Genomic DNA, 57038 nt, shown 5'->3' with positions numbered 1-57038 from the left:
CGCATGCCGGCGTCCTCCGTCAGCTCCTCCGGGAGGATCGTGGTGACGACCGTCGCGCCGGTGCGGGCGTCCGCGACCCCGGCTTCGAAGCCGGCCCGCCGCTCGACGGCGGCTGCGGACCGCGCACCGACGAAGCCGAGCACGGTGTGGCCGAGGCCGAGCAGGTGCTCGGCGGCCATCCGGCCGCCGGCGCGGTCGTCGTTCGCGACGGTGTCGGCGCGGGGGATCACGGCACGGCCGCCGGCGATGACGATCGGGGTGGACGCGGGGACGGCGAGGTCGGTGTCGGGTTCGCCGGCGATGACGATGCCCTCGACGCGCATCGAGAGGAAGCCCTCGACCGGTGAGGCGTCGAGCCCGGTGTTGAGGAAGCGGTCGGCGACGACGAGGCGGTGGCCCTGGTCCTGCAGGGACTCGCGGAGCCCCGTCAGCAGGTCGACGAACCACTGGTTGCGGAAGTCGTCGAGCACGACGCCGATGGTCCGGCTGCGGGTGCCCGCGAGCGAGACGGCGGCGGTGGAGGGGCGGTAGTCGAGCTCCTGGATCGCCTGGAGCACGGCCGCGCGGCGCTGGTCGCTCACGCGCGGAGATCGCTGCAGCACGAGGGAGACGAGCGACTTCGACACCCCTGCTCGGGCGGCGACGTCGTAGATCGTCGCTGGTCTTGTGTCTCCCACAGTCATCATCGACCTCTCGGCTCGGGTGTCCCGATCGTAGCGGGGTGTCCTGGGGTGGTGTCGATGCTGATGGCGCGCTCCAACGCTGATCGGGGGTTTTCCTTTTCGCGGAGTTGGTCTTATTGTCATGACATGAGCCCGCGGCGGCGCAGCACCCCTGCCCGGCGTGAGACCGTTTCCTTGACCAACGGAGGACAAGTGGCAACCGCGCAGACCAGCCCAGCACCCGGAACGGGGGCACTGCCCCCGCTCGTGAACGGCCCGCACACCAAGCGCCTCGGCATCGTCGCGGTCATCGCGACCTTCGGTGGGCTGCTCTTCGGGTACGACACCGGCGTCATCAACGGTGCCCTGCAGCCGATGCTCGACTCGGGCTTCGTGCCGAACCCCACGGCCGAGGGCTTCATGACCTCGTCCATCCTGATCGGGGCGGCGATCGGCGCGTTCTTCATCGGACGCATCTCCGACGCCTGGGGCCGCAAGCCCACGATCAACACCCTGGCGGTGCTGTTCTTCCTCGCCGCGGTGGCCTGCGTCCTCGCACCGTCGTGGGAGTTCCTGATGGTGTCGCGGCTCTTCCTCGGCGTCGCGGTCGGCGGTGCGTCGGTCACGGTGCCGGTGTTCCTCGCCGAGCTCGCCCCCACCGAGAACCGCGGCGGGCTGGTCAGCCGCAACGAGCTGATGATCGTCACGGGGCAGCTCGCGGCGTTCGCCATCAACGCGGTCATCGGCACGATCTGGAGCGAGGACGGCAACGTCTGGCGCTACATGCTGTCCGTCGCGGTGCTGCCGGCGATCGCCCTGTTCATCGGGATGTTCACCGTCCCCGAGAGCCCGCGCTGGCTGCTCGGCAAGGGTCGGCGCGAGGACGCACTCGCCGTGCTCAAGCAGATCCGCGCCGACGACCGGGCCGAGGCCGAGATGGCCGAGGTCGAGGAGCTCGCCGCGCAGGAGGCCGAGGCCAAGCGCGCCCGCATCAGCGACCTGCTGGCGGCGCCGTGGCTGCGCAAGATCCTGTTCATCGGGATCGGGCTGGCCGTCGCGCAGCAGCTCACCGGGATCAACTCGATCATGTACTACGGCACGCAGGTGCTCACCGAGTCCGGGTTCTCCGGTTCGACGGCCCTCATCGCCAACGTCGGCTCGGGCATCATCGCCGTGCTCGCGATGGTCGTGGCGCTGCGGGTCATCAACCGCTTCGGGCGGCGCACGATGCTGGTCTTCGGGTTCACGGGCACGACCGTGTTCCACCTGCTGATCGGCCTGTCGTCGCTCGTCCTGCCCGAGGGCACGCTGCGCGCGGTCGTCGTGCTCGTGTTCGTCATCTGCTTCGTCGGCACGATGCAGGGCACGATCGGACCTCTGGTCTGGCTGATGCTCTCCGAGATCTTCCCGCTCAAGCTCCGCGGCGTGGGCATGGGGCTGACGGTGCTCATCCTCTGGCTGACGAACTTCGCGGTGTCGACGCTGTTCCCGATCGTGGTGAGCGCGACGGGCATCTCGACGACGTTCTTCATCTTCGCGGTGCTCAACGCCCTGGCGCTGGTCTTCGCGATCACGAAGGTGCCGGAGACGAACGGCCGCTCGCTGGAACAGCTCGAGGAGGACTTCTCCACGGGCGCGATCTACACGCAGAAGGCGCGCGGGTAGGCGTCTCTCGTTCGCCCTCGATGCGCGGGCGTGGGCGCGGCGCGTGCGTGGGCGCGGGTTCGGCATCCCTCCACACGGGAGGCTCGGTGCGCGTCGTCCACAGCGGCGCGGCTCCGGCAGGTGGGCGCGTCCAACGCCTCGCAGAGTGGCGGGATGCGATCACGACCACTGCCACCCGCGTTGCGGGGACGCCCGTTCGACGTCGGTGCCGCCGACCGAGCCGGGGTCTCGCGGGAGCGCCTGCGCCGCCACGACCTGGAACGCCCGACGCGGTCCATCCGCTGGAGCAGTACCGCCCCGCCGCAGGGCATCGCGCGCATCCGTGCTTTCCGACCGGTCCTGCTGCCCGGGCAGTTCGTCAGCCACACGTCGGCCGCGCGGCTCTGGGAACTCCCACTCCCGCGCGAGCACCAGGACGACGACCGGGTGCACGTCACCAGCGTCCGGCCGGCAGCACCGATGCGGCGGATGAACGTCGTCGGGCACCGCGCTGATCCCGAGCGCGCGGAGGTCCGGCAGCGCTGGGGCATGCCGGCCAGCACCCCGGCGTCGATGTGGGTCGAGTGCGGCGCGCTGCTGGAGCTCGACGACCTCGTGGTGCTCGGGGATGCCGTGGTCACGTCCAGCGCCTGCCGCACGGGCGTCGAGGAACTCCGGAGGGTGCTGGCGCTGCATGGCTCGTGTCGTGGAGCCCGTCGGCTCCGAGCCGCGCTCGACCTCGTCCGCGTCGGGGCAGGGTCGCCACAGGAGACCCGCTGCCGACTCGTGATCGTCCGTGCCGGGCTCCCCGAGCCGCAGCTCCAGGTCGACGTGCACGACGAGCACGGGTTCTTCGTCGGCCGTGTCGACATGGCCTGGCCCGAGCACCGGGTGGTGCTCGAGTACGAGGGCGACCACCACCGCACGGGCCCCGACCAGTGGGCCGCCGACATCCGCCGGTACCGCGAACTCGAGCGACTCGGGTGGACGGTGTTGCGCTGGACGCGGACCGACCTGACCGTGCACCGGTCTGCGGCGCTGGCACACCTGGCGGCGCTCCTCGGGAGGTCCGCGTAGCCTCCGCGCCATGGCGACGCTGCTCATCACCGGTGCGGCCGGGCGGATCGGGACGAGTCTCCGTCCCCGGCTCCGTGCCGCAGGACACGACCTCGTGCTGCTCGACGAGCGGGCTCCCGACGACCCGGTCGTCGCGGGGGAGCGGCTGGTGCTCGGATCGGTGAACGACCTCGACGTCCTGGAGAACGCGATCGTCGGCGTGGACACGGTCGTCCACCTGGCGGGCATCCCGTCCGAGACCGACTGGGACGCCCTCGTCACGGCGAACCTCACGGGGACGAAGAACGTCCTGGAGCGCGCGGCCGAGAACGGCGTCCTGCGTGTGGTGCAGGCGAGCTCCATCCACGCGGTCGGCCGGGTCGAGGAGGACGTCCCGGCCGGGAGCGTCCCGGGCGACCGACTCCCGCGGCCGGACTGCTACTACGGCGTGACCAAGGCGGGCATGGAGCTGCTCGGCAGTCTGTTCGCCGACCGGTACGGCATGTCGATCGTCTCCGCGCGGATCGGTGCCTTCGGGGAGCGGCCGTCCTCACGCCGGGCGCTGTTGCTGTGGACGTCGGCCGACGACCTCGCGCGGCTGGTGCTCGCGACCGTCGAGCTCACCGAGCCGGGCCACCACGTCGTGTGGGCGCTGTCGCGGAACAGCGGGACACCGGCCGACTTCGCCGCTGGTGAGGCGATCGGCTTCCACCCCGTCGACGACGCACGCAGGGTCGTGAGCGCCGACGAGATCGACGCGCTCCCCGACGAGGACACCCGCTGGCTCGGCGGCTCCATGGCCGTCGCCCCCTTGGGCCGCCCGGGCTCCTGACGACCGCCCGCCCACCCACGCGCCCCAGGACGCATCGAGGGAGCAGAAATGGTCGGGTGCTTCGGAAGCACTCGACGATTTCTGCTCCCTCGATGCCGGCGCGGGGCGCGGGAAGGGGAGGGCGCCCGCTACCCAATCAGGCTCGGGCGCAGGTCGCGGAGCGTGCGGGAACGACCCTGGCGGGACGCCACCACGAAGGTGACCAGCAGCGCGCCGAGCATCCAGCACGCCAGCACGCCCGCGTCGGACCACACCGCACCGGTCGACCCGCCGTACATCGTCTGGCGCAGGGCGTCGACGGAGTACGACATCGGCAGGGCGAAGTGCAGCGCTGCCAACGGCCCCGGCAGGGTCTGCCACGGGAACGTCCCGCCAGCCGTGACGAGCTGCACGAGCATCAGCACGAGGCCGAGGAACTGCCCGACGGACCCGAGCAGCACGTTCAGCGCCATCAGGATCGCCGCGAACGTCGCCGAGGCCAGCACCATCACACCGATCGTCGCCGCGGGCCACTGCACGCCGAGGTCGAGCGCGAACCGCACGATGAAGAACAGCGCCACCATCTGCACGACGCCGAGCACCACGGGCGTGAGCCACCCGCCGAGGACGATCTGCACGGGCTTCTTCACCGCGGTGATCGCGCGCTTCGAGATCGGTCGGAGGATGAGGAACAGCGCGTACATGCCGATCCACGCTGCGAGCGAGATGAAGAACGGGGCCAGTCCGGCGCCGTAGTTGTCGGCCGCGGCCACGTTGTCGTCGCCCACCCGCACCGGGTCGGAGATCACCGACGCCTGCGACTCACGCTGGGACGCGTTCGATGCGGGGATCTTGGTCCGCCCCTCGTCGAGCGAGTCCGCCAGCTTCGACGAGCCGGACTTCAGGGAGTGCAGCCCGGTCGCGAGCTTCCTCGTGCCGTCGTCCGCCGTGGCGGTCCCGGTCGCGAGTGACTGGGCGCCGTTCGTCAGGGTCGGCGCGGAGGCGGCCAGCGTCGACGTGCCCGAGGCGACCTGCGCCGCGCCGTCCGACAGCGTGGACGCACCCGAGGCGGCGGTCCCGATGCCGTTCGACAGGGCCGGTGCCGCGGCGGCGAGCGTCCCGGTGCCGGCGGCCAGGGCGTCCGAGCCGTCGGAGAGTCGCTGCACGCCGGAGGTCAGCGTCGGGGCCGCGGTCGCGAGCTTCGACGCGCCCGCCGCCACCTGCGCGCTGCCGGTCTGCAGGGCGCCGAGGTTGTCGGACAGGGCCGTCGCACCGGTCCCGAGCTGCGCACCCGATGCGGCGAGCTGGTTGAGCGTGGCGAGCAGTGCCGTCTTCTGGTCGTCGGGCAACGTCGAGCCCTCGACGAGGGGCTTCAGCTGGGCCGCGAGCGTGGGGGAGTCCGTCGCCAGCTGCTGGACGCCGGCGATGAACGGCGCGGCCTCGTCGGCCAGTCGCGCGTTGCCGTCCGCGACGCGGGACGCACCCTGCGCGAGCGTCGCGGAGTCGGCCGGCAGGGACGCGGTCGAGTCGCGCAGCTGGTGCAGTCCGGACTGCAGCTGCGTGGCGCCGTCGTTCAGCTGGCTGGTCTGCGCGGGCAGGGACGCGGTCTTCTGCTGCAGCGTCGACAGCCCCGAGGACAGCGACGCCGCCCCGGTCGCGACCTGCTGCGCGCCGTCGTTCAGCTTCGTGGTCTGCCCCGGCAGCGCCTTCGTGCCCGACGCGAGCTGTGCCGCGCCGTCCCGGAGCTTCGACGTCCCCGACGCCAGCTGGTCCGCGCCGTTCGACGCGGAGGCAGCACCGGACGCGACCTTGCCGGCACCGTCGACCGCGTCGCCGAGGCTGTCCCGCACGTCGGCGAGTCCGACGAGCAGGGTCTTCGCCGCTTCCTTGCCGACCTGCTCGGCCACCGCGGTGCGCATGGTCTTGCCGGCCTGCTCCGCGATCGTCGAGGCGAGGTAGGAGTTCGTGTCCGCCGTCGTCATCACGAGTCGGGCGCGCCTGGGGTCGTCGGACTGCGCCGACACGAGCGACTCGGAGAAGTCGTGCGGGATCGTCACAACGAAGTCGTAGGTGCCGTTCCGCACGCCGGAGCGCGCTTCGGCCGCGGAGGCCCGCTCCCACTTGAAGTCGCCGCCGTCGATCGCCCGCTTCGCGACGTCCTTGCCGTAGTCCACGGTGTCACCGTCGAGCGTGGCACCAGCGTCCTGGTCGACGATCGCCGCCGGGACCTGGTCGAGCTTGGCGTAGGGGTCGCGGTTGGCCCAGAGGTAGGCGCCGCCGTACAGCAGCGGCACGACCATGAGCGCGATGAACGCCAGGCGTGCGAGGGGGGTCGCGGTGAGTCGCGCGAGTTCGGCGCGGACGAGCGAGGTGGTGGTCACGAGCGGGTCTCCAGGGGAGCGGTTGCTGCGGTTGCGTCGGGGTCGGGATCAGCCGGGAGGCTCGGCTCGGCCGGCACGGGGATGGTCGCCAGGAGCTCCGCTGCCGTCTCGGCCGCGGCCTTCGAGGTGACGAGCACGACGGTCACGCCGCGGGCTGCGACGTCACGGACGACGGCGAACCAGTCGGCCACGACACCGCCGTGGCGCTCGGGGGACGTGATCACCAGGGCGGTGACGCCGTCACGGAGCAGGGCGAGCTCGGCGAGGAGCCGGACCCGCACGTCGGTGGGGACGCGCTGCACGTGGGTGTCGGCGAACGCGGACATGCCGAGTTCGTCGAGCACGGTGTCGACGTGCTCGCGGGAGGGGCGGCGCTCGGCGAACGCCAGCTCCTCGCGCACGATGCGGCGGAGCGTCATCACGGGGAAGGGCTCGGCGATCCCCGGGGTGTCGACGAGGGCCACCGCGCGGCGGAGCGCAGGGGCGTCCTCGTGTCCGTCGAGGAGCACCCGGCCGGTGTCCGGCTGCATCCGCCCGCCGGCGACGAGCGAGGCGAGCACCGGGGCCTGCTCGGTCTCGACGGCCAGGATGCCCGGGCGGTACGGACCGGCGACCGCCGAGACGACGGGCAGCGGTGCGCCCGGCTCGTCGCCGATGCCGGCGTGGTCGATCTCGATGGTGGTCATGCTGACTCCTCGCTGACGGAGCTGACGGAGCTGACGGAGCTGACGGAGCTGACGGGTCCGGTGAGCATCGCCGTGCGCCAGTCGATGCCCGCCATGCCGAGGGCCGAGACGACCACCATGCGGCGGCCGTCCTCGTCCGACGTGCCGGAGCGGGTGGCCTCGTCGAGCACCGCGATGCACGCGCCCTCGACCAGGCGTCCGAGTGTGGCCGCGTCGACGTCCGCGCGCATCGAGCCGTCGGCGATCCCGAGTGCGCAGGCGTCGCGCACCTGGGCCCGCAGCGGCGCGAAGACCTCGGCGACCGAGGCGCCGAACGGGTCCCGCACGGCGATGCGCGCCATCGACCGGACGTGGGAGACCTCGGACCAGAGGGTGACGGCGATGGCCGCGATGCGCGCTGCCGGCGGCAGTTCCTCGACATCCGCCGTGGTCGGCATCGCGGCGAGGATCCGCGCAGCACCCGCGGTCACGACGGCCCGGACGAGGTCGTCGCGCGACGGGAAGTGCCCGTAGACGGCACGGCGCGAGAGCCCGGCGTCGGCGGCGATCGTCTCGAGCGAGGCGTCCGGATCCCGCTGCAGCGCTGTCTTCGCGGCCTCGATCAGGGCTGCCCGGTTCTCGGTGGCATCGCGACGGGGTGCGCGCGGAGGGGTCTCGGATCCGGTCATGTCCCCAGCCTAATAAGGTGCACACACCTGTGCAACTTAATGGGTTCGACGTACCTCGTTCGGGTGACGTCCCCCAAAGTGCCGACTCCCTCCCCTGAGAGGAGCCACATAGCTTCAGGAGATTCCCCCCAGCTCACCCGGACGGAGCAACACGTGCGCCCACCCACTTCACCAGACCCCAGACGTCGCCGCATCAGCAGGATCACGGTCGCGCTCGTCGCGGCCGGCGCGCTGACGTGTGGCGGCCTGGCCCTCGGCGGGACGGCGTCTGCCGCACCCGCCGGCCTCTCGGCTGCCGACCTCAAGCTCGCCGCACCGCTGCGGGACGCGAAGCCGCAGAAGACCATCGCCGCCTTCGTCCGGACCACCGGCGAGGGGGTCCTGGCGGTCGACGCCAAGGCCAAGGGCGGTGACCTCACCCGCTCCAAGAGCCCGTCCACGGCCGCGAAGCAGCGCCTGTCCGCGGTGACGTCGACCGTCGCGAAGGTCCGCGCCGCCGTCAAGCAGGCCGACAGTGACGCGACCGAGCTCTACGCGACCGAGTACACCGTCCCCGGTGTCGCCGTCGTCGCGGACGTCGAGGCCCTGCGGAAGATCGCCGCGCGCTCCGACGTCGCGAGCGTCGTCCCGCTGACGCCGAAGAAGATCGTCGACCCCACGGTCAACGAGCGCTCCGACGCTGCCCCGAGCGGCGTCGACCCGAGCACGACCAAGCCCGGTGCCGACGGCGTCAGCCCGAAGAACGCCGCGAGCGACATCTACACGCGCTCCCTCGACGCGTGGCAGCAGACCGGCCGCACGGGCGAGGGCGTCAACGTCGCCGTGCTCGACACCGGCCTCGACTACACCCAGGCGGACTTCGGCGGCCCCGGCACCACGGCCGCCTACGACCAGGCGCTCGCGAGCACGAGCACGCCGGACCCGAGCTGGTACGACAGCTCGAAGTTCCTCGGCGGGTACGACTTCGCCGGCCCCACCTACAACGCGGACCCGAGCGCCGAGGGCTACGACCCGGTGCCGGCTCCCGACGAGAACCCCATCGACGGCAAGGGCGGCGACCACGGCACGCACGTGGCCGGCACCGCAGCGGGCTTCGGCCTGAACGCCGACAAGACGACCTTCCGCGGCGACTACCCCTCGCTGACGAACCAGGACGTCCAGGACATGTGGATCGGCCCGGGCAGCGCCCCGCAGGCCGGGCTCTACGCCCTCAAGGTGTTCGGTGACGGCGGCGGGTCGACCGACCTGACCGGTGCCGCGCTCGACTGGGTGGGCCAGGCGCTCACCGAGGGCAAGGACATCAACGTCATCAACCTGTCGCTCGGCTCCGACTACGGCGCACCGGACGACCCCGACAACGCGAAGATGGACGCGCTCACCGACCGCGGTGTCCTGCCGGTCATCGCCTCGGGCAACGCCGACGACTTCACCGACATCGGCGGCTCGCCGGGCAACGCGGAGGGTGCCCTGACGGTCGCCGCCAGCGCCACCGGCCAGAGCCTGTACGACGGCGTCGAGGTCACCACCCCGGCCGACGTCGCGGACACCTACCGCGCGCAGTACTCGCAGAACTACCAGGGCGCCCTGCCGGTCGAGGGCGACGTCGTCGTCCCGACGACGAACGTCGACGGCTGCAAGCCGTTCAGTGCGACCGAGGCGGCTGCGATCGCCGGCAAGGTCGTCTGGCTGAAGTGGACCGACGGTGCCCTCGAGTGCGGGTCCGGCGTCCGGTTCAACAACGTCGAGGCCGCCGGCGGCATCGGCGCCCTGCTCGCCGGGACGATCAACACCTTCGACAGCGGCATCGCGGGCAACGCGACCATCCCGGGAGCCGAGCTCACCAAGGACAGCGTGACGAGCCTCCAGGCCGCTGCCCGGGCCGGGAGCCTGCACGTGCGCTTCGCGGACGAGCTCAGGGGCTTCCAGCTCGCCACCGACGCCGACGCGGTCAACACGCTGGCGCAGTTCACCAGCCGTGGTGTCCACGGGTCGTTCGACGACATCGTGAAGCCGGACATCGCCGGCCCCGGCGTCAACGTCATCTCGGCCGCCAACGGCACCGGGGACGACCGCATGTCGATGAGCGGCACCTCGATGGCCACGCCGCACGTCGCCGGTGTCGCCGCGCTGACCTTCCAGGCCCACCCGGGCTGGTCGGCCGCAGAGGTCAAGGCCGCGCTGATGAACACCGCCACGCACGACGTGCGGGACGGCGACGGTGACGCCACGCTGCTCCGCCAGGGCACCGGCCGTGTCGACGCGCTGCAGTCCGTGAACGACACCACCACCGTGCGCAGCCAGGAGAACGACCGGCTCGTGACGGCGTCCTTCGGCGTCGTCGAGGTCAGCGGCCCCACCACGGAGAAGCGCACCCTGCTGGTCCGCAACACCGACGACACGGCGCACACCTACGCCGTGGCGTACGAGTCGCGTGTCGCCCAGTCCGGGGTCGCGTTCTCGCTGAGCTCGAAGACGGTCACGGTGCCGGCCGGCGGGACCGCCACGGTCACCCTGACCATGACGATCACCGACCCGACGCTGCTGCGGAAGGTCGCTGACCCGACGCAGGAGACCGTCCAGCAGGGGCTCCCGCGGGAGTTCGTGCCGGCGGCCACGGGCCTGGTGACCTTCACCTCGTCCGAGTCCGGCGTGACGCCGCTCCGCCTCGGCACCTACGCGGCGCCGAAGCCGGTCAGCGCCGTGCACGGTGACGACGTCGCCTTCCGTGGTTCAGCGACCAGCAGCACGATCCCGCTCAGCGGCCGTGGTCTGTCGCAGGGTGCGGGCGAGACCGGGTACTCGGCGCTCGCAGCGCCGTTCGTCCTCGGTGGGACCGACCCGAAGGAGGCCTTCCCGGACGGGACGGCCAAGCAGTCGCTCGAGGCCGCCGACGTGCGCGCCTTCGGTGCCAGCTCCACGGCCGTGGGGCTCGCGGACCGCTCGACGGGCCTGGTCACCTTCGGTGTGCAGACCCAGGGCGCCGACGCGAACCCCGGTGCGGTCACCAACGTCGAGGTCCTCATCGACACGGACCGTGACGGCACGCCGGACTTCCTGACGTACGACGCCAAGTCGGCGACGGTCGACGCGACGTTCGTCACGACGATCGACCTGAACGACACCGACCCCGACGCGGAGCCGGTCGACGTGCAGCTCCTCGGCGGCGGCGACCTCGGGCAGGACGTCAACACGTTCGACTCGGCCGTCAAGGTGCTCCCGGTGTCGCTCGCGGCCCTCGGGTACTCCAAGACGTCGAAGAACGCGGCGTTCGACTACACCGTCCTGACGGAGTCGGCCTACTCCGCCGTCCCCGCCACGATCGGTTCCTCGGTGGTCGACGAGACCAAGACGGCCACGTTCGACGCCTACGCGCCGGCGCTGTCCTTCACCCGCGGCGGTGTCTCGTCCTCGGTCTTCCCGGACGACTACGCCATCCGGGTCGACCGGTCGGCGACGACGACGAGCGCGAAGGTGCTGCTCCTGCACCTGCACAACGCGGTCGGCGACCAGGCCGAGGTGCTCACTGCCTCGGGCGTCACGCCGAAGCTCGCCCTCGAGTCGGGCAGCACGGTGTCCATCACCGGGTCGTCCACGGTCGGGTCGAAGTTCACGGCCCGGGTCGGCAGCTGGAACACGAGCGGGATCACGTACTCGTACCAGTGGCTGCGTGACGGCAGCGCCGTCAGCGGTGCGACGAAGTCCACGTACACGACGACCTCGAAGGACGTCGGGCACCGCATGCAGGTGACCGTCACCGCGAAGAAGTCCGGGTGGACCAGCGCCTCGGTGACCTCGAAGGCGACGAACACCGTCCACAAGTAGGCACACGACACGATCCGACAGGCGGGTGGTCCTCCGGGGCCGCCCGCCTGTCGGCGTCCGTGGGCAGTGCGTCTCGCGGCCGACAGTGCGCCTCTCGGACAGGTAGTTAGACAAACTAGCGACACGCTGTCACGGTGGAGCCATGGCACAGAAGAACCCGCTGGCGCAGCTCCGTCAGAACCCCCTCGAGTGGCGCCGTCGCGGCCTCACGCCGCCGGACGTCATCCAGGCGATGATCGAGGAACGCCTCGCGGAGCCCGGCCACAACCAGCCGGTGGGCGACCCCAGCTACGCCGACTTCTTCCGGATCTGACGCAGGCGCGACACGCGCCGGACCGCAGACGACGACGGACGGGAGGCTCCCCACCAGTTGGTGGGGAGCCTCCCGTCCGTCGTTCCGCCGGTTCCGGCGGTCAGTGGCCGATCTTGCCGTCGGCGGCGTCCGCCGCCTTGTCGATCTGGTCGCCGTGGCCACCACCGGTGGCCTTGTCAGCAGCGTCCGAGGCCTTGTCGAGACCGGCGTCCGACGCCTTCTCGCCCTTGTCGCTGTCCAGGAAGTCCTTCGCCTTGTCACCGAGGTCACTCATGTGGTGCTCCTTGTCGTCGTGGGTCTGGACCGCCCACGGTGCTCGCCGGATGCCGAGTGCGGGTCCAGCGTCGACCGGCGACCGGCGACCGGCGACCGGCGACCGACGACCGGCGTTCCCGTCCACGCGCTCCCGGTGACGCGGAGATGGACGTCCGATAGACTCGGGTGGACCACCGGCCCGACGCCGTGTGAGGTCCTCCGCCAACGTGAGGAGAACCAGATGCCCGCAGCAGTCATCATCGGCGCCCAGTGGGGCGACGAGGGCAAGGGGAAGGCCACCGACCTCCTCGGCAGCCGCATCGACTACGTCGTGAAGTTCAACGGCGGCAACAACGCCGGCCACACGGTCGTCGTCGGCGGCGAGAAGTACGCGCTGCACCTGCTGCCCTCCGGCATCCTCACGCCCGGTGTCACGCCCGTGATCGGCAACGGCGTCGTCGTCGACCTCGAGGTCCTGTTCCAGGAGCTCGACGCCCTCAAGGCCCGCGGTGTCGACGTGTCGAAGCTCCGCGTCTCGGCGAACGCCCACGTCATCACGCACTACCACCGCACCATCGACAAGGTGACCGAGCGCTTCCTCGGGAAGCGCCAGATCGGCACCACCGGCCGCGGCATCGGCCCGACCTACGCGGACAAGATCAACCGCGTCGGCATCCGGATCCAGGACATCTTCGACGAGAACATCCTGCGGCAGAAGGTCGAAGCCGCGCTCGACCAGAAGAACCACCTGCTGGTGAAGGTCTTCAACCGCCGTGCGATCGACGCCGAAGAGGTCGTCGAGTCGCTGCTGTCCTTCGCCGACCGGCTCCGGCCGATGGTCGCGGACACGGCCCTCGAGATCCACCGCGCACTCGAGCGCGGCGAGACCGTCCTGTTCGAGGCCGGCCAGGCCACCATGCTCGACGTCGACCACGGCACCTACCCGTTCGTGACGTCCTCGTCCGCGACCGCCGGCGGCGCCGCGACCGGGTCGGGCATCGGCCCGGGCAAGCTCGAGCGCATCATCGGCATCGTCAAGGCGTACACGACCCGCGTCGGCGCCGGCCCGTTCCCGACCGAGCTGTTCGACGAGTCGGGGGAGTTCCTCCGCGCGAACGGCTTCGAGTTCGGCACCACCACCGGCCGCCCGCGCCGCTGTGGCTGGTACGACGCCCCGATCGCCCGGTACACGGCGCGCATCAACGGCGTGACCGACTTCGTCCTCACCAAGCTCGACGTCCTGACCGGGCTCGAGACGATCCCCGTCTGTGTCGCCTACGAGGTCGACGGCCAGCGGGTCGACGAGGTCCCGGTCTCGCAGTCGGACTTCCACCACGCCAAGCCCGTCTACCAGGACTTCCCGGGCTGGACCGAGGACATCACCGGTGTCCGCGAGTTCGCGGACCTGCCGAAGAACGCGCAGGACTACGTCCTCGCGGTCGAGGCCATGTCCGGCGCGCGGATCTCCGCGATCGGCGTCGGCCCCGGCCGTGACGCCATCGTCGTCCGGCACGACCTGCTCGGCGAGCGCGCGGCCTGATGCGCGTCCTGTTCGTCTGCAGCGGCAACATCTGTCGGTCGCCGCTGGCGGCGCAGGTCCTGGAGGCTCGGCTCACCCCCGGTGCATCGGCGGGGGTCGGGTCCGGGGCTCCATCCGGCTCCGTCGTCGAGTCCGCGGGGACGATCGCGGACGACGGTGCCGCGATGGACGACACCGCGGCGGCGCAGTCCCGACGGCTCGGTGGCGACCCGTCGACCCATCGATCCCGCTACCTGACCGCCGAGATCGTCGAGGGCGCTGACCTCGTGCTCACCGCCGAACGTTCGCACCGGGCGGCCGTCGCGTCGCTCGCGCCGCGGGCATCGCGTCGGGCGTTCACGATCAAGCAGTTCGCGCGGGTGCTCGACGGGCTCGAGCCCGGTGACCTGGCGGACGTGCGGTCCCCGCAGGACCTCGTCGACCGGGTCGCTCGGCTCCGCGGGGTCGTGCCGCCGCCCGCCGACCCCGCCGACGACGACGTGGACGACCCCTACCGTCGCTCCGCGGCCACGCACGAGCGGGTCGCGGACGAGATCGACGCCGCGCTGGCGACGATCGCGGACGCGCTCCGGGCGGTCAGCTCGACCGAGTGAGCGAGCTGGGCCGCCGACGCGACCCGTCGGCGACGCCGTCGAGGTGCGCGGGCTGCCCATGGCCTGCGTCGGTCAGGCATCGGTACGGTGATCGCATGACCGATCCGGCTGAGCGCGACGATCAGCAGCGGGCCGTCGATCGCCGTGCGTCGGTGCGGTGGTGGAGCTCGGTGGTGGCGACGGTGCTCGTCTCCATCGTCGTCGTGGCACTGCTCGGCCAGGTGTTCCCCGTCGCGCTGGCGGTCATCGCCGGCTTCACCGCGACGGTGTTCGGGCTGCGGGGAGGTCCAGGATCGCCCCGTGCCGGTCGTCTCCCGATCTGGGGCACGTTGGTGATCCAGGCGTTGTTCTTCATCGGAATCGCGCTGCTGATCGGGGCAGCCGGTTGGAACACTGACGAGAACCTCGACCGAGCTGGGTCCGGTGCGCTCGTCGGAGCCGCGTTCGTGGTGGCTGCCGCTGGTGTCACGCTCGTCCTTGTGGTCCGACGGCGACGGCGTCGCCCGGCGGACGGCGCAACTCGTGCGGGCGGTGCCACTCGTGCGGGCGGTGCCACTCGTGCGAACGACGGCACCCGCGCCTGACCGCTGCGCAGGACGCCGTCACTCGGGCAGCCGGTACGACCCCACCGTGACCGCGTGGGCACCCTGGCCGGCCAGGACCCGGACGACCGCGTCGGCCCGAGCCCGGTTCGGCACCGAGTCCTTCGCCGCCCACGCCGCCAGAGCGGACTGCAGCTCGTGGTCGTTCGTCACGACGCGGGTCGTCACGGTGCCGCTGCGGTCCTCGGCCTGGACGAACGCGGTGGCCGACGACGACGAGTAGTAGACACACGTGTCGAACCACGTGCGGGCGGTGCCGGTGTGCTCGTCGACGAACTTCGCGAGCCGCCGGGCCTGGGTGCGGACCTGCTGCGCGGGGGACTTCCCCTGCGCCTGCACCCGGACCTGCCACCAGTTCTCGGCCTCTTCCGCGTGGTTGAGCACCTTCCGGCTCTGCACCTGCACGGCGAACGGCGGCACCAGGGACGACTCGTCGACCAGGCTCCGGAACGCCGGGTGCACCGCGCTCGGCTTGCGGCCGTCGAACACGATGCCGCCCCAGCGCTTGCTCTCGATCACCAGACCCCGGCCGGAGTCCGAGACGAGCACGTGGTCCGCCTGCGCGACGAACCGCCGTTGCGACCCCGACTCCGTCTCGCCGACGGGCATGAAGACGACGTTCGTCATCAGCACGCCGTTGACGCTCGCGGCACGGCACGCCTGGAGGATCGCCTGCTCCGACGCCTCCTCCCACTGCATGCCCCTGCGGGCGAACGCGCGGCTCTGCTCCGCCTCGGTGCGAGCGTCGCGCCGTTCGGCATCGGCCGCGGCGACCTGCCGGTCGCGGTCCGCCTCGACCCGGGCGGTGGCCTCGCGGTGCTCCGACTCACGTCGGGCGAGTTCGTCGCGGCGGGCCTGCTCGGCGGCCTCGAGTGCGGAGCGGGCAGAGGATCGGTGGCGCTGCAGGAGGAGCACCAGGACGACCACCACGACGGCGAGCCCCCCGGCGACCACCCACGGCACGATGGCGCTGGTCATGGGACCACCCCACCACGCGGACCGGCCTGGAGGCTCGTCCCACGTCGGCGCGTCCGCTCGCCGCCGCCATCGGTACGGTTGGGCACATGACGGAACGGCAGACGGGGACGGCTGGCTGGTGGGCCTGGTTGGTCGGAGGCGCCGTGCTGTCCTTCTGTGCCGTCGTGGTGCTCGAGACATGGTTCCGGGTCACTTCGAACACGTTGGTGTCCGGCTGGGTCGTGTTCGCCGTGATGACGTACCAGGACCGTCGACGGTTCCGCCTGCGGTACCCGTTGCTGTGGTGGGTCTCCGCGTCGATGGTGCTCCTGCTCGTCGGGGTGTCACTGCTCCTCGGCGCGGCCGGGATCGGCAACGACGACCGCACGGACAGTGTCGTCCCGGGCGCGGTCCTCGGGGGAGTGCTGTTCGTCGTGGGCGGAGCCGGTTTCGTCGTTGCAGCCTTGTGGCGCCGGCGGCGTGCCGTCGACGCCGAGCTCGAGCGGGTCCGCGACGAGCAGTCCCCGTCGACGACGGCCGACGACCCCGCCTGACCGCGCCGGTCAGCCCGCGGTGCCGGCGAACCGGGCGGTCGTCTCGAGGAGCGCGTCGAGGATCCCCGGCTCGTCGAACGCGTGCCCGGCGTCGTCGATCATCCGGAACTCGGCCGACGGCAGGGCCCGGTGCAGGTCCCACGCCGTGACCGCCGGCGTGCAGAGGTCGTAGCGCCCCTGCACGATGACGGTCGGGATGCCCGCGAGCCGGTGGGCGTCGCGGATCAGCTGGCCGTCCTCGAACCAGCCGTCGTGCCTGAAGTAGTGGTTCTCGATCCGGGCGAACGCCAGCGCGTACGTCGGGTCCGCGTACTGCGCGACGAGGTCGGGACGGGGCAGCAGCGTGATCGAGGCCGCCTCCCAGCTCGCCCAGGCAACGGCGGCCGGCCCGTGTACGGCGGGGTCCGGGTCGGCGAGCAGGCGCTCGAACGCGCGGACCAGTCCGCCGGGGTGCCGTTCGTCCTCCGGCACGGGAGCGAGGTACCCCTCCCACAGGTCGGGGAGGATGTTCGCGGCGCCGCCCTCGTAGAACCAGTCGACCTCGCTCTGCCGCAGCGTGAAGATGCCGCGCAGGACGAGCTCGGTGACCCGGTCCGGATGCGTCTCCGCGTAGGCCAGGGCGAGCGCCGAGCCCCACGAGCCGCCGAACACCTGCCAGGCGTCGATCGCCAGGTGCTCCCGCAGCCGCTCGATGTCCTCGACCAGGGTCCACGTCGTGTTCGCGGACAGGTCGGTCGCGGGGTCGCCCGCGTGCGGCAGGCTGCGGCCGCAGTTGCGCTGGTCGAACAGCACGATCCGGTAGCGCGCGGGGTCGAACAGCCGCCGGTGGTCCGGTGAGCACCCGGCGCCGGGTCCGCCGTGCAGGAACACGACGGGCTTGCCGTCGGGGGAGCCGCACTCCTCCCAGTACACCTGCTCTCCGTCGCCGACGTCGAGCATGCCGGAGCGGGTGGGTTCGAGCGGCGGGTAGAGCTGGCGCACGGCGGGTCCTCTCGGAACGACACGGGTCCTCGTCACCGTACCGCCGTGGCGCGACCCGGTGACGGACTGGAGGCTCGGGGCGGGCTGGCACCGAGCCTCCCGTCCGGTGGTCAGCCGGTCAGACGGCGCGGGACCCGACCCCGTCGACGGGGGCGACGGCGGGCAGCTGCGCTGCCTCGCGCCGGAGCACGACGACCGTGACGTCGTCGTCGTGCGGGACCTCGCCGGCTCGCTGCGACAGCGCCTCCACGAGTGCCTGCGGGTCGCGGTGCTCCCGGCTGAGTGCCGCGACGGCGTCGACCGCGTCACCGTCGAACAGGTCGAGCACGCCGTCGCTGAAGGTCACGAGCATGTCGCCCGGCTCGAGGACGGTGCTCGTCGTACGCCACGCGTTCAGCAGCTCGAGTCCGAGTCCCAGCGGCAGGTCGCCCGACAGCAGTCGCTCGACCCGGCCGTCTGCGCGGACGATCGAGCTCAGGCCGTGGCCCGCGTCGGCCCACTGCAGGACGCCCTCGTCGGAGACGCGGGCGTGGAAGAGGGTGGTGAAGGTGACCTCGGAGGTCAGGGTCTCGGCGGCCAGCCCGTCGGACGCGCGCTTGAGTGCCTCGGAGGCGTCGTCCACCGTGCGGGCGCTGCGCAGGGTCGAGCGGACGGCGGCGGCGATGAGGCCGGCTCCGACGCCCTTGCCCATCACGTCGCCCAGGCTGAAGGCGATGCCGCCGGCGGTCGGGTACCAGTCGAAGAAGTCGCCGCCGACGGTCTTCGCCGGCAGGCAGGCACCGGCGATGGTGACCGCGTGGCCGGCGTCCAGGCCGGTGCTCGGCAGGAGCGAGCGCTGCACGGTCGCGGCCCGGTCGATCTCGGCGCGGACGGCGTCCTCGTTGCCCTGCGCTGCCGCGACGCTCCGGCGTGCGTTCCGTGCCAGTTCGTGGACGATGACGGCGACCGTGCCGAACACGACGACGGTGATGCCCAGGCGGACGAGTTCGCTGCCGGCCGGCGGCTGGTCGGGGTTGATCGCGAACGGCGTGAGGATGACGACCGCGACGCCGATCGCGGCGTAGGCGATGTTCCACCGCCCCGGCCGTGACGCCGCCCACACGACCGGCAGGATGACGAGCGACGTGAACACGGAGGCGCCGTTGCCCGTGCCGGCTCGCAGCAGGGCGACGGCGATGAAGTCAACAGCGGGCAGGATCGCCCCGAGCAACACGAGCCGGGGGAGGCCGGCGGCCGTCGCGGCGATCAGGGTCGCGACCGCCGTGACGACGAAGCACGCCAGGAAGGCCTGGTCGTGCGTGATCTCGAGGACCGGCAGCGCCACGGTGAGCAACGCGGAGAGAGCGACGAACGCGCTGATCGGGGCCTGACGGACCAACGGGTTGTCGTAGACGCTGACGCGGTTCGGCATGCTCACTGAAGTCTAGGGATCGTCAGGGGAGGCGTTGGCCCCTCTTCGGGGGTCTGGTCGGCCGGAGGTGCTCGCCGCGTGCCGGGTGCCGGTAGCCGCTATGCCCGCGGGTCAGCGCGGCCAGGTCAGGACGACCGCGACCGTGTTGAACAGCACGTGCGCCAGGATCGCCCCGCCGATGCGTCCGGTCATCGCCACGAGCGCGCCGGTGAGCAGGCCGAGCAGGAACGTGGTGGTGAAGACCTCGAAGCCGCCCAGCGTCGTCGCCGGGCTGCCGATCAGGACGTGCAGCAGCGCGAAGAGGAACGCCGTGAGCAGCACCGCGAGGAACCGGGTGCGCGCCGTCAACGCGTCGGCCAGCCGGGGTTGGAACAGCCCGCGGAACACGACCTCCTCGAGCACGGGGCTGACCACGCACACCCCGATCGCCGACACGACGAGCAGGACCACGTCCGGCTGGCCGAGCGTGGGGGCAGGGCTCAGCCCCGAGGCGCCGAAGAACGAGATCGACATGGCCGCGTCCACACCGCGGCACACGATCACGATGCCGACGGCAGCGATGGCGTCGCCCAGGCCGAGTCCGAAGCTGAGGCGCGTGGGCGCGGTTTGGTCGTTCGGCCTGGAGGCTCGGCGCAGCACCCACAGGGCGCCGACGGTGAGCGGGACCCACACCGCCAGGTCCGCGGCCAGCACCTGCAGGACCGGTGCTGGGATGCCGCCGCCCCGGGCGAAGCCGGTGACGAACCGCGCGAGGACGACCGCGATCCCGACGGCGACGAGCAGCGTGAAGAGGTCGCGCTGGCGGGCGGTCTCGACGTCGGTGGTCGTCCGGTCCGGCGCGCTGCTCATGGCGACACCGTAGAGGACTCGGGGCCCACATCATGGAAACAGCCGAGGCCGACTCATTCGTGTGGCACTATTTCCATGCCGCTCGCTGGGACAACCCCGGTGTGCCTGTTCTCGGGACAGAACAGGGATGCGGCTCATCGTCGGGGAAGGCGGGCCGCGTGGAACTACGCGACTACATCACGGTGCTGCGCAAGGGATGGGTTCTCATCCTGGTGCTGGCACTCGTCGGGGTGGCAGCAGCGGCGGGGTTCTCCCTCGTCAAGAAGCCCGTCTACTCGGCGTCGGCGCAGGTGTTCGTCTCCACGGAGACCTCCGGCAGTGCCAGTGACCTCGCCCAGGGCAACACCTTCACGCAGCAGCGCGTGCTGACGTACTCGAACCTCGTGTCGACGCCGATCGTGCTCCTGCCGGTCATCTCGACGCTGAAGCTCGACATGAGCCCCGACCAGCTCGCCGGCATGATCACCGCGACGGCGCCGACGAGCACGACCCTCATCTCCATCTCGGTCGACGACACCGACCCCGTGCAGGCGGCCGACATCGCGAACGCTGCCTCGCAGAGCCTGACCAACGTCGTGCAGGACATCGAGGCGACGGACGCGAACGGCACCAGCACGGTCAAGCTCACGCGGGTGAAGCAGGCCGAGGTCCCGAGCGTGCCGATCAGCCCGAACGTGCCCGTCAACGTCGCACTCGGGTTGCTCGTCGGGCTCGCGCTGGGCGTCGGCATCGCGGTGCTCCGCGAGACGCTGGACAACCGCGTCCGCACCGAGCTCGACGTCGAGAAGATCAGTGACAAGCCGGTCGTCGGCGGCATCGCGTTCGACAGCAAGGCCTCCGAGCGGCCCCTGATCGTGCAGGTCGACCCTCGGAGCCCGCGTGCCGAGTCGTTCCGCACGCTGCGCACGAACCTGCAGTTCCTTGATCTCGGCACGGGTTCTCGCACCTTCGTCATGACGTCGTCGATGCAGTCCGAGGGCAAGAGCACCACCGTCACGAACCTCGCCATCGCACTCGACAGCGCCGGCTTCCGCGTCATCCTCATCGACGCCGACCTTCGCCGTCCGCGCATCGCGGAGTACATGGAGGTCGAAGGCAACGCGGGGCTCACCGACCTGCTGATCGGTCGCGCTGAGCTCGAAGACGTCGCGCACCCCTGGGGCCGCGGCAACATGGTCGTGCTCCCCGCGGGGCCGATCCCGCCGAACCCGTCCGAACTCCTCGGCTCGCAGGCGATGCAGAAGCTCATCGAGCGCCTCGAGCAGGAGTTCGACTACGTCCTGTTCGACGCACCGCCGCTCCTGCCCGTCACCGACGCCGCGATCCTGTCGAAGAAGGCCTCCGGTGCGATCCTCGCTGTCGCCTCCGGCAAGACCCACAAAGGCCAGCTCGCCGCTGCGGTCGCGTCGCTCGAGAACGTCGGTGCGCCGATCGCCGGCTTCGTCATCACGATGATGCCGGTCAAGGGCCCGGGGGCGTACGGCTACGGCCGCTACGGGTACGGCTACGGGTACGGCATCGGCGAGGGTGACGACTCGGCGGCCGCGGACCGGTCCCCGAAGCCGCGCGGCAGGAAGCTCGCCGCTCTCCGTCGCGCTGAACACTGAGGGGGGCTGGGGGACATGGAAGGACGCCGGGGGGCCCGAAGCCTCGGTCGATCGCTCCCACGGACGACCCTGATCTGGGTCGGAGTCGTCGTCGTCGCGCTGGTCGCGGTCGACGTCCTGCTGGTCACGCTCGCACTCGGGCGCACCGCGCCGGAGCAGCATGGGCCGGCCGGGCCCATCCCGACCTACACGAGCACGCCGAACCCCACGCAGACCCCAGATCCGAGCGCGACCGGTTCCGCCGGCGCGGCCGGAGCGGGTGGCGCGGCGAGCCGGCACCTCATCGCCGCAGTGGACGGCAAGGAGGCATGGCGAGCCTCCGGCGGGTCGTGTTCCGCCACACGGCCGGTACTGCAGCGCACCGTCGACGGCGGCGCGACCTGGGCCGAAGTCGACCTCGGCGAGGACGTCCACGCGGTAACGGCACTGCGCGCCACGACCGGCACGCTGTCGATCCTGGCTGATGTCGGGGACGACTGCACGCAGACCGCACGCACGACGGATGACGACGGCGTCACCTGGGCCGCGGCGGAGCGGAGCGACCTCGGCGCCACGATCAGCGACACCGCGGTCGACCTGTCCACGGGGGAGATCGACTCCCCGTGCGAGGAGCCCGCCGACGCCTACGAAGGCCGCTTCACCACCCTCGTCGCGTGCGCACCGGAGGTCGACTGGCGGAGCGGCACCGGTCCGTGGGTGAGCGTCGCGCTCCCCGGGGTCAAGGCGATCGCCGACGCCGGCGAGACCTACACGCTCGCCCGACTCGGCTCCTCCATGTGCGACGGCGTGCAGGTCGTCAGCCTGCCGGCGACGCAGGTCGTCTCGGGCTCCCAGGTCAGCCCGATGGGGTGCTGGGAGGACGGCGCGACCGACGGACCGGTGGCCATCGCCCTCGTCGGCAAGACGCTCTGGGCCTGGGCCGGCGACGAGGTCGCTGTGTCCGCGGACGGTGGCATGACGTGGTGACGCGGGATCGTCGATGACCGCCGGTGCAGTTCGGGTGCCGCGCGTGACCGGGGCGACCGAGGACTGGAGCCGCCGCTACTCGCGGGGTGTGCTCATCACGGACTTGCTCGCGTTGATCTGGGTCGTCTTCGGCGTGCAGATCGCGTGGCTCGGCTTCAGCTCGAACCTGGCGACGAACACTGCGGACGTCCGCTTGAGCTACTTCGGGATCTCGATCGTCGTGATCATCGTCTGGATGAGCGCACTGGCCCTCTACGACACCCGCGGAGACCGCGTGATCGGAGTCGGCAGCGCGGAGTACCGGTTGGTTGCAGATTCCAGTGCTCGTGTGTTCGGCCTGCTCGCGATCGCAGCCTTCCTGTTGCACGTGGACCTCGCGCGTGGGTACGTGCTGATCGCGTTCCCCATCGGGATCCTGGTGCTGATCTTGTCACGCTGGATCTGGCGCCAGTGGTTGGTCGCGCAGCGCAAGCACGGTGACTACTCGGCCAAGGTCCTGCTCGTCGGTTCACCTGCGAGCGTGCTGCACATCGGACGCGAGCTCGGCCGCTCGCCGGAAGCTGGCTACCGCGTGGTTGGCGCGGCGGTTTCGTCGGGCCACCGGGGGCTCCTGCCGGGGTCCAGCATCCAGAGCCATGGCGGGTTCGACGACCTGGCGGAGGCACTGCGCGAGACGGGCGCTGACACCGTCGTCATCACCAGTTCGGACGATCTGCCACCGGAACGTGTCAGACAGCTCAGCTGGTCTCTCGAACCGGGCCGGCAGCACCTCGTGGTCGCGCCAAGCCTGACCGACATCGGTGGCCCGCGCATCCACACACGCCCAGTGCAAGGCCTGCCGCTGATCCACGTGGAGACGCCCACGTACTCAGGCCGCAAGCTCTACACCAAGCGGGCCTTCGACCTGATCGGCTCGGGACTCTTGATCGCCGTACTCTCGCCGGTGTTGCTCGTCTTCGCTGTCTTGGTGAAGGCCACTTCTCCTGGCCCGGTGTTCTTCCTCCAGGAGCGTGTCGGGCTGAACGGCGGCACTTTCCCGATGGTCAAGTTCCGCTCCATGGTCGTAGACGCCGAAGCACGCTTGCAGGAGCTCAGCGCACTCGACCGTGCGGAGGGCAACGACGTCCTGTTCAAGATGCGGAACGACCCTCGGGTCACCAAGGTCGGCGCGTTCATGCGTCGGTACAGCCTCGACGAGGTCCCTCAGCTGTTCAACGTGCTGATGGGGGAGATGTCGCTCGTCGGCCCGCGCCCGCCGCTCGCCCGCGAAGTCGAGCGCTACGACGTCCATGTCCACCGTCGGTTCCTGGTCAAGCCCGGTATGACCGGGTTGTGGCAGGTCAGTGGCCGGTCTGATCTGTCGTGGGAGGACTCGGTGCGGCTGGATCTCTTCTATGTCGAAAACTGGTCTCTGGTGTCAGACATCCTGATTCTGCTGAAGACGGCGCGGGCTGTAGTGCGCTCCGAAGGAGCGTATTGATTCTCGGAAGAAATGACCTTGCTCGGGGAGCCTTCTCGTCCAGTGGGAGTCGACGATCACCACAATCGGTCGTTCACGTCACGGAAGCCTTCGGCGGTGGCGTGTACCAGATGCTGATCTCGATCGCGCGCCAGCAGGCTGAGGCGGGAGTTGAGGTCGTTGTCATCGCTTCCCGTCGAGCGGACACGCCCGAACTTGACCGAATCCTCACTGACCTCGGGGAAAAGGTCACCTATTTGGAAGTCTCAGGCGTTGGACTGGGCTCCCAACTGCGGCAGCTGGTGCAGGCCGCCCGGAGGCAGTTGGTCCGGCGCCCGGAGACAGTCCTCCATCTGCACTCCTCTTGGGCTGGCGCGGCGTTGCGTCTGGCACTTGGTTGGGGTCGGACGCGGCAGAGGATCGTGTACTCCCCTCACGGGTTCTCCTTCTTGCGAGAGGACCTGTCTCGTACCCGACGCCTACTCTTCACTGCTGCCGAGACGGTGCTGGCGCGTCGCTGCAGCGGTCTCCTTCTCGCATCCGAATCAGAAACAAGCCTGGCTCGGAACACGCTGCACATCAAACGAGTCGCGATCGTCGAGAACACAGTGGATCTCGGGACGCTGCCGGCCAGGGTGAGCCGTTTGAGTGAGGTGGGCCCGCGCGTGGTGACCGCCGGGAGAGTGACTTATCAAAAGGCGCCTTGGCGCTTCTCGGCACTGGCCGATGCCCTCCATGAGTCTGCTCGGTTCGAGTGGCTTGGCGATGGCTCGAAATCGGCGAAGGACGCATGGTTGAGTTCCGAAAGCGCCGCACAGGTCTCCGGATGGCTGGCGCACGCTGAGCTGCTGCGACGAGTTGCTGCAGCGGACGTGTTCGTTATGACTTCCCTCTGGGAGGGGATGCCAGTCGCTCTTATCGAAGCTCAGTGCCTCGGACTTCCAGCGGTCGTGACCAATTGCGTCGGCAACCGGGACGTCGTGATCCACGGGGTTACCGGTTACGTCGTCGACTCAGACGAGGAACTCGTACTCAGAGTTCGGCAGCTGATCGCTGATCCAGACCAGGCTGAAGCTATGGGTACGGCAGCTCTGGCACAGCGTGCTCGCTTCTCAGAAGAGCGGCTTGCGGAGGGCGTTGAGTCGGCCTACCGCCGTCTGGGCGCGCTGCCCCGCGTGGAAGTTCCAGGCGCAATGGAGCGCTGAGGGTCAGGGCTCGAACACCTGGCGATCTCTTCGGAGGCCCCAGTCTCGAATCACGGCCAGCCGATCTCGGCGACCTTCAATGGACCCGCTCGAACCGGCTCGGCGCAGGATCAGCCCGAGTGCGCTGATGAGGAGAAGATCGAGCTCCACGAGAAGACTCAATGGATAGCGCAGGTGGTAGCGGGCGATGCGGATAGCGGCATCCACCCGTGCTCGTTCCACCAAGGATGAGTGCTGCGTCTGGCTGGATGCGCCTTCGTGAAGGATGAAAGCGTCTGGTACCGCATACAGCTGATATCCCAGGCCTCGCGCTCTGACCGAGAGGTCGGCGTCCTCGCCGTAGAGGAAGAAGCGCTCGTCGAACGGACCCAGATCAAGCAGAACCGATCGCCTGGCGAAGAGAGCGCCACCGCTCACCTTCTGCACGACCACAGTCGATTGTTCCCACTGTCGAGTTAGGTAACGCCGGTATCTCTCTCGCCTCAGAAGCCGACCGGTAGACGACCACCAGTGCATGTACGCGTCCACCTGCACGCCGTCCGCTTTGGTGAGCCAGCCGCAGAGCAGCGATTTCTCATCGTTGATCTCGCCGAGGGCGGTCTGCAGAGCGGCGACAGCTCGGGGCGAGACCGCAGCGTCAGGGTTTAGGAGGAGCACAGCCTCTCCACGAGCGGCCTGGATGCCCAGGTTCGCCGCGCGCCCAAATCCAACGTTGCCCTGACCGCGAATCCATTGGGCGACTCCCGTTGAGAACCGCTTGCCCAAGTCGTCGTGCGGGGAGTTGTCGACCACGATGATCTCAGTTCCATCGCGTCTAGATGCGTCCAGTGTCTCCAAGGAAGACAGGCATCGGTCCAGTAATACCGGGTCTGTGTCGAAGACGACGATGACCACCGAGAGTGAGGTGTTCAAAGCTGCTGACCTCCACGAAGACTCCGGACAAGCACTTGGCTCGATTCCTCTGCTCCAGCGGCCCGGATCGCCCCATCGAAGTCAGAATCTGTGCGACGCGCCAAGCGGCTAATGAGTAAATCGAGATCCGCAGGATCTGAAAAGATGTGGATAGGTCCGCTCGTCTTGAGGTCGTTAAACGCTTCGATGTCGCTACCGATCGCAGGGCGACCTCTAGACCAGCCCTCCCAGATGATCACTGGGTTGAGCTCGAACCGGCTCGGCAAGAATATGTAGTCGATTTCGTCGATCCGATCGAAGATGTTCGATTGGTATCCGAGTGGAGATACCGTGTGACGCCACAAGTTTGTGCTGAGGCGGTTGACTTCATCCCGGAGTGGGCCGTCTCCCGCAACAAGGAGCTCCACCGGATGCGAGATCTGCTCGAGCAATCCTTCCAGGTCGGATATGCCCTTCTGGTCGTCCAGGCGTCCGGCTAGGAGGAGCCGGACGGGGTCGTCTGCGTCACGGCGTCGGCGGACCGGAGCGCCAGCGGCGGAGCGGATCGGATTTGACGAGCGCACCCCTTGCTCGGGACCGAGCACCCTGGCTGCTCGGAGCTCGTCAATCGCCCGTTGAGATGGCGCTGTCACCAATCGTGCATGTTTCATCAGCCTACGAACCGGTATGTTCTCGATTCGCCCTGTCGCGCTGCGCGCGTCTTCGTCCGGGGACTGGTGGAAGCTTGCCAGAAGTTCCAGTTTTCGTAAGCGAGGTGACGGCAGCAAGCCTAAAACCACGTGGCTGCCGCGCATAAGAGAATACACGCGGTCGGAAGGTTCCAACATTCGTTTCAGCTGCCTGGCGGCCTTCAGGACTCCCAGGGGGCTCTTCGGGTTGCCCAAGAAGAGAACCTCGTCGAAGAGCTCGCGAGCGCCATCAAAATCCCGATTGCCGTTGAAGAGGACGACCAGCAGTGTTGGTGAGTATGCGGCTCTCCGAACACTCTCGAACATTGCGGCTTGGGCGCCACCTCCTTGAAGCCATGGGGCGATTACGACGAGTCGCTTGGCCGAATCGCTCACTTGACTGTTGATCCCTTCGGGCGACTGTTTGTGATCACGGTGTCTGTGGCGTCTGCATCGTTTGGAGTCCTCAAAAAAAGTTGTGTAGCCATCGCTGCGAATATGATGGCCATAGGACGCGTGTAAAGCGCGTCGAATGCGAGTCCGCTGAGGAGTATGGCCGCAACGCCGATGGCTGCACTCGACAGTAGGAGGTCGGTACTCAGTAGCCGTCGGAGAGCGATGACAAAGAGGATAAAGAGCAACAGGACGCCGAACAGCCCGAAGTCCCAAAGCACCGTCACGAACAAGTTGTCGATTGTGTTCAGTGATGTAGCGCCTTGGTAGGCGGAGAGCGTCTGCTGAAGATTCCGAGGCCCGTGACCGATGATCTGGTCGACCAGGTTCGTCGAACTCGCCCAGCGGTGCAAAAACTCCAAAGCATAAAGCCGATTACTCAAGGAAGCGCTTCCATTGAGTCCTCCAAAGTCTCCGAGGCGCGTCCCGCTGAATCCGCTACCAACTGTCTGGAACAGGATGATCAGAGTAGCTGCGACAGCCGGAGACCAGACGACGAGTGGGATGAGAACGCGCCATCCTGACCGGAGGATTGCTGCGAGGAACATGAGAGCGGCCGTTGCCAAGAGAGCAATCAGTGCTGAGCGGGTTCCAGTCGTGATCAACGTGACGATGAGAGAAGCTCCGGTGGCGAACCAGGCCACGAACCTTCTCGATCGTGACCGGATTGCCGTTGCCAGCCAGGCGAGTGAGGCAGTGAGCGCCAAGCAGACAAACGCTGCAGGGACAGGCTGTCCGATCAGGCCGCGGGACCGAGTCCCCGTCAACGTGGACAACTGGATAGGGGAGCCAAACAGTGAGGAGGTAGTCGGCCCATGCGTCAGCGTATCGATGCAGATCGAGATGAAAGCCATCGTTCCGAAAATCACCAGCGCCACTCCGAACTGTCCTCGGGTCAGACCGAGGGCCAACCCCACGCCTATCAGGAACGGCAGCAAGAACTCGAAGGGCGGCACAACAGAGCCAGTGGCCAACGACGATGTCAGCAGGAGTAGGACCAAGGATGCAACTAAAGCGATTCGTAGGTGCCGTGCCCGGACTATGAGTATGACTGCCGCCAAGCCGAGGGCAGCAGTCAGCCCCTGCGACAGCGATGACCAGGTCGGATTCAGTCGGACGAAGTCGACAGGGATGACCCAGAGGAGCAATGTTCCCAAGAAGAGAACAATCCCGCTCCGGCTGCCAGGTGAGGCGGCCGCGTTTTCAAGCTTCACGGATGTCACGCAGCTCCTCGCGAACTGATGACGCTGCGCGCGCGTTCAAAAGGTCTAACGCACCAATGATGTTCTCATCAGGAAGATCCCACCACTTAGACTCGAGAACCGCGCGCTGCGTGGCCTCGTCAAGACGGAAGCGGATGACTGCCGCTGGGACGCCGGCGACGATTGCGAACGGGGGCACGTCTCGCGCCACGACGGCGCCAGCTGCGACAACAGCACCATGACCTATGGTGACACCGGAAAGCACAGTCGCCCCATGTCCGATCCAGACGTCGTTGCCGACGGTGATCTTGCCTCTCGACTCCGGGAATCCCGGAACGGCCCGGTCGACCTTCAACCGCTCGGCGATCGGGAACGTTGAGACACGGTCGGTTGCGTGGTTGCCTCCGAGAATGAAAGTTACGTCAGGTCCGATCGAGCAGAAGCTGCCGATCGAGATCGATGTTGAGTCATCGCGGAATGTGAGGAACCGTGGCGTTCCATACGAGTGGCGTCCGACAGTGAGGCGCCCCGATCCCTCAAGTTTTCTCCGCCCGGCGTTGAGATGGAGGCGTTTGGCTCGCGAGTACAACCTGTCAAGCATTCACTCTTCTCCATCCGTTTAGCCGTGGGAACGCAACGACGTAGATCACTGAGCAAGCAAACATCGCGCCTGCCCAGATTCCCACCTGACCCAACGGCAACTGGGTCAAGTTCCCGATGACGTAGCTCAGAGCGCAACATGCCACCAGGGGTGTCAAATAGAGCAACTCCAGCCCTGGGCGCCCCAACCCCATGCCGAGGAAGCTTGCGGGGATGGTTGTTGCATTGACCGCGTGAGCCATGGCGGTTAGCACTGCGATGGGCAGGATCACAAGGAGGGGAAGATTGGTTCTGGTTGTTCCGATAAGTACAGCCACGAATACTACCGGCAGAATAGCGACGCCCGCTAGAACCGCATACATCTTCGTATAAGTTCTGAAGACTTTGAGTAGGTGATGTGCCGGGGGTTCGCCGCTCGCTTCCGTAACGAGGCCTCCACCGAAGGCCAACAGGGCGATCTTCGGCATCGTAGCGAAGCGGATCGCGATGTCGTAAACGGTCACGACCGCAGCGCTGGCGAACAGGCCTAGCGACCACCGATCGAGCTGGGTGATCGCGACTCCGAACAGCACTGCTGCTCCGCGTGACGACGCGAAGCGGCGAACCAGGGGCCAGACGGGCTCGGTGGAGGCGGACTCGCGGTCCGGCCGTTCGAGGATGATGCCAAACGCCAGTTGTACGAGTCCGCCAGTGACGACTCCGAACCCCAAGGACAGGATTCCCACTCCTGAGGCCAACATGGCGACAGTGACCGCAGCTTGCGTGAGAGCACCGGCGAGCAGGATTGCACTTCGCTTTCGGAAGTCGTTGCGGCCCAGTGCTACGGCTGCGGAGATGAGTCCGAGACTCCGAAGTGTTGTCCCAACCCCGACGAGTGTGATCAGCAAGAGAACGGCAGGGTCGCGTGCATCGGTCAACTTGGCGGCGGCTGAATATGCCGGCCAGGCCACGAGGGTGATCACCGTGAGCAGGATCGGTGGCACCGCAGTCAGGGCGAACAACGTGATCAACGGTCGACCCCCTATCCGCGCCTCGGCCGCAAGCTTCGTTGCTAGCCCGGTCGTGCCGAAGTCGACCAGCAGGAAGATTGTGGTGAGGGTTGCTGCCAAGGCCCATACAGCGTATGCATTCGGGTCGAGGAAGAGGATTCCGGCGGCTGGAACAAGGGCTGCCATGACGCTGCTGAGGAAAGCGGGCGCACCTCCTTTGAGGAGCTTGCGGTGATCAAGCTTCTTGCCGTCTCGATTTTCATGAATAGTCATTGGTCAGGCGGCCAACGCGCTCTGGATGCGTTCTACGATCAACCGGCTGCTCTGCTCGAGCTGGCCCTCGCGGCCGGCGACTGCTCGCCAATACGCCGCCGAGGTCTCCCTGAGGTTGAGCGCTTGCTCGGCAACTCGTTCGGCTGAGAAGTTCCGGGCGTTGTGGACGTACTCCGACAGCCCGAGGTCTTCGAACGCGCCCCAGCCCTTACGCTCGTACGACAGATGGATCGTAGGGACACCGGCACGGAGGGACTGAAGGCTTCCGTGCAGCCGAACGGAGATCACTACCGAAGGGCGGGCCTCGGATAGCAGCTGCTGCTGCAAGGTCGGGAAGATGCCGTCAAAGCCGAGATCGTTGTAAAAAGCTGGGTCGTCGTTCCCGCGACCTGTGGACTGAACCAAGAGCCTCGCGTCGGTGAGTCTCTTCAACTCCATGAGTTCCCGGGTGTAGGTGCCTACACGATTGTTGAGTTTGCGCGCAATGAGACCAACTTCGCCACTGCCGGTGCTGCTTGAGGGATTTTTAGACCGGACGCCGAGTGTAGCCAGGTCCGGTTGACGAAGCCCGTTCATTCCACGCTTGTTGAGAAGAGCCAGGCTTCTGTCATCGCGCACGAAGACCGCTTCGGCCTTCTTCAAGCGGTTGAGGCGCGGCGTGAGGAAAGGGAACGGGCCAATGCTTTGAGGTAGATAGATGAAGGGGGCCGAGACAGATCCGGAAGGGATCTGCGAGAGGTGGGCGAGCATGGTCTTGAAAAATCCGCTCGCCCCGTCAGCCCTGAGGTAGCCGCCACCGACGGCGACGATCAAGTCGGCAGACGCGTAGAGAGCTGATACATCGGCGTGTGGGCGACCACGAATCGCGGAACGGAGAAGCGCTGGAAGTGACCGAGTGCCGTTGTATCCGTAGATCGGATGCACCGCTGTTGGGTGTTCCGGGAAGGACCCTGGATCCAACGCTACTAGATCGACGACAGCGTCTGGTGCGGCTTCGAGTACCAGGGCGGTCGCTTCGTCAACGAGGAGCCCGTCACCAGAATTCGCGCGCGAATAGGCGTGAATCAAAACGACTCTGGCCGGATTTCCACGCTTTGACGTGCTCGGCACGTATCCACCATCCCCGGTCGTATCGCGAGGCACGGCGAGTTCCGCCCGCCTTCCAACGGCGGCGGCCCCACTACCAGTCCGACCCCTGCGGCCGGGCCCCTGTCCCGACTGTGAGTATAGGTCGGCTCGGCCCCCGGTCCGGGTGATGGGTGCGGCAGGAGCTGCCACGACGCGTGGCCGTACTGAGCGTCTGGTAACCCGAGGCGTTGACAAGATCGAAAGTAGGACGAGGCGTCGAGGTTAGTTCGCTTACATGCGCGAGTTGGCGGTCGTTGCTCAAATCGCCGAGCTCTCTGTCGCGTCGGACTGGGCTGCGGGTGACGTTGAACGATCCCTCTCAAGGTCACCTGGCTGTGCGCGGCCTCAATCACAGGCTTGCGAACCGCCGAGGGACCGGACTTGAGCAACCATAGGATTACGACCATGTCCGACCTTCCCGAGTCGCGACGGACCACAGCACGCCGGGGTTCCAGGGGCCGGCCGGTGCTGTGGGTCGTGCTGGCGCTCGTCCTGTTGCTGATCCTCGCTGTCGCCTGGGTCGGGGTGCGCGGCCTGATGGCCAAACGCGACCTCGAGCAGTCCGTGCAGCTCGTCGGCACGCTCCGTTCGGAACTCGTCAGCGGCAACAGCACTGCTGCGCAGAAGACGGCGGACGACCTGCAAGACCACGCTGCCGCTGCCCGGTCGTTGACCGGGGACCCGGTGTGGGGTGCGTTCCAGGTCCTCCCGTTCGTCGGGTCGAACCTGCGCGCGGTGCGTGAGGTCGCCGTCGTCGTGGACGACGTCGCGACGGGAGCGGTGAAGCCGGTCGCCGGCGTCATCGGCGACGTGAACGTCAAGGCGTTCGCACCGAAGGACGGCAAGGTCGACCTCGCGCCGCTGGTGAAGGCGCAGCCGGCCGTCCAGCGCGCAGCGACGACGTTGGCGAAGGCGGACCGCGACGCCACGGCGATCGACACCTCCGACACGCTCTCGCCGGTGACCGGTGCGGTGGACCAGCTCCGCAACGCGGTCGCTTCGGTCGCTCGGCAGGCCGATGTTGCGAACCGGGCCGTCCAGCTCGCGCCGGCCATGCTCGGGCACGACGGGGACCGCCGGTACCTGCTGCTGTTCCAGAACAACGCGGAGCTGCGGGCAGGGGGAGGCATCCCGGGTGCGGTGGCGCTCCTCGATGTGCGGGATGGTGCGATCCACTTGGCCAATCAAGCATCCGGGTCGTCCTTCGGGCACGCCGAACAGCCCGTTTTGCCGCTGTCGACAGACACTGTCGGGCTCTACGGCCCCATCGTTGGCGAGTACATGCAGGACGTCACCCTGACGCCGCGGTTCGACGTCTCGGCGAGGTTGGCGCGGGAGATGTGGAAGCAGAAGTACGGCCAGCAGGTCGACGGCGTCCTGTCCATGGATCCCGTGACCCTGTCCTACCTCCTGAAGGCCACCGGTCCGGTGCAGCTGCCGACCGGGGACACGCTCAACTCCGGCAACGCGGTCAAGCTGCTCCTGAGTGACGTGTACGCGAAGTACCCGGACCCCGCGATGCAGGACGCCTTCTTCGCGTCGGCCGCGAGTGCCGTGTTCGACAAGGTGTCCAGCGGCGCCTTCGACCCGAAGACCTTCATCAGCGCCCTGACCGACGGCGTGCAGGAGAACCGGCTGCGCTTGTGGAGCGCGGACAGCGCCGAGCGAGACCGGCTCGACGGAACCGCCGTTACCGGACCGCTGCCGACGAGCAGTGCTTCCGAGCGACAGTTCGGTGTCTACCTGAACGATGCGACCGGCGCGAAGATGGACTTCTACCTGCAGAAGACCGTCGCCGTCGGCAGCGCGGTCTGCCGCGCGGACGGGCGACCGACGTCGGTGGTCCAGGTCACCTTGAAGAACACGGCACCTGCGGACGCAGCCACGAGCCTCCCGGCGTACGTGACGGGCGGTGGGAACTTCGGCGTGGAGCCGGGCAACGTCCAGACGAACGTCGCGGTCTACGCGGCGAAGGGCGAGATCTACCTCGGTTCGACGCAGGACGGCAAGACCGCCGCGCCACACACCGCGGTCGACGGCGCGCACCCCGTCGTGCAGGTGCAGACCCTGCTCGCGCCCGGGCAGAGCACGACGTTCCGCGTCACGTTCCTGGGGACGGCCGGCCAGGCCCGGGCGGCCGTACGAGCGATGTCCACCCCGACGATCGTCCAGACCGAGGTACAGCCGACCACGGTCGACTGTGGCAACTCGGCGGGTTGACACTGCGGTATCCGGCTCTTCAGGCCGCGATCGTGCCCCCATTCCGGGGGAGTCTCGCGTGGCGGCGAGCTGATCACAGCGCGAACGTGTGGTGTGACCGCAGGTACAGATCTGGCAGCTATCGCCGCTGACCAGGGGAAATGCGCTCCTGTGACCGCGGACTCGGTGTGCGCGGACCGTGGACCGGCAGTTCTGCCAGCACGAGAGTTCACGAGCCCGACACAAAGATCATGCGTGGCCGCTGTGAACATCCGCTAGTTTGAGGGAACTTCGCCAACCGCGCTGCAGGGAACCAATGTCGGTCGGTTGTCTGCGAGGGGTCAGGGCTCTGGGTCTCAGGGTCTCAGGGATCAGATCACTAGGGGAACCACTTCATGAAGAAGATCATCGCTGCGATCGTGCTGGCTGGCGCCGCACTCATCGCGACCCCGGCTGCTGCCAACGCTGCCGGCTACGTCCCGACGTCCAACGTGACCGTCACCGGCAGCACCATCGCCGGCGGCACCACGATCATCAACTTCGGCCCGGGCTCGTTCGTCGGCAACGAGACCGTGAACATCACGGTCACCGGTGCCGGTGCCGTCACGCTCGGCGCGCTCCCGACGACCTCCGTCTCGAAGGCGTACACCGCCTCCGCGACCGGTGCCGTCTCGCCGCGCGTCACGCTGCCGGCCGGTGCCTCGGGCACCTACACGCTGACCGCCACGGGTGTGACCTCGGGCAACATCGGCACTGCCGCCATCACGGCCACCCCGGCCGCCGGCGCAGCAGCTGTCGGCGCCTCGGGTGGCACCGGTTCGCTCGCCTTCACCGGTGGCACCATCTCCGCTCTGGCCCTCTGGGTCGGCGGCGGCGCTGTCGTCCTCGGTGGCGGCCTGCTCGTGGTCCGTGGCACGGTTCGTCGCCAGCGCGACGGCCAGATCGCGGCCTGAGCACCTCTGCACGAACGAAGCCGCTGGGACCTCGGTCCCGGCGGCTTCGTCGTTCCTTGGGGAGCTCCTGCGTCAGACGACGAAGAGCACCCCGTCGACGACCACGATGGTCAGGAGCGGGGCGACGGTCCAGATCCACCACGGGTACGTCTGGGCGCGACGCACGGGCTGGCGATCTGCAGTGTCGTACTGCTGGTAGTTGTAGGACGAGGTTGCTCGGGTCTCGACAGGTGAGTACGTCGACCGGGTTCGGGTACTGGTCATGGGGCGACGGTACTGACGAGTACTCAGGCCGAGGAAGAGCGCTCACCCTGTTCTGCGGAGTCGCGCACCCCATCATGCGGTCGACGAGTCCGCCCCGCCACCACGACCCCCACCAACGCCCCGACGACCGCCCCGCACGTGTTCGAGACGACGTCGTCCACGGACCCGAACCGCGCGGGCAGGAACAGCGACTGCGACACCTCGATGAGAACGCTCAGCAGGAACCCGGATCCAGCGCCGACCCACCACCGGCGCGCACCGAGCAGCAGCACCACGAAGACCCCGAGCGGCACGAAGAACAGCACGTTCGCCGAGAACTCCGTCGCCGCGTAGTCGAACCACCCCGGCAGGCCGACCGTGTGCAGGCGCTCGAGCGTCCGCAGCAGCCACGGCTGCGCCCCCGCGTCCACCGGTGACCCCGTGAACGCGATGACGCCCACGAGCGCCGCGTACACGGCCCCGAGGACGACCGCAGCCCGCCGACTCCGCCCGTCCGCCCGCAGCGCGCTCCTGCCCGCGTCACGCAGCGTCTGGTGCACCGCCAGCCCCAGGGTCCCGAGCGCCACCCCGACGGCCGCAGCCGTCACCAGGGACCGGAACGTCACGAACGGGACAGCGCTGACCAGCGCGAGCGCCAGGGCGCCCGCCACCGCCACCAGCAGGCTCACGAGGGCGGCTCGCCGGATCGGCAGGGGCATCGGTCGGGAGGCTCGGCTCGCCCCCGCCACGAGCGCCGGCAGACAGGCGCTCACCCCGGTGACGACCGCGGCGAGGACGAAGTCGTCGGACAGGGTGAGCGTCCCGTGCCCCACGCGGGTCCTGAGGACGTTCGCGACGTGGAGCACGACGGACGCGGCGGCCTGCCCGGTCGCGGGGACGAGGACCATCGCCAGCACGACCACCCCGAGCGCGACCAGGAGCGCCCGGGCGAGCAGCTCGGTCCGTCGCGGCGTCATGGGAGCGACCGTATCGCCCACGACCGTTGTCCCCCATTCGCCGATTGTCCGAACCGCGAGTACCCCGGTGGGGGACGTGTACCCCGGTTCGGGGTCGATCAGGCCCGCGAAACCGGGGCGGGCTGATGGAGGGCATGAAGGGAAGCCGTGAATGCCCGGGGCTGGATGGCGGCGGACATGCTCGAACCCCTAGATTTCAGGGACAGCCCGATGTACCCCGGATCGTGACAGGAGCAGCGCCATGAGCATCACCGCCAGCACCACGCAGACGCAGCGTGAACTCACCCTCGACACCGAGACGGTCGACACGATCGCCATCCTCGAGGCCGGGGTTGCTCCCACCACCCGTCCGGCGCGCGCCAAGCTCACCTGGACACAGGAGGACGACGGCGAGTGGGTCGCCAACTACGGCGGCTACTTCGGCGGCTCCGTCGACAAGGTCGCGAACCGCTACGTCGCCTCGGACACGTTCGGCCTCGTCGTCGGCGACTTCGCGTCGCTCGAGGACGCCCAGGCGAACCTCGCCGACCGCCTGCACGTGATGCTCCCGCCGGTCATCCGCTCGGTCGACTGACCGGCGCCACGACTGCACCCGCACGAACGCACCACACGCACGACACGAAGGAACGACCATGAGCTTGATCGACGACCACCACGCCACCACCGAGGTCACCCTCGACACCGAGACGATCGAGGTCATCGCGGCCATCGAGGCCGAGGTCATCGCGCCGGTGCAGCCCGCGCGAGCCACGATCCTCTGGACCCGACCGGACACCGGGCTCTGGGCCGCGAACTACGGCGGCTACTACGGCGGCACCGTCGACAAGCAGGGCTCGCACTACTTCGTGTCCGACACCTTCGGCCAGTACGTCGGCGACTTCCGCTCGCTCGAGGATGCGCAGGCGAAGCTCGCCGAGCGCCTCCACCTGGTCCTGCCGGACGTCATCCGCACCGCGTCCTAGTCGTCTCCACTGCACGCCCCGTCGGTCTCCGGCGGGGCGTTCGTCATGCCCGGGGCGATGCCGATCGCGTCGTCCCCCGAACGAGTGGTCCCCCCTACTGGGGACCGCCGTTGTCCCCACTTCCTCCGTGTTTCCTGTCAGGATCAGGCCAGCGCGAACGTCCGTTCTCCTGTCCCTGCGGGATCGAGCGGGTCGCGTTCCGTCGACCCGACCCGGAAGTGATCCATGCTGTCTGCCTCCCAGCGCTCTGCCGCGCCCCGCCGCCGTGCGGGCATCCGGCCCCTCGCCGTGCTCGCCGCCGCCCTCCTCGTGGGGACCGGCCTCAGCACGGCCACGGCCGTCGTCGCGGCGACGCCGGCGTCAGCGGTCACCGCGACGACCGACGGACACTTCGTCTGCGACCAGAACACGCTCTACGCGACGAACAGCGCCGGCAAGGTCGTCGCCGTCGACATCACGACGGGCGACTCCAAGGGCTCGACGGTGGACGTCACGACCCTCGGCACCGGAGCGAACAACGGCCTCGGGATCTCCCGCGAGGGCACGTCCCTGTTCGCCGCCTCCAACGGCGTGAGCGCCACGCTCCGCTCGTACAACCCGAAGTCCGGCAACGCGTCGGACCCGATCGCGACCGACAAGGTCCGCTCGGTGATCCGCGGTGCCGTGAACCCGGCGAACGGCATCTACTACTACGGCGACAACACCGGCTGGCTCGGCGCGTACGACCCGGCGACGAACACCGCCCTCGGTCAGGTCGGTCAGATCACCGGGCTCAAGGCCGGCAACGGTGACTTTGCCTTCAGCTCGCAGGGGCTGATGTTCGTCGTCGCAGCGGACAAGGTCTACCGCATCAACGCCGACACCGTCCCCGCGGTCGCCGGTGCCGACACCCCGCTCGCCGCCGTCGAGATCGCGACCCTGCCGTCCGGCACGAACAGCCCCGGCATCGCGTTCTCCTCCGACGGGTACCTCTACATCTCGAACTCCGTCACGACGAACAACGTCGCGACCACGACGATCTACCAGCTCGACCCGACCGCGGGCACGCAGGTGCGGAGCTTCCCGATCGTCGGCAACTACGGCGCCAGCGACCTCGCCACCTGCAACTACGCCGACACCGTCACCGGCAAGGCGGACATCGACCAGCGCTGGGCCGCGGGCGACCAGTTCGGCCTCGCCATCACCGGCGACGGCATCACGAGCGCCAGCAAGGGCACGAGTGACACCACGACCGGGTCGGACACCGGCGTGCAGGAGAAGAAGGCCGGCGCAATCCTGACGACGCCGGGCAAGAACTACACGGTGACCCAGACCCCGTGGGGCACCACCGACCCGGCGAACTACGCCACGACGTGGAAGGCCGTCGACCTCGGCAGCAACCGCACCGTGGCGGACGGCACCGGCACGAAGGCGTCCTTCGTGTTCCCGCAGGCGGTGTCGAGCGACGGCACCGACGTCGTCGTGACCTTCACGAACACGATGAAGGCCACGCACGTCAGTACCAGCCCCGACACCCGCACCACCGCCGCCGGCACCACCGTGCGCGTCCCGGCGTCCGCCGGTGTGCTCGCGAACGACAGCGGCACGGGCCTGTCCGTGGTGTCGAACACCACCCCCGCCCACGGCTCGGCGACGGTCGCGGCCGACGGCTCCTGGACCTACACGCCCGCTGACCGCTTCTCCGGCACCGACTCGTTCGACTACACCGCGAAGGACTCGTCCGGCCGCACCGCGACGAGCACCGTCACGGTCACCGTGACCCCGAGCGCCGCGGACGACGCCGTCACCGTGCACGCGGGGTCGACCGCGAAGGCCGGGGCCGGCGACGGGCTGCTCGCGAACGACGCGGGCAAGGGCCTGACGGTCACCGACCACACCGACCCGGCACACGGCGCCCTCGACGTGCGCGCCGACGGCTCGTACACGTACACGCCGGCCACGGGGTTCTCCGGCGCGGACTCCTTCACCTACGCGGCGACGGACAGCGCAGGCACCACGACCACCGCGACCGTGACGGTCACCGTCCTGCCGACCGCGGGGGCCGACACCGTCACCGCGACGGCCGGACAGCCGACCGTCGGAGCCGCACCGGGCCTCCTGTCCGACGACCTGGGCAGTGACCTCCACGTGAGCGGGTCCACCCAGCCGGCCCACGGCACGGTCGCCGTGCAGCCGGACGGTTCGTACAAGTACACGCCCGCCGCCGGGTTCTCCGGCACGGACACCTTCACGTACACGGTGACCGACGGCTCGGGCTCCGACACCGTGACGGTCACCGTCCAGGTGGCCCCGAAGGCCGTCGCCGACACGGTCAGCGTCGCTGCCGGCGGCTCCGCCGTGACGACCGACCGCGCGACCGGCCTGCTCGGCAACGACCTCGGCGACGGCCTCAGCGTGACGGCGCACACCACGCCGGCACAAGGCTCGCTCGAGCTCGACCGCGCCACCGGCACGTACACGTACACCCCGGCCGGCGGCTTCTCCGGCACGGACACCTTCGACTACACGATCGTCGACCGGTCGGGCACCCCGGCCACCGCGACCGTCACGGTCGTCGTCCGCCCGACGGCTGCCGACGACAGTGCGACGACCACGGCGAACGTGCCGGTCACGGTCGACGTGCAGCGCAACGACCTCGGCACGGACCTGACCACCACCATCGTCACCGGTGCCAAGAACGGCACCGCGGTCGTCGCCGAGGACGGCAGCGTCGACTACGCACCGGCCACGGGCACCTCGGGCACCGACACGTTCACCTACCGGGTGACCGACGGCACCGGCCGGAACTCGGGCACCGTGACCGCGACGATCACCGTCGTGCCGCGCGCCCTGCCCGACACCGCGGCGACGACGGCCGACCAGCCCGTCAGCATCGCCACGAGCGGCCTGACCCGCAACGACGTCGGCACCGGCGTCACCGTCACGGCCGTCCGTGACGCGCAGCACGGCACCGTTGCCCTCGGGAAGGACGGCACGGTCGTCTTCACCCCGACCGACGGGTTCTCCGGCACCGCGACCTTCCACTACGACGTCGTCGACGCCGCGGGCAGCACTGCCACCAGCTGGGTCGTCGTGGTCGTCGGCCCCCAGGCGACTGCCGACACCGCGACCGCGACCGCGGGCTCCACGCTGACGGTGTCCGCGGCGGACGGCGTCCTCGCGAACGACCAGGGCACCGACCTGCGAGCGACCCTCGACGAGGAACCGCTCCACGGCACGGTCGACATGCACGCCGACGGCTCGTACACGTACACGCCGAAGGACGGGTGGTCCGGCCCGGACACCTTCACGTACACGGCGACGGACGCCGAGGGCAACACCTCGACCGGCATCGTGCGCGTCACGGTGAAGCCGAGCACCGTCGGTGACACCGTCACCACGGCCGCCGGGCAGCCCGTCACCGTCACCTCGCGTGACCTGACGGCGAACGACCACGGCACCGGCCTGACGGTCACCGCCGTCGGGACGCCTGGCACCGGCACCGTCGTGCGCAACGCCGACGGCACCGTGACCTACACGCCGAAGCCCGGCACGTCGGGCACGGACACCTTCACGTACGAGGTCACCGGCGCGAACGGCAACACCGCCACGGGGACCGTCACGGTGACGGTGACCCCGGTCGTCGCCACGCCCGACGCCTCGGCCACGGCGGACGGCACGCTCGTCGTCCCCGCCGACCAGGGCGTCCTCACCGGCTCGACCGGCAGCGACCTCACGGTGACCGATGCCACGAAGCCCGCACACGGCGACGCCACCGTGGCGAAGGACGGCTCGTACACGTACACCCCGACCCCGGGCTACTCCGGCCCGGACACCTTCGACGTGACGGTCACCGACGGCACGGGCACCACCACGACCGGCACCGTGACGATCACCGTCGCCCCGAAGGCGCTCGCCGACACCGCCACCACGACGGCGTCCACCCCGGTCGACGTCCCCGTGGCGAAGAACGACTCGGGCACCTCGCTGACGGTCACCGCGGTCGGGACGGCCAGTCACGGCACCGCCAGCATCGGTGGCACCGGGACGGTCACGTACGTCCCCGAGGCCGGGTTCTCCGGCACGGACACCTTCACCTACACGGTGACCGACCCCACGAAGGGCACCGCCACGGCGACCGTCACCGTGACGGTCACCCCGACCGCGGTCGCCGACACGGTCCGCACCCCGGCCGGCACCGCGCTGGCGATCGCCGGCAGCACGCTCATGGGCAACGACCTCGGCACCGGCCTGCGGGTCACGAGCCACGGCACGGCCGCGCACGGCACCGTGACGGACGGCCCCGACGGGTCGCTCGTCTACACGCCCGACACCCGGTTCTCCGGCACGGACACCTTCACCTACACGGCGACGGACGCCTCCGGGCAGCCGACCACCGCCACGGTCACCGTCCTGGTGGGCGCGGTCGCGGTCGACGACTGGAGCACCACGACCACGAACGGCGTCGTGCGGATGCCGGCGGCCAAGGGCGTGCTGTCCGACGACGCGGGCAGCGGCCTGTGGGCGTCCATGGAGACGAAGCCGCAGCACGGCCACCTCCGCCTGGCGAAGGACGGTTCGTACGTCTACACGCCGGCCGCGAACTGGTCCGGCCGCGACTGGTTCACCTACGCCGCTCACGACGCCGACGGCAACACCGCGTTCGCACGCGTCGCGATCGACGTCGTCCCGACCGCTGCGCACGACACCGCACGCACCACGGCCGGCACGCCGGTCACGGTCAAGGGCCCGGGCGTGCTCGGCAACGACCACGGGGCGGACCTGACGGTCGTCACCGTCGGCAGGGCCGCGCACGGCACGGTCACCATCGCCGCGGACGGCACCTTCCGGTACACGCCGGCAGCGGGCTTCTCGGGCATCGACACCGTCGCGTACACGGCGCAGGACGCTGCCGGGCAGCAGGCGGACACGACGGTCACCGTGACGGTCGGCATCGCCGCCACGGACGACCACGGCCACACCATCGCCGGCGTCGCACTGCCGGTCGACGCCCGCCACGGTCTGCTCCGCAACGACCTCGGCACCGGCCTCACGACCGCACTGCACGGCAAGCCCGCGCACGGTTCCGTCCGGGTCCACGCTGACGGCTCGTACGTCTACTCGCCCGCCGCCGGGTTCACCGGCACGGACCGGTTCACGTACACGGTGACCGACGCCTCCGGGCAGACGACCACCGCGACCGCGACCATCACCGTCGTCGCGCACGCCGTCGCCACCGACGACCAGGCCACGGGCACGAAGGGCCGCGCGGTCACCATCGACCCGCTCGGCAACGACAGCGCGACGGGTGGTGCCCGCTTCCGCACCGGCACGCTGCGGCTGGTCGACCCCGCCTCCGGCTCCCACGTCTCCCGCGTGGCCGTCGACGGCGAGGGCGTCTGGACCGTCCGGCACGGCAGGGTCGTCTTCACGCCGGAGGCCGACCACACCGGCACCCTGCAGCTCGCCTACACGGTCACCGACAGCGACGGCCAGGCGGTGACGGCCACGATCACGGTGGTCTACCCGGTCGGTGTCGCCGCCGCGGTGCACGCCGCGCAGCTCGCCTTCACGGGTGCGACCGGGCTGGTCGGGCTCGGCCTGGCGGCCCTGGCCGCGCTCCTGGCGGGCGCAGCGCTGCTGCTCCGTCGTCGCCGGCCCACGTACGGTCCGCTGCGACGCAGCTAGCGATCACGGACTGGAGGCCCCGATCACCTCCGCCACCTGGCGGACGTGATCGGGGCCTCCCGTCTGTGCCCCTCCGCCCCATTCCCGCCATCGAGGGAGCAGGAATCGTCGGGTCGTCCCCGCGTACCCGACGTTTCCTGCTCCCTCGATACGGAGGTCGGCGGTCAGGCGACGGGGTCGATGAGCTGCGGGCCGTCGTTCCGCACGCTGTTGACCGCACGCGAGACCTCGTACTGCTCGAGGCCCGCCGCGACCGCGAGCGACTCGTGGTCGAGCAGCGCGAGCAGGTCGTCGCTGCCCAGGTCGCCGCCGAGCCAGTCGTCGTAGCCGTCGGGCGTGAGGAACGCCGGCATCCGGTCGTGCACCTCGCCCGGGGCCACGTGGGCGTCGCGCGTGATGATCGCCAGCGACAGCCGCCACTTGTCCGGGTCGTCCTCGGGCTTGGTCGGGTCGGGCCAGGCGCTCACGACACCGGCCATGGCCAGTGCCCCGCCGGGCTCGTGCACGAAGTGAGGTTCCTTGCCGTCTTCGCGCACGACCCACTCGTAGTAGCCCAGCGCGGGGACGATGCACCGGTTCGTCGCGAAGGCCCGCTTGAACATGCCGCTCGTGGCCACGGTCTCGATGCGGGCGTTGATCGGCTTCGGCCGCTGCTTCTGGAAGTCCTTCGCCCAGCTCGGGACGAAGCCCCAGCTGATCTGCGGGAGTTCGCGCTCCCCGTGGCGCTGCCGGACGGCGGACACGGGGTCCGTCGGCGCGACGTTCCAGCTCGGGACCAGGCCGGTGCTCACCACGCCGGTGTCCTGGTCGACGTGCTCGGTCCGGTCGGCGAGCTCCCCGATGAGTTCCGGGAGCAGGTCAGCAGTGGTGTCGGAGACGACGAAGCGGCCACACATGCGCCCAGTGTGCCCGTCCCCGCCGACACCGGTCCGGGTGGCGGCCACGCCTGCGGGCGGGGGTCGGTCCCGCGAGTCGGTCAGTCGCCGGGCCGAGTCTCGGTCATGCGGACACTGTTCGCCGTCGCCGGCCCGCGATCTGTCCGCGGGAGCGAGTCTCGGCCCGCCGGGGTCGCCGCGTCGTGCGGCGGGAGGGCAGCGGCGGCGCGGCGGGCACGTTCGGCGCGGCCGAGTTCGCGAACCCGGTCGAGCATGCCCACCGACCAGGGGACGAAGTACAGCAGGATGTAGGCCGGGATCGCCCCGGCCGTCCACGCAGCCACCGCGGCGAGCAAGCCGGCACCGAGGCATGGGCCCCATCGCGTCAGGTCGAGCACCAGCCCGCGCCGGAGCAGTGCGGTGTCGACGAGGACCGCCTCCCGGTCCTCGGGATCCACGGCGGGAGGCTTCCGTTGCAGGTAGGGCTTGACCGACGTCCGCACGGTCCGGGCCGTGTCAGGTCGGACCTGCCGGCCGTTGATGGTCGCCGCGGGGTCGAGCGGCTGCGCGAAGGGGCAGCAGGCAAGTGCGAGGAGCCCCGTCGCGACGGACAGCAGGACGATCACCACGACCGTCAGCCCCGTGCTCGTCGAGGCCCAGTGGGACGAGGCCTCGGTCACGACCATGACGACGGCGGCGACCACGGCCGCGAGCACGCCGATGCGGAGCGCTCGCCGGAACCGGTCGACGGAGACCGCGTCGGCGAACTGCGCACGGAAGACCTGCCACCCGAGTCGGAACACGTCGTCAGTCCTACCCGCACCAGCTGAGCATCGCTCGCGCACCGCCGTCCTCTCGAGAAATCGACCTGCGCCCTGACGGATCCGGTCGGCGAGGTCCGGCTTCCGCGAACCGGATTCGTCACGCCCGCAAACGAGATCGGTCGTCCGGGCTGCGACCGCTCGAATCGCTGGGTCGCGATCTGGTGAACGAGCGGCTCGCGACGCGCGGCGGGGGACACGCCCGGTCGGCCGGGGCGGGGGAGCGACGGACACCGGCCGTGGTGCCGGGGTTCAGCGATCGTCCAGACAGAGGCGGTCACCTGGGACCATGAGTCTCGACATCGTCTACACCGCCGTCGCCCACGCCTCCGGGGGAGGCCGCGACGGACACGTCCGCAGCGAGGACGACCGTCTCGACCTCGACACCCGCCCGCCCAAGGAGATGGGCGGCAGCGGCGAGGGCACGAACCCCGAGCAGCTCTTCGCCGCCGGGTACGCCGCGTGCTTCCTCGGTGCACTGCACGCCGCGGGCCGGGAGCTCTCGCTCGACACGACCGGCGCCGAGGTCTCGGCCGAGGTCGGCATCGGCGGCACGGGCACCGGCGAGTTCGGGCTGGCCGTGGAGCTCGACGTCTACACGCCGGCCGTCGAGCAGTCGCAGCGGCAGGGCGTGGCCGAGCGGGCGCACGAGATCTGCCCGTACTCGAACGCCACCCGCGGCAACATCACGGTCACGCTCTCGCTCGTCGACTGATGCCCGCGACGCCGGCGAGCCCCACGCGCTGCCCCTGCCTCAGCGGCAACCCCTACGACGAGTGCTGCGGGCCCCTGCACGCCGGCGCTGCCGCCCCGACCGCGGAACGCCTGATGCGCTCCCGCTTCTCGGCCTTCGCGCTCGGTCTGCCCGGGTACCTGCTCGAGACGTGGCACCCGAGCACGCGCCCACCGTCCCTGGAGCTCGACCCGGAACAGCGGTGGACGCGGCTGGACATCCTGTCCACCCGGGACGGAGGTCCGTTCGAGTCCCGGGGTCAGGTCGCGTTCCGCGCGTGGTGGCGGTCCGACACCGACCGTGGCACGCTCGAGGAGACGAGCGACTTCGTCCGAGAGCGGGGCCGCTGGTCCTACGTCGACGGGGTCGTCTCCTGACGGGAGCCCCATGGCCACGCGTGACATCACCACCTTCGGCGCACGCACCACGGCAGCCGAGGTCCTCGACGGCATCGACCTGACCGGGCGGACGGCCCTCGTCACCGGGGCTGCCTCGGGCATCGGCGTGGAGACCGCCCGGGCGCTCGCCGGCGCAGGGGCGAGCGTGACGATGGCGGTGCGCGACGTCGCCGCCGGGCAGCGCGTCGCCGAGGACATCGCCACGACGACCGGTCGACCGGCACCGGCCGTCGTCGAGCTGCACCTCGACCGCCCGGCCTCGATCGAGTCCGTCGCCGCTGCCTGGACCGGGTCGCTCGACGTGCTCGTGAACAACGCCGGGATCATGGACGCTCCCGAGACGTACACGGCCGCGGGGTGGGAGTCCCAGTTCGCGACGAACCACCTCGGCCACTTCGCCCTGGCGCTCGGGCTGCACGACGCCCTGGCCGCATCCGGTGCCGCGCGCATCGTCGCCGTGTCGTCGAGCGGGCACGGCTCCTCGCCCGTCGTGTTCGACGACCTCTTCTTCCGGCGGCGGGCGTACGACCCCGGCCTCGCCTACGCGCAGTCGAAGACCGCCAACGTGCTCTTCGCCGTCGGGGTCGGCCGACACTGGGGCGCCGACGGCATCACGGCCAACGCCTGCATGCCCGGTGGCATCTGGACCGGGCTGCAGAAGCACTGGGATCCGGACGTCCTGACCGCGACGAAGATCGCCGCCGCGGACCTCGTGAAGACCCCAGAGCAAGGAGCCGCCACGTCCGTGCTGCTCGCGACCGCCCCGGAGCTGGCCAGTGTCACCGGCCGCTACTTCGAGGACTGCCACGAGTCCGAGGTCGTCGACGCCGTCCGTGACGGCCTGTACGGCGTGGTGCCGTGGGCGCTCGACCTCGTCGACGCCGACCGGCTGTGGGACGTCTCGCTCGCCCTCGTCGACGCGGAGGCCCGCGCCCGCCGCGAGACGGTGATCGCCGCTAGACGGTGATCGCTGCCGGCAGCCCCACGGCCGTGCGCATCGCCCGGCGCACCGCGGCCTCGTCGGGCAGCAGCTCGTCCTGGTCCCCGCTGAGGAAGAACCGGATCTGCCCGATCGCCTGCTCGGTCAGCATGTCGAGGCCGCTGAGCACCCGACCACCGCCCGCCTCCCACCGCGAGGCGACCGCGGTCGGCCACGGCTCGTAGGCGACGTCGAACAACACGGCGTCGGGTCCGGACGGTGTCAGGTGCAGGTCGTCAGCGACCCCGCCGGGGAGCGTGGAGATCACGAAGCCGAGCGGCCCCGCGGCAGGGAGCTCGTCGAGCGGGTGCAGCTCGAGCGTGACGCCGAGCCGCGTCGCGAGCCGCACGAGCGCACCGGCCCCCGCGGTGTCGCGCACGAAGACCCGCACCAGCCGGGCGCCGAGTCGCAGCGACGCCGTCATCGCGCTCGCCGCCGTGGCCCCGCCGCCCAGGACCGTGGCCTCACCGGGGACGTGCCCGAGTGCCTCGACCGGGCGGACGAGCCCCTCGACGTCCGTGTTCGCGCCGACCCGGCGCACAGCCTCACCGACCTGCCGGAACGCGATCGTGTTGGCGACCCCGAGCTCGTCGACGAGCGGCGTCCTGCTGTCGAGCATCGGCAGCACCTCGCGCTTCAGCGGCATCGTGAGGCTCAGGCCACGCAGCCCGGGCTGCCCTGGACCCAGCCCCGCGACGAACGCGTCCAGCTCGCCGGACGCGACCTCGTGCCTCCCGTACGTGAACGGCACCCCGAGCGCGGCGTAGGCCGCTTCGTGCAGGGCGGGGGAGAGGGAGTGCGCGATCGGCGAGCCGAGCACGGCGAGGTGGGTGCGGTCCGGGTCAGCGTACGACGGTGTCACGGTCGGACAGCATAGCCATCCCCGTTCTGAGAGCAGTTCTTAGGGTAGCCTTACCTCTGTGATCCGACCTTCTTCCCCCAAGCAGCGCCTCCGCCGCGTGCTCGCCGCCGCCGGCGCCGTCGTGGCCGCCTCGCTCGTCCTCGCCGGGTGCTCCTCCGGCTCCTCGTCCGACCCCGAGGCGTCCGCGTCGACCTCCGGCAACGGGGCCTTCCCCGTGTCGATCACGACCGGCCTCGGCACCACGACGATCAAGTCCGAGCCGAAGCGCGTCGTCGCCCTCGGCTGGGGAGACGCGGAGACGGCGCTCGAGCTCGGCGTGCAGCCCGTCGGCGCGAGCGACTGGCTGGCGTTCGGTGGCGACGGCGTCGGACCGTGGCTCAAGGGCGCGTACACGAAGTCCCCGAAGATCATCAAGACGCTCGAGCCGAGCTACGAGGACATCCTCGAGCTCAAGCCGGACCTGATCCTCGACGTCAAGTCCTCGGGCGACGAGGACCGCTACAGCAAGCTCTCGGCGATCGCGCCGACCGTGGCGATCCCGGAGGGCGGGGAGAACTACCTCGCCTCCACCACCCAGCAGACCACGATGATCGCGAAGGCGCTCGGCAAGGAGGCCGCCGGCAAGAAGCTCCTGTCCGGGGTCGACGACGCCTACGCCGCAGCGCGCAAGGAGCACCCGGAGTTCCAGGGCAAGTCGGCCGTCATCGCCGCCTACACGTCCGAGGGCTTCGGCGCCTACGCCTCCCGCGACAGCCGCGCGACCTTCATGCGGAACCTCGGCTTCGAGATCCCGGCGAAGATCGACGAAGAGGCCGGCAAGGAGTTCTCCGTCCGGCTCTCGAACGAGAACCTCGACCTGCTGGACGCCGACCTGACCGTCGTGCTGCCGATCTACGTCGAGGCCTCGGCCGCCGAGTCGGACCCGCTGTTCCAGAAGGTCCCGTCGGTGCAGGCCGGCCACGACATCGTCTTCGACGACGCGGACGTGTCGTCCGCGTTCTCCATGGGGACCACCGCAGCGATCGAGTGGGCGCTGGACCGGCTGCCGGCCGAGTTCGCGAAGAAGCTCGGCTGACCTGCGCGGTCGCCTGCTGCGACGGACAGGAGGCCCGACCCGCCATCTCGGGACCGCTCGCGGTCCGTGGGTGGTGGGGCGGGCCTCCTGGCCGTTGCGGTCCGGGTGTCTGCCGGGGCTGCGCTGTCCTGCTCGGTCGGTCGTGCGGGATCCGCTCAGTTGGCGAACATCGACCCGAGGAAGGCGAAGAGCAGCGTGATGAGCGGCAGCGACCCCTGCGCGAAGGCGGAGTTGAGGTAGCGGCGGCCCGTGCCCGCGAGGATCACGGCGGCGGCCAGCATGCTCGCCGTGGCGAACACCACGAGGGTCCAGCCGGTCGCGGGGTTGCCCGTCGCGACGAAGACGACACCGAGGACCGCGCCGATCGCGAGGAACAGGTTGTAGAAGCCCTGGTTGAAGGCCAGCGACCGGGTGGCACGGGCCTCGGCGTCGGAGGCGATCCCGAAGATCTTCCGGACGCGGGGGCTGGTCCACGCCACGGACTCGAGGAAGAAGATGTAGACGTGCACGAGTCCGGCGAGGACTGCGCACACACACGAGATCACGAGGAGCGCTGACATGCGTCCCATTGTCACAGAGACCGTGAGCGCCAGGGTCCGCCGTTAGGCTCTGGACATGAGCGAGTACGACGACGAGGCCGTGGCGGAACTCCAGAGCATCCGGCAGAGCATCGACAACATCGACGCCGCCGTGATCCACATGCTCGCCGAGCGGTTCAAGTACACCCAGCGTGTGGGATACCTCAAGGCCAGCGCCGGGATGCCCGCCGCCGACCCGGGCCGCGAGCAGATCCAGGTCGCACGGCTCCGGTCGCTCGCTGCCGAGTCGCACCTCGACCCGGCGTTCGCGGAGAAGTTCCTGAACTTCATCGTCGCCGAGGTCATCCACCACCACGAGCGCATCGCCGTGGGCGAGGACCTCGTGGCGGACGCCCCGTGAGCGACGCCGGTCCTGCGGCTGGGTCTGCTGCTGCTGCTGGTGCTGCTTCTGTTCCTGCTTCTGGTCTTCCTGCTGCTGAGTCGGGTCTGCGGTTGCTCGTCGGGTCGTACACGGCCACGGGTGGCGGGAACGCGACCGGCATCTCGTTCGTCGACGGCGGAGTCGCTGGGACGGTCGCCGTGCTCGACGACCCGTCGTTCCTCGCCGTCTCCGGTGACCGTGTGTACACCGTGTCCGAGACCGCCGAGGGCAGCGTCAGTGCGTTCCGCCGCTCGGGTGCCGGACTCGAGCACCTCTGGACCGCGACGGCGGGCGGCAATGCGCCGTGCCACGTGCAGGTCGATCCGTCCGGGGCGCTCGTCGTCACGAACTACGTCTCCGGCACCGTGACCGCGGTGTCGCTCGAGGCAGCGGAGTCGTTCGCGGCCTCGGTCGCTGCGAGTGACGGAGTCCTGGGGGCGCGGGGCGCCGGTGCCGTGGTGGTGCCGGCGTCGGCGATCGCGACGGTGGCGTTGCCTGGTGCTTCCGGTCCGGTTGCCGATCGGCAGGACGGGCCGCACGCGCACCAGTCCGTGCCGACGCCGGACGGGACGCTGCTCGTCGCCGATCTCGGCGGGGACGCCCTGCACGAGTTCCGGGTCGAGATGCCCGGTACCGGTGCCGGTGCCGGTGCCGGTGGTGCTGGTGCCGATGGTGCCGCTGGTGCTGGTGCTGTGTCGCTCGTGCCGGTGCGGGTGCACGACGTCGCGCCGGGGGCCGGACCGCGCCACATGACCTGGTTCGACGGTGACCTCATCGTCGCCGGCGAGCTCGACGGCCGCGTGCACCGTCTCCGCCGCGACGACGCCGGTGTGCTGCGGGTCATCGCCTCGGCGGACACCTTCGACGGTCCGACGGGGGACTCCCTGCTGAGCCACATCGAGGCCGACGACACCGGCCGCGTCACCGTCGCCGTCCGGGGTCGTGACGTGATCGTCGTGCTCGACGCCTCGGACGGCGGGCTCTCCGTCGTCGGCAGCGCTCCGTGCGGTGGGGCCTGGCCGCGCCACTTCGCCCGGGTGCCCGGGTTCGTGCTGGTCGCGAACGAGCGCTCCGACGCGATCGCGGTGCTGCCCGTCGGGGACGACGGTGTGCCGGGCGAGGCCGTGGCGCAGATCGCCGTCGGCACGCCCACCTGCGTCGTTCCGGTGTAGCCCGGACGCTCGGGTCCTGCCCGTGCTGCCCGTGCTGCCGAGCGCCGGGTCAGCGCTCGATGAGGTTCTCGAACGTCCGACCCTCGGCCAGTGCGGCGACCTGCCGACGCATCAGCTCGATCGACCGCGGCACGCTGAGGTCCGTGTTGCCCCCGACGTGCGGCGTGAGCACCGTGTTCGGCGTCGTCCACAGCGGGTGCCCCTCGGGCAGCGGCTCCGGGTCGGTGACGTCGAGCCCTGCCGACAGTCGACCGCGCTGCAGCTCGGCGACGAGTGCGTCCGTGTCGACGACCTTGCCGCGCGCGACGTTCACGACGACGGCGCCGTCGGGCAGCGCGGCCAGGAGGGCGGCGTCGACGAGCCCCTCGGTCTCGTCGGTGAGCGGGGCGATGAGCACCAGGACGTCGGTCGTCCGCGCGAGCTCAGGCAGTTCGCCGAACGCGTGCACGTGGCGGCCGTCCTGCTCTCGGGCGGTCCGGGCGACGACGCGGACGTCGGTCTTGAAGGCCTCGAAGCGCGTCGCGATCGCGCCGCCGATGGCCCCGTACCCGACGACCGTCACGCGACGGTCGGCGAGCGAGCGGGTCTCGCGGGCGTCCCAGATGCCGGCAGCGCGGTCGAACTGGAAGGCACCGATCTCGCGGAGCACCGTCAGCGTCAGGCCGACGGCGAGCTCGGCGGTCTCGTCGTCGTGGATCCCGCGGCCGTTCGCCAGGGCAGCGTGCCCCGGGACGTGCGGCAGCGCGTGCTCGTAGCCGGCGCTCGGCAGCTGCAGCAGCTGGAGGTTCGGCAGGTCGTGCACGTACTGCCAGCGGTGGCGCCCACCGAAGTAGAACGGCAGGAACGCGATGGCGACTTCGTCGGGGCGCTCGTGGGGTGCCTCGACGTCCCACACGTCGAGCTCGATCCCGTCCGGCACCGGGCCGAACCGGTCGACGAGCTCGGCGAAGGGCAGCGTGACGATCGACATCGCGTTCCGCCGCTCAGCTGTCAGTGCGGGGCGAGAAGGTGCCGTCGGAGGCGAGCGGGCCGCGGCCCAGGACGCCCTCGGTCACGGTCTCCTGGATGACGTCGCCGAAGCGGGTCGGCATCGTCGAACCGTGCGTGGTGCGCAGCTCGTCGATGCTGGCGGTGAACGCCCCCTGGACCTCGAGCGCCTGCGAGTGCCCGTCGGTCACGCCGATGCGCAGGACCGGGAAGCCACGGCCGTTGCACAGGCCTTGGAAGCGGACGTCGTCCTCGCGGCGGACGGACACGACGACACGGCCGGTCGACTCGGAGAACAGTGCGGTCGCGGTGTCGATCCCGTCGCGCTCCTGCAGCTCGTCGAGCACGACGCGCGCGCCGACACCGAAGCGGAGGACCCCCTCGGCGAGCGTCTGGCCGAGGCCGCCGTCCGACAGGTCGTGGGCGCTCGTGAGCAGCTGCTCGTCGGTCGCCGCGCGGAGCAGTTCGCCGAGCGCCTTCTCGCGGCCGAGGTCGACCGCCGGGGGACGCCCGCCGAGGTGCCCGTGCACGGTGCCCGCCCACGCGGAGCCGTCGAGCTCGAGGCTCGTCGTGCCGAGCAGGTAGAGGTTGTGGCCGTCGTCCTGCCAGCCCGAGGGGATGCGCTTGGCGACGTCGTCGATCACGCCGAGCACGCCGACGACCGGCGTCGGGTGGATCGGCGTCGAACCGGTCTGGTTGTAGAACGACACGTTGCCGCCGGTGACCGGGATCCCGAGTTCCATGCAGCCGTCCGCCAGGCCCTCGACGGCCTGCGAGAACTGCCACATCACCTCGGGGTTCTCCGGCGACCCGAAGTTCAGGCAGTCGGTGACCGCCGCGGGGACCGCGCCGGTGACGGCGACGTTCCGGTAGGCCTCGGCGAGGGCCAGGCGTGCGCCCTGCTTCGGGTCGAGCTGGCAGTAGCGGCCGTTGGCGTCCGTGGCGATCGCGACGCCGAGCCCGGTCTCCTCGTCGACGCGGATCATGCCGCCGTCGTCGGGGAAGGACAGCGCGGTGTTGCCGAGCACGTAGGTGTCGTACTGGTTCGTGATCCAGCGCTTGTCCGACAGGTTCGGCGAGCTGAGGAGCTGCAGGAACTGGGCCTTCAGCGCCGGGCCGGTCTCCGGGCGGTCGAGCGACTCGGCGCCGTCGGCCTGGAGCGCGTCGATCCACGTCGGGTAGGCGACGGGGCGGTCGTACACGGGGCCGTCGACGGCGACGGTGCGCGGGTCGACGTTGACTATCTCCTGGCCCTGCCAGTCGATGACGAGCCGGCCGGTGCCGGTGACCTCGCCGAGCACGCTGGTCTCGACCTCCCACTTGCCGACGACCTCGAGGAAGGCGTCGAGCTTGTCGGGACGGACGACGGCCATCATCCGCTCCTGGCTCTCCGACATGAGGATCTCCTCGGCCGTGAGCGTGGGGTCGCGGAGCAGGACGTCGTCGAGCGAGATGTGCATGCCGCCGTCGCCGTTGCTGGCGAGCTCGGACGTGGCGCACGAGATGCCCGCGGCGCCGAGGTCCTGGATGCCCTCGACGAGGTCCTTCTGGAACAGCTCGAGGCAGCACTCGATGAGCACCTTCTCGGCGAAGGGGTCACCGACCTGGACGGCCGGACGCTTGGTCGGGCCGCCCTCGGTGAAGGTGTCGGACGCCAGGATCGACGCGCCGCCGATACCGTCGCCACCGGTCCGAGCGCCGAAGAGCACGATCTTGTTGCCGGTGCCGGACGCGTTCGCCAGGTGGAGGTCCTCGTGACGGAGGACACCGACGGCGAGGGCGTTCACGAGCGGGTTGCCCTGGTACACCGGGTCGAAGTAGGTCTCGCCGCCGATGTTCGGCAGGCCGAGGCAGTTGCCGTAGAACGAGATGCCGCCGACGACGCCGTGCACGACGCGCGCGGTGTCCTCGTGGTCGATCGCACCGAAGCGGAGCTGGTCCATCACGGCGACCGGGCGGGCACCCATCGAGATGATGTCGCGGACGATGCCACCGACGCCGGTGGCAGCACCCTGGTACGGCTCGATGTAGGACGGGTGGTTGTGCGACTCGACCTTGAAGGTCACCGCCCAGCCGTTGCCCACGTCGACGACACCGGCGTTCTCGCCCATGCCGACCATCAGGTCCTTCTGCATCTCCGGCGTGACCTTCTGGCCGAACTGCCGGAGGTAGTTCTTGCTCGACTTGTACGAGCAGTGCTCCGACCACATCACGGAGTACATGGCGAGCTCACCCGAGGTGGGGCGGCGGCCCAGGATCTCGCGGATCTTCGCGTACTCGTCCGCCTTGAGCCCGAGCGCCTCGTAGGGCTGCTCCTTGTCGGGCGTCTCGGCGGCGTCCTGCACGGTGTCGGGCTTCGGGCGCACGTGGGTCGTCACGGTGGTGTTGTTCCCTGTCACTGGCGTCGGCGTCGTCACTTGACGAGCGTCGACTCGATCACGGAGGTGAAGAAGGTGAGGCCGTCCGTACCGGAGGCCATCGCCGCGGGGGTGTCCGGGCCGAAGCCGGGCTCGGTCGCGTGCTCGGGGTGCGGCATCAGGCCGACGACGTTGCCGCGCTCGTTCGAGACGCCGGCGATGTCGTCGATCGACCCGTTCGGGTTCACGCCGACGTAGCGGAAGACGACCTGGCCGTTGTCCTCGATGCGCTTGATCTCGTCGGCGTCAGCCACGAAGCGGCCGTCGGCGTTCTTCAGCGGGATGGTGATCTCCTGCTGGGTCGCGAAGCCGTTCGTCCAGGCGGTGTCGGCGTTCTCGACGCGCAGCTTCTGGTCGCGGCGGATGAACTGCTGGTGGGCGTTCCGCGTGTGCGCGCCGGGGACCAGACGGGCCTCGGCGAGCATCTGGAAGCCGTTGCAGATGCCGAGCACGGGCATGCCCTTGCCGGCGGCGTCGATGACCTCGGCCATGATCGGGGCCTTCGCGGCGATGGCCCCGGCGCGGAGGTAGTCACCGTAGGAGAACCCGCCGGGCAGCACGATCGCGTCGACGCCCTGCAGGTCGTGGTCGCCGTGCCACAGGGCGACCGGGTCGGCACCGGCCAGACGGACTGCACGCTGGGCGTCGCGGTCGTCGAGCGAACCGGGGAACGTGATCACACCGATGCGCATGGCGGTCACTTGGCGACGCCGTCCTCGGTGTCGTCGACGGTGACCGAGACGACGTCCTCGATCACGGCGTTGGAGAAGACGTCCACCGCGATCTCGCGGACCTCGGCGAGCTTGGCGTCGTCGACGGGGCCGTCGACCTGCACCTCGAATCGCTTGCCGATGCGGACGTTGGTCAGGTCGTTCTTTCCGAGGCGGGCGAGGGCGTTGCCCACCGCCTTGCCCTGGGGGTCGAGGATCTCGGCCTTCGGCATGACCTCGACGACGATCGTTGGCACGTGTTCACTCCAGCACGGGGGAATCGGGTGGGGACCGCTCCAGTCTAGGTGGCGCGCACGTCGCGCCGGGTGCGGTTGTGGAGAACTGTTCGAAGACGTATATTCCAAGTCGAACATTCGGCATCGAACACGGACAGGAGGCTCGGATGGCGTCGCTCACGCCGCTCGCGTACGCCGCGCTCGGACTCCTCAACGAGGGACCGTCGCACCCGTACGAGATGTTCCAGACCATGACCCACCGTCGGGACGCTCGGAACGTGAAGGTGCGACCCGGCACGCTCTACCACCAGGTCGGGCGCCTCGTGGAGCACGGGCACGCAGCTGTCGTCGGCACTGACCGCGAGGGCAACCGTCCCGAGCGCACGACCTACGCGATCACGGACGCCGGCCGCGCCGCCCTGCACGACGGGTTGCTCGAGCTGATCTCCGCACCCGCCGACGAGTACCCGGTCTTCCACCTCGCGCTCGCGGAGATCGAGAACCTCCCGCAGGCAGAGGCGGTCTCCTCGCTCACGGACCGCGTCGCGGCACTCGAGTCGCAACGGGCCGAACTGGACGAGATCAACGCGGTCGTCTCGGCCAAGGCGCTGCCGGAGCGCTGGTGGCTGGACGTGTCGTACGTCCATGCGATGCTCACCGCTCAGATCGAGTGGCTCCGCGCCACCGTCGCCCGCATCGAGAGCGGCGACGTCCCCTGGACGGACCCCGGCACCGGCCCGTCCGCCCGCACTGACACCACCCTCGACAGCAAGGAACACACTCGATGACCACCGTCACGCCCCCGCGGACGACCGAGAAGAAGCCGTGGCCGGCCCTCTGGGCCCTGGTCGTGGGCTTCTTCATGATCCTCGTCGACTCGACCATCGTGTCCGTCGCCACCCCCACCATCGCCAAGGCCCTCGACGCCGACATCAACGCCGTGATCTGGGTGACCAGCGCCTACCTCCTCGCGTACGCCGTGCCGCTGCTCATAACCGGGCGCCTCGGGGACCGCTTCGGCCCGAAGGTCCTCTACCAGGTCGGGCTCGTCGTCTTCACGCTCGCCAGCCTCTGGTGCGGCCTGGCCGGCTCCATCGAGGTGCTCATCATCGCCCGCGTGGTCCAGGGCCTCGGCGCCGCGATGATGACCCCGCAGACGATGGCCGTCATCACGCGCATCTTCCCGCCGCAGAACCGTGGCGCCGCCATGGGCCTCTGGGGCGCGGTCGCCGGTGTGGCCTCGCTCGTCGGCCCGATCCTCGGCGGCTTGCTCGTCGACGGCTTCGGCTGGGAGTGGATCTTCTTCGTCAACGTCCCCGTCGGCGTGGTCGCCTTCGTGCTCGCGCAGCGCTTCGTCCCGACGTTCGACCGGCACCGACACCGCTTCGACTACCTCGGCATCGTGCTCTCGGCGGTCGGCCTCTTCTTGCTCGTCTTCGGCATCCAGGAGGGTGAGACCTACGACTGGGGCACCATCACCGGGCCCATCTCCGTCTGGTCGCTGATCATCGCCGGCATCGTGGTGCTCGTCGCCTTCGTGGTGTGGCAGGGCGTGCAGAAGGGCGAGCCGCTGCTGCCGCTCGGCCTGTTCAAGGACCGCAACTTCACCCTCGCCAACATCGCGATCACCGCCGTCGGCGTCGCCATCTCGTCGTTCGCGCTGCCGATCATGCTGTGGGCGCAGGACGTCCTCCGCTTCTCGCCGACCCAGGCCGCGCTGCTGCTCGTGCCGCAGGCGGTCATCTCGGCCGGGCTCGCGCCGCTCGTCGGCAAGAAGCTCACCGTGTGGAACCCGCGCTGGGTCGCCGCGTTCGGCCTCGCCTGCTTCTCGGGCGGTCTGTTCTGGTTCGCCGCCCTGCTGAGCGCCAACGCCGACTGGGGATGGGTGCTCCTGCCGAGTGCGCTCCTCGGCCTCGCGAACGCCTGCATGTGGGGGCCGCTCTCGGTCTCGGCGACGCGCAACCTCTCCCCGCGCCTCGCCGGAGCCGGGTCTGGCGTCTACAACACCACGCGGCAGATCGGTGCCGTCCTCGGTTCGGCCGGCATCGCCGCGCTGATCGAGTCCCGCATCACGGCGAACTTCCCGTCGGAGTCGGGTGGCGCGTCCGCCGGCGGTGCCGAGCAGCAGATCGGTTCGCTGCCGGGCTTCCTGCTCGACCCGTTCTCGAAGGCGATGGGGCAGTCGCTCATCCTGCCGGCCGTCGTCCTCGTCGCGGCCATCGTCGCCGCGCTGTTCCTGGCGAAGCCGAAGCAGACCGTCGCCTGGGCCCAGACCGGTGCCGTGACGACCCAGCCTGACGCCGAGGACTCCGCAGCCCCGAGTGCTCCCGACCAGGAACTCGCGGCGACCGACCACCACGGCAAGCACGCCGGCGCCTAGCACCCCCGCCGCTCGTCCCGGAGCCCCCGACCACGCCCGTGGCCGGGGGCTCTGCGCGTCCCCGGCTGCATCACCAGCGCCCCCGCCTGTCCCCGCACCCCGTGCCCGGCCCCGCTGTCCCCGCGCCGACGCCCCCCGACTCGGAACGACATCGTGGTCGTCGTACGACAGCGGCGTTGTCGTTC

The 57038-nt window shown here is 69.8% G+C and carries 51 protein-coding genes (1 of these 51 running past the window's edge); 26 read left to right on the top strand and 25 right to left on the bottom strand.

Annotated elements, in window-relative coordinates:
• Nucleotides 1-683, bottom strand: partial view of a LacI family DNA-binding transcriptional regulator gene (locus tag BIU98_RS04805; RefSeq protein ID WP_071272499.1) — the 5' portion only. It extends 322 nt beyond the left edge of the window; only the first 683 of its 1005 coding nucleotides appear in the window; it begins with the start codon at nt 681-683; its stop codon lies off the left edge, out of view.
• Nucleotides 684-875: 192 nt separating this feature from the next.
• Here BIU98_RS04805 and BIU98_RS04800 point away from each other — a divergent pair, with 192 nt between their 5' ends.
• The 3 genes from BIU98_RS04800 to BIU98_RS04790 all read left to right on the top strand — a co-directional run bounded on the left by BIU98_RS04800 (nt 876) and on the right by BIU98_RS04790 (nt 4194).
• The gene (locus BIU98_RS04800) at nt 876-2327 is read left to right on the top strand and encodes a sugar porter family MFS transporter (protein ID WP_071272427.1); all 1452 of its coding nucleotides are present in this window, start codon (nt 876-878) and stop codon (nt 2325-2327) included.
• Nucleotides 2328-2480: 153 nt separating this feature from the next.
• The gene (locus BIU98_RS04795) at nt 2481-3383 is read left to right on the top strand and encodes an endonuclease domain-containing protein (RefSeq protein WP_071272424.1); all 903 of its coding nucleotides are present in this window, start codon (nt 2481-2483) and stop codon (nt 3381-3383) included.
• A 10-nt stretch (nt 3384-3393) separates the two neighbouring features.
• The gene (locus BIU98_RS04790) at nt 3394-4194 is read left to right on the top strand and encodes an NAD(P)-dependent oxidoreductase (protein ID WP_071272421.1); all 801 of its coding nucleotides are present in this window, start codon (nt 3394-3396) and stop codon (nt 4192-4194) included.
• Nucleotides 4195-4322: 128 nt separating this feature from the next.
• Here the strand turns inward: BIU98_RS04790 and BIU98_RS04785 are convergent, their stop codons facing one another.
• Genes BIU98_RS04785 through BIU98_RS04775 form a run of 3 tightly spaced genes read right to left on the bottom strand, consistent with a single transcriptional unit; the run spans nt 4323 to nt 7908 of the window.
• Nucleotides 4323-6554, bottom strand: a complete 2232-nt coding sequence (locus BIU98_RS04785; protein WP_071272418.1) for a YhgE/Pip domain-containing protein — start codon at nt 6552-6554, stop codon at nt 4323-4325.
• Complete coding sequence (locus tag BIU98_RS04780) at nt 6551-7240, bottom strand: hypothetical protein (RefSeq protein WP_071272415.1); 690 nt, start codon at nt 7238-7240, stop codon at nt 6551-6553. The genes BIU98_RS04785 and BIU98_RS04780 overlap by 4 nt, the downstream gene beginning before the upstream one ends.
• Complete coding sequence (locus tag BIU98_RS04775; RefSeq protein WP_071272412.1) at nt 7237-7908, bottom strand: TetR/AcrR family transcriptional regulator; 672 nt, start codon at nt 7906-7908, stop codon at nt 7237-7239. Before BIU98_RS04775 ends, BIU98_RS04780 begins: the two co-directional genes overlap by 4 nt.
• Before the next feature lie 153 nt (nt 7909-8061).
• Between BIU98_RS04775 and BIU98_RS04770 the strand changes: the two genes are divergently transcribed.
• Both BIU98_RS04770 and BIU98_RS19260 read left to right on the top strand, forming a co-directional pair.
• On the top strand, nt 8062-11730 hold the full coding sequence (locus BIU98_RS04770; protein ID WP_071272409.1) for a S8 family serine peptidase: 3669 nt from the start codon (nt 8062-8064) through the stop codon (nt 11728-11730).
• Between the two features lie 142 nt (nt 11731-11872).
• Nucleotides 11873-12043 carry a hypothetical protein gene (locus tag BIU98_RS19260; RefSeq protein ID WP_175481288.1) on the top strand — a complete coding sequence of 57 codons (171 nt, stop codon included), beginning with the start codon at nt 11873-11875 and terminating at the stop codon, nt 12041-12043.
• 100 nt (nt 12044-12143) lie between these two features.
• On the opposite strand, the gene BIU98_RS04765 is transcribed toward BIU98_RS19260, so the two are convergent.
• A complete protein-coding gene (locus BIU98_RS04765) occupies nt 12144-12317 on the bottom strand; it encodes an antitoxin (RefSeq protein ID WP_071272496.1) in 174 nt (57 codons plus the stop codon).
• A gap of 222 nt (nt 12318-12539) precedes the next feature.
• On the opposite strand from BIU98_RS04765, the gene BIU98_RS04760 reads away from it, so the two are divergent.
• From BIU98_RS04760 to BIU98_RS04750, 3 genes are all read left to right on the top strand, one after another.
• On the top strand, nt 12540-13838 hold the full coding sequence (locus BIU98_RS04760) for an adenylosuccinate synthase (protein ID WP_071272406.1): 1299 nt from the start codon (nt 12540-12542) through the stop codon (nt 13836-13838).
• Nucleotides 13838-14431: a hypothetical protein gene (locus BIU98_RS04755; RefSeq protein ID WP_083392983.1), complete on the top strand. Its 594-nt coding sequence runs from the start codon at nt 13838-13840 to the stop codon at nt 14429-14431. The genes BIU98_RS04760 and BIU98_RS04755 overlap by 1 nt, the downstream gene beginning before the upstream one ends.
• A gap of 95 nt (nt 14432-14526) precedes the next feature.
• Complete coding sequence (locus tag BIU98_RS04750; RefSeq protein ID WP_071272400.1) at nt 14527-15015, top strand: hypothetical protein; 489 nt, start codon at nt 14527-14529, stop codon at nt 15013-15015.
• 18 nt (nt 15016-15033) lie between these two features.
• On the opposite strand, the gene BIU98_RS04745 is transcribed toward BIU98_RS04750, so the two are convergent.
• Nucleotides 15034-16011, bottom strand: coding sequence for an NERD domain-containing protein (locus BIU98_RS04745; RefSeq protein ID WP_071272397.1), 978 nt, complete (start codon nt 16009-16011; stop codon nt 15034-15036).
• Nucleotides 16012-16097: 86 nt separating this feature from the next.
• Here BIU98_RS04745 and BIU98_RS04740 point away from each other — a divergent pair, with 86 nt between their 5' ends.
• Nucleotides 16098-16544 (top strand): hypothetical protein, encoded by a 447-nt coding sequence (locus BIU98_RS04740; RefSeq protein ID WP_071272394.1) that lies wholly within the window; start codon nt 16098-16100, stop codon nt 16542-16544.
• 9 nt (nt 16545-16553) lie between these two features.
• Here the strand turns inward: BIU98_RS04740 and pip are convergent, their stop codons facing one another.
• The 3 genes from pip to BIU98_RS04725 form a co-directional block, all read right to left on the bottom strand.
• Nucleotides 16554-17525, bottom strand: a complete 972-nt coding sequence (pip, locus tag BIU98_RS04735; protein ID WP_071272391.1) for a prolyl aminopeptidase — start codon at nt 17523-17525, stop codon at nt 16554-16556.
• Nucleotides 17526-17643: 118 nt separating this feature from the next.
• The gene (locus BIU98_RS04730; protein ID WP_083392982.1) at nt 17644-18936 is read right to left on the bottom strand and encodes a PP2C family protein-serine/threonine phosphatase; all 1293 of its coding nucleotides are present in this window, start codon (nt 18934-18936) and stop codon (nt 17644-17646) included.
• A gap of 111 nt (nt 18937-19047) precedes the next feature.
• A complete protein-coding gene (locus tag BIU98_RS04725; protein WP_071272385.1) occupies nt 19048-19785 on the bottom strand; it encodes a CPBP family intramembrane glutamic endopeptidase in 738 nt (245 codons plus the stop codon).
• 158 nt (nt 19786-19943) lie between these two features.
• On the opposite strand from BIU98_RS04725, the gene BIU98_RS04720 reads away from it, so the two are divergent.
• From BIU98_RS04720 to BIU98_RS04705, 4 genes are all read left to right on the top strand, one after another.
• The gene (locus BIU98_RS04720) at nt 19944-21392 is read left to right on the top strand and encodes a polysaccharide biosynthesis tyrosine autokinase (RefSeq protein ID WP_071272382.1); all 1449 of its coding nucleotides are present in this window, start codon (nt 19944-19946) and stop codon (nt 21390-21392) included.
• 15 nt (nt 21393-21407) lie between these two features.
• Nucleotides 21408-22358 (top strand): hypothetical protein, encoded by a 951-nt coding sequence (locus tag BIU98_RS04715; protein ID WP_071272379.1) that lies wholly within the window; start codon nt 21408-21410, stop codon nt 22356-22358.
• A 13-nt stretch (nt 22359-22371) separates the two neighbouring features.
• Entirely contained in the window at nt 22372-23838 is a 1467-nt protein-coding gene (locus tag BIU98_RS04710; RefSeq protein WP_071272376.1) for a sugar transferase, read from the top strand.
• A 101-nt stretch (nt 23839-23939) separates the two neighbouring features.
• Nucleotides 23940-25022 carry a glycosyltransferase gene (locus BIU98_RS04705; RefSeq protein WP_071272373.1) on the top strand — a complete coding sequence of 361 codons (1083 nt, stop codon included), beginning with the start codon at nt 23940-23942 and terminating at the stop codon, nt 25020-25022.
• A gap of 3 nt (nt 25023-25025) precedes the next feature.
• On the opposite strand, the gene BIU98_RS04700 is transcribed toward BIU98_RS04705, so the two are convergent.
• From BIU98_RS04700 to BIU98_RS18385, 6 genes are read right to left on the bottom strand one after another with little or no spacing between them, the layout of a single operon-like run.
• Nucleotides 25026-25934, bottom strand: coding sequence for a glycosyltransferase family 2 protein (locus BIU98_RS04700; protein ID WP_175481287.1), 909 nt, complete (start codon nt 25932-25934; stop codon nt 25026-25028).
• The gene (locus tag BIU98_RS18395; protein WP_139200565.1) at nt 25931-26998 is read right to left on the bottom strand and encodes a glycosyltransferase; all 1068 of its coding nucleotides are present in this window, start codon (nt 26996-26998) and stop codon (nt 25931-25933) included. Before BIU98_RS18395 ends, BIU98_RS04700 begins: the two co-directional genes overlap by 4 nt.
• The gene (locus BIU98_RS04695) at nt 26995-28278 is read right to left on the bottom strand and encodes a hypothetical protein (protein WP_139200564.1); all 1284 of its coding nucleotides are present in this window, start codon (nt 28276-28278) and stop codon (nt 26995-26997) included. The genes BIU98_RS18395 and BIU98_RS04695 overlap by 4 nt, the downstream gene beginning before the upstream one ends.
• Nucleotides 28259-28858: a CatB-related O-acetyltransferase gene (locus tag BIU98_RS19945; protein ID WP_083392979.1), complete on the bottom strand. Its 600-nt coding sequence runs from the start codon at nt 28856-28858 to the stop codon at nt 28259-28261. Before BIU98_RS19945 ends, BIU98_RS04695 begins: the two co-directional genes overlap by 20 nt.
• Nucleotides 28851-30119: a lipopolysaccharide biosynthesis protein gene (locus BIU98_RS04690; RefSeq protein ID WP_139200563.1), complete on the bottom strand. Its 1269-nt coding sequence runs from the start codon at nt 30117-30119 to the stop codon at nt 28851-28853. The genes BIU98_RS19945 and BIU98_RS04690 overlap by 8 nt, the downstream gene beginning before the upstream one ends.
• A gap of 3 nt (nt 30120-30122) precedes the next feature.
• Nucleotides 30123-31229, bottom strand: a complete 1107-nt coding sequence (locus BIU98_RS18385) for a polysaccharide pyruvyl transferase family protein (protein ID WP_175481286.1) — start codon at nt 31227-31229, stop codon at nt 30123-30125.
• A gap of 423 nt (nt 31230-31652) precedes the next feature.
• On the opposite strand from BIU98_RS18385, the gene BIU98_RS04680 reads away from it, so the two are divergent.
• Together BIU98_RS04680 and BIU98_RS04675 are read left to right on the top strand one after the other, a co-directional pair.
• On the top strand, nt 31653-33467 hold the full coding sequence (locus tag BIU98_RS04680; protein WP_071272358.1) for a DUF4012 domain-containing protein: 1815 nt from the start codon (nt 31653-31655) through the stop codon (nt 33465-33467).
• A 374-nt stretch (nt 33468-33841) separates the two neighbouring features.
• Nucleotides 33842-34399 carry a hypothetical protein gene (locus BIU98_RS04675; RefSeq protein WP_071272355.1) on the top strand — a complete coding sequence of 186 codons (558 nt, stop codon included), beginning with the start codon at nt 33842-33844 and terminating at the stop codon, nt 34397-34399.
• 72 nt (nt 34400-34471) lie between these two features.
• On the opposite strand, the gene BIU98_RS18845 is transcribed toward BIU98_RS04675, so the two are convergent.
• Together BIU98_RS18845 and BIU98_RS18380 are read right to left on the bottom strand one after the other, a co-directional pair.
• Complete coding sequence (locus tag BIU98_RS18845) at nt 34472-34663, bottom strand: hypothetical protein (RefSeq protein WP_139200562.1); 192 nt, start codon at nt 34661-34663, stop codon at nt 34472-34474.
• Between the two features lie 23 nt (nt 34664-34686).
• Nucleotides 34687-35619: a VanZ family protein gene (locus tag BIU98_RS18380; protein WP_083392977.1), complete on the bottom strand. Its 933-nt coding sequence runs from the start codon at nt 35617-35619 to the stop codon at nt 34687-34689.
• 241 nt (nt 35620-35860) lie between these two features.
• On the opposite strand from BIU98_RS18380, the gene BIU98_RS04665 reads away from it, so the two are divergent.
• The 3 genes from BIU98_RS04665 (at nt 35861) to BIU98_RS04655 (ending at nt 42248) form a co-directional block, all read left to right on the top strand.
• Nucleotides 35861-36193 (top strand): hypothetical protein, encoded by a 333-nt coding sequence (locus tag BIU98_RS04665; protein WP_071272352.1) that lies wholly within the window; start codon nt 35861-35863, stop codon nt 36191-36193.
• A 58-nt stretch (nt 36194-36251) separates the two neighbouring features.
• Complete coding sequence (locus tag BIU98_RS04660; protein WP_071272349.1) at nt 36252-36581, top strand: hypothetical protein; 330 nt, start codon at nt 36252-36254, stop codon at nt 36579-36581.
• Between the two features lie 225 nt (nt 36582-36806).
• Nucleotides 36807-42248 (top strand): Ig-like domain-containing protein, encoded by a 5442-nt coding sequence (locus BIU98_RS04655; RefSeq protein ID WP_071272346.1) that lies wholly within the window; start codon nt 36807-36809, stop codon nt 42246-42248.
• A 164-nt stretch (nt 42249-42412) separates the two neighbouring features.
• Here the strand turns inward: BIU98_RS04655 and BIU98_RS04650 are convergent, their stop codons facing one another.
• Nucleotides 42413-43144, bottom strand: a complete 732-nt coding sequence (locus BIU98_RS04650; protein WP_071272490.1) for an SOS response-associated peptidase — start codon at nt 43142-43144, stop codon at nt 42413-42415.
• 80 nt (nt 43145-43224) lie between these two features.
• Nucleotides 43225-43926 (bottom strand): hypothetical protein, encoded by a 702-nt coding sequence (locus BIU98_RS04645; RefSeq protein ID WP_071272343.1) that lies wholly within the window; start codon nt 43924-43926, stop codon nt 43225-43227.
• Between the two features lie 307 nt (nt 43927-44233).
• On the opposite strand from BIU98_RS04645, the gene BIU98_RS04640 reads away from it, so the two are divergent.
• Genes BIU98_RS04640 through BIU98_RS04630 form a run of 3 tightly spaced genes read left to right on the top strand, consistent with a single transcriptional unit; the run spans nt 44234 to nt 46042 of the window.
• Complete coding sequence (locus BIU98_RS04640; protein WP_071272340.1) at nt 44234-44659, top strand: organic hydroperoxide resistance protein; 426 nt, start codon at nt 44234-44236, stop codon at nt 44657-44659.
• Nucleotides 44659-45054 (top strand): YchJ family protein, encoded by a 396-nt coding sequence (locus tag BIU98_RS04635; RefSeq protein WP_071272337.1) that lies wholly within the window; start codon nt 44659-44661, stop codon nt 45052-45054. The genes BIU98_RS04640 and BIU98_RS04635 overlap by 1 nt, the downstream gene beginning before the upstream one ends.
• 10 nt (nt 45055-45064) lie before the next feature.
• Entirely contained in the window at nt 45065-46042 is a 978-nt protein-coding gene (locus tag BIU98_RS04630) for an SDR family NAD(P)-dependent oxidoreductase (RefSeq protein ID WP_071272334.1), read from the top strand.
• Here BIU98_RS04630 and BIU98_RS04625 read toward each other — a convergent pair.
• Nucleotides 46032-46916, bottom strand: coding sequence for a shikimate dehydrogenase (locus tag BIU98_RS04625; RefSeq protein ID WP_071272331.1), 885 nt, complete (start codon nt 46914-46916; stop codon nt 46032-46034). The genes BIU98_RS04630 and BIU98_RS04625 overlap by 11 nt on opposite strands.
• Before the next feature lie 58 nt (nt 46917-46974).
• Between BIU98_RS04625 and BIU98_RS04620 the strand changes: the two genes are divergently transcribed.
• Nucleotides 46975-47991 carry an iron-siderophore ABC transporter substrate-binding protein gene (locus BIU98_RS04620; protein WP_071272328.1) on the top strand — a complete coding sequence of 339 codons (1017 nt, stop codon included), beginning with the start codon at nt 46975-46977 and terminating at the stop codon, nt 47989-47991.
• 155 nt (nt 47992-48146) lie between these two features.
• Here BIU98_RS04620 and BIU98_RS04615 read toward each other — a convergent pair whose 3' ends face one another.
• The gene (locus BIU98_RS04615; RefSeq protein ID WP_071272325.1) at nt 48147-48551 is read right to left on the bottom strand and encodes a DUF1304 domain-containing protein; all 405 of its coding nucleotides are present in this window, start codon (nt 48549-48551) and stop codon (nt 48147-48149) included.
• A gap of 55 nt (nt 48552-48606) precedes the next feature.
• On the opposite strand from BIU98_RS04615, the gene BIU98_RS04610 reads away from it, so the two are divergent.
• Nucleotides 48607-48930, top strand: a complete 324-nt coding sequence (locus tag BIU98_RS04610; protein ID WP_071272322.1) for a chorismate mutase — start codon at nt 48607-48609, stop codon at nt 48928-48930.
• A gap of 92 nt (nt 48931-49022) precedes the next feature.
• A complete protein-coding gene (locus tag BIU98_RS04605; protein WP_071272319.1) occupies nt 49023-50123 on the top strand; it encodes a beta-propeller fold lactonase family protein in 1101 nt (366 codons plus the stop codon).
• 49 nt (nt 50124-50172) lie between these two features.
• Here BIU98_RS04605 and BIU98_RS04600 read toward each other — a convergent pair whose 3' ends face one another.
• Genes BIU98_RS04600 through purS form a run of 4 tightly spaced genes read right to left on the bottom strand, consistent with a single transcriptional unit; the run spans nt 50173 to nt 54494 of the window.
• A complete protein-coding gene (locus tag BIU98_RS04600) occupies nt 50173-51093 on the bottom strand; it encodes an NAD(P)-dependent oxidoreductase (protein ID WP_071272316.1) in 921 nt (306 codons plus the stop codon).
• A 13-nt stretch (nt 51094-51106) separates the two neighbouring features.
• Nucleotides 51107-53488, bottom strand: a complete 2382-nt coding sequence (purL, locus tag BIU98_RS04595) for a phosphoribosylformylglycinamidine synthase subunit PurL (RefSeq protein ID WP_254787791.1) — start codon at nt 53486-53488, stop codon at nt 51107-51109.
• A gap of 35 nt (nt 53489-53523) precedes the next feature.
• Nucleotides 53524-54219, bottom strand: a complete 696-nt coding sequence (gene purQ / locus BIU98_RS04590; protein ID WP_071272487.1) for a phosphoribosylformylglycinamidine synthase subunit PurQ — start codon at nt 54217-54219, stop codon at nt 53524-53526.
• A gap of 5 nt (nt 54220-54224) precedes the next feature.
• Nucleotides 54225-54494, bottom strand: a complete 270-nt coding sequence (gene purS, locus BIU98_RS04585) for a phosphoribosylformylglycinamidine synthase subunit PurS (RefSeq protein ID WP_071272310.1) — start codon at nt 54492-54494, stop codon at nt 54225-54227.
• Between the two features lie 146 nt (nt 54495-54640).
• Between purS and BIU98_RS04580 the strand changes: the two genes are divergently transcribed.
• Both BIU98_RS04580 and BIU98_RS04575 read left to right on the top strand, forming a co-directional pair.
• Entirely contained in the window at nt 54641-55261 is a 621-nt protein-coding gene (locus BIU98_RS04580) for a PadR family transcriptional regulator (protein ID WP_071272307.1), read from the top strand.
• On the top strand, nt 55258-56853 hold the full coding sequence (locus tag BIU98_RS04575) for a DHA2 family efflux MFS transporter permease subunit (RefSeq protein ID WP_071272304.1): 1596 nt from the start codon (nt 55258-55260) through the stop codon (nt 56851-56853). Before BIU98_RS04580 ends, BIU98_RS04575 begins: the two co-directional genes overlap by 4 nt.
• Nucleotides 56854-57038 lie beyond the last annotated feature (185 nt).

This window comes from Curtobacterium sp. MMLR14_010, from assembly GCF_001865015.1.
GTDB lineage: Bacteria > Actinomycetota > Actinomycetes > Actinomycetales > Microbacteriaceae > Curtobacterium.
Note: the sequence above shows the minus strand (reverse complement) of the source record. Positions and strands in the feature narration are given on the sequence as shown.

Bases quoted from the DNA above. Each gene is read 5' to 3' on its own strand.
- BIU98_RS04795 (WP_071272424.1), top strand. From the start codon at position 2,481: ATGCGATCACGACCACTGCCACCCGCGTTGCGGGGACGCCCGTTCGAC.
- BIU98_RS04790 (WP_071272421.1), top strand. From the start codon at position 3,394: ATGGCGACGCTGCTCATCACCGGTGCGGCCGGGCGGATCGGGACGAGT.
- BIU98_RS04780 (WP_071272415.1), bottom strand. From the start codon at position 7,240: ATGACCACCATCGAGATCGACCACGCCGGCATCGGCGACGAGCCGGGC.
- BIU98_RS04775 (WP_071272412.1), bottom strand. From the start codon at position 7,908: ATGACCGGATCCGAGACCCCTCCGCGCGCACCCCGTCGCGATGCCACC.
- BIU98_RS19260 (WP_175481288.1), top strand. From the start codon at position 11,873: ATGGCACAGAAGAACCCGCTGGCGCAGCTCCGTCAGAACCCCCTCGAG.
- BIU98_RS04765 (WP_071272496.1), bottom strand. From the start codon at position 12,317: ATGAGTGACCTCGGTGACAAGGCGAAGGACTTCCTGGACAGCGACAAG.
- BIU98_RS04760 (WP_071272406.1), top strand. From the start codon at position 12,540: ATGCCCGCAGCAGTCATCATCGGCGCCCAGTGGGGCGACGAGGGCAAG.
- BIU98_RS04755 (WP_083392983.1), top strand. From the start codon at position 13,838: ATGCGCGTCCTGTTCGTCTGCAGCGGCAACATCTGTCGGTCGCCGCTG.
- BIU98_RS04750 (WP_071272400.1), top strand. From the start codon at position 14,527: ATGACCGATCCGGCTGAGCGCGACGATCAGCAGCGGGCCGTCGATCGC.
- BIU98_RS04745 (WP_071272397.1), bottom strand. From the start codon at position 16,011: ATGACCAGCGCCATCGTGCCGTGGGTGGTCGCCGGGGGGCTCGCCGTC.
- BIU98_RS04740 (WP_071272394.1), top strand. From the start codon at position 16,098: ATGACGGAACGGCAGACGGGGACGGCTGGCTGGTGGGCCTGGTTGGTC.
- BIU98_RS04730 (WP_083392982.1), bottom strand. From the start codon at position 18,936: ATGCCGAACCGCGTCAGCGTCTACGACAACCCGTTGGTCCGTCAGGCC.
- BIU98_RS04725 (WP_071272385.1), bottom strand. From the start codon at position 19,785: ATGAGCAGCGCGCCGGACCGGACGACCACCGACGTCGAGACCGCCCGC.
- BIU98_RS04715 (WP_071272379.1), top strand. From the start codon at position 21,408: ATGGAAGGACGCCGGGGGGCCCGAAGCCTCGGTCGATCGCTCCCACGG.
- BIU98_RS04710 (WP_071272376.1), top strand. From the start codon at position 22,372: ATGACCGCCGGTGCAGTTCGGGTGCCGCGCGTGACCGGGGCGACCGAG.
- BIU98_RS19945 (WP_083392979.1), bottom strand. From the start codon at position 28,858: ATGCTTGACAGGTTGTACTCGCGAGCCAAACGCCTCCATCTCAACGCC.
- BIU98_RS04690 (WP_139200563.1), bottom strand. From the start codon at position 30,119: ATGACTATTCATGAAAATCGAGACGGCAAGAAGCTTGATCACCGCAAG.
- BIU98_RS04680 (WP_071272358.1), top strand. From the start codon at position 31,653: ATGTCCGACCTTCCCGAGTCGCGACGGACCACAGCACGCCGGGGTTCC.
- BIU98_RS04675 (WP_071272355.1), top strand. From the start codon at position 33,842: ATGAAGAAGATCATCGCTGCGATCGTGCTGGCTGGCGCCGCACTCATC.
- BIU98_RS18845 (WP_139200562.1), bottom strand. From the start codon at position 34,663: ATGACCAGTACCCGAACCCGGTCGACGTACTCACCTGTCGAGACCCGA.
- BIU98_RS18380 (WP_083392977.1), bottom strand. From the start codon at position 35,619: ATGACGCCGCGACGGACCGAGCTGCTCGCCCGGGCGCTCCTGGTCGCG.
- BIU98_RS04665 (WP_071272352.1), top strand. From the start codon at position 35,861: ATGAGCATCACCGCCAGCACCACGCAGACGCAGCGTGAACTCACCCTC.
- BIU98_RS04660 (WP_071272349.1), top strand. From the start codon at position 36,252: ATGAGCTTGATCGACGACCACCACGCCACCACCGAGGTCACCCTCGAC.
- BIU98_RS04655 (WP_071272346.1), top strand. From the start codon at position 36,807: ATGCTGTCTGCCTCCCAGCGCTCTGCCGCGCCCCGCCGCCGTGCGGGC.
- BIU98_RS04650 (WP_071272490.1), bottom strand. From the start codon at position 43,144: ATGTGTGGCCGCTTCGTCGTCTCCGACACCACTGCTGACCTGCTCCCG.
- BIU98_RS04640 (WP_071272340.1), top strand. From the start codon at position 44,234: ATGAGTCTCGACATCGTCTACACCGCCGTCGCCCACGCCTCCGGGGGA.
- BIU98_RS04635 (WP_071272337.1), top strand. From the start codon at position 44,659: ATGCCCGCGACGCCGGCGAGCCCCACGCGCTGCCCCTGCCTCAGCGGC.
- BIU98_RS04630 (WP_071272334.1), top strand. From the start codon at position 45,065: ATGGCCACGCGTGACATCACCACCTTCGGCGCACGCACCACGGCAGCC.
- BIU98_RS04615 (WP_071272325.1), bottom strand. From the start codon at position 48,551: ATGTCAGCGCTCCTCGTGATCTCGTGTGTGTGCGCAGTCCTCGCCGGA.
- BIU98_RS04610 (WP_071272322.1), top strand. From the start codon at position 48,607: ATGAGCGAGTACGACGACGAGGCCGTGGCGGAACTCCAGAGCATCCGG.
- BIU98_RS04600 (WP_071272316.1), bottom strand. From the start codon at position 51,093: ATGTCGATCGTCACGCTGCCCTTCGCCGAGCTCGTCGACCGGTTCGGC.
- purQ (WP_071272487.1), bottom strand. From the start codon at position 54,219: ATGCGCATCGGTGTGATCACGTTCCCCGGTTCGCTCGACGACCGCGAC.
- BIU98_RS04580 (WP_071272307.1), top strand. From the start codon at position 54,641: ATGGCGTCGCTCACGCCGCTCGCGTACGCCGCGCTCGGACTCCTCAAC.
- BIU98_RS04575 (WP_071272304.1), top strand. From the start codon at position 55,258: ATGACCACCGTCACGCCCCCGCGGACGACCGAGAAGAAGCCGTGGCCG.